Raw genomic sequence first — 57,671 nt, forward strand, 5'->3', positions numbered from 1 at the left:
TATAGTTGTATTCTTCAAAACTCCAAAGATAGTGACCAACTCGTTGTTCAAGCCACTAACTTACCTGCCATGTTCCATGAGACATTTACGCTTGATCAAGGTTTCTCAGGGCTCATTTATTCGTCAAAGGAACCGATTATTATTTCGGACTATTGGAGTAATGATAAGGTAAGCTCAAGCTTGATGCAGCGCACGAATTCGCGCTCACTTATTGGTTCTCCTATCCTTGTAAACGGTAACGTTGAAGGAGTAATCCTTGTTGTGCATCGTTTGCCTAATTTTTTCTCGTACGATAATTATAAGCTTTTGCAGGTGTTATCCAGCCATATTGGGCTAGCGATGACGAACGCCTCCTTACATGCCGAAGTGAAGCGTATGGTGATTACGGATAATTTGACAGGGCTGCATGCTCGACATTATTTGGATGAACAAGCGAATTTGATGCAAAAGAAAGATTTCTGCGGATCACTCATCATCGTTGATGTTGATAACTTCAAGAAGGTAAATGACACATATGGCCATCAAATTGGTGATAAGATCCTCATTCATGTCAGTCAGATCATTAAGTCGAGTATACGAGAGATGGATATCGCGGCGAGATGGGGCGGAGAAGAGCTGGCTGTCTATTTGCCTCAAGTATCTAAAGATCAGGCAATTCGGATTGCTGAGCGTATTCGTAGACGTGTAATGGAAGAGACGCAACCTCAAGTGTCGGTGTCCTGCGGGGTTTCGGATTGGAATTGGGAAGAAGATAAGATCAGTGTAGAATCTCTCTTTTACCGAGCAGATATGGCACTTTATCAGGCTAAGCACAACGGCCGCAATCAAATTCAAATCGGTTGACGCTTACAATGCTTGTCTTCGGACGAGCATTTTTCTTTTTAGCGCAGCTAGGTGAAGGGTAGAATGACGATCATTTGTTTGCTCTTCCTGAACCTGTTGTAACATGTTACAATGATTTGGTCTAAGGGAGGATGGTCGAATTTTGTCGGCATTTAAAAGTAAACGTACAGGACTGATTATTTGTATTTTTATTGTGCTCGTTGGCTTGATTTATTTCTTCTTCTATAATCCTGTAGGCATCAAACTTGCACATAGTAACTTGCGTGAATTGTCTGGACATTTAAGGGACTTTGGCTGGCCTGGCAAAATAATTGGGATGAGCTTAATTTTCTTCCAAACGTTCTTTCCGTTTATTCCGTTCGTTCTTGTAGCGGGTACTAACGTTGCCATATTTGGGATCAAAATGGGGTTTTTAGTGAATTATGTGATGTCGTGCTTAGGTGCGATTGCTTCTTTTTATTTTGCTCGCTATTATGGACATGCTTGGGTAGAAAAGAAATTAGAGCGGTTTCCGTTGGTTACACAATTCAGTAAGCGAATGGAAAGACACGGCTTCTTCTATGTCTTGATTGGGCGTCTGATTCCGATATTGCCTTCTTCTGGTGTTAATTTCTCCGCGGGTTTAACGCGAATGAAATTTCGTGATTTTCTTTGGGGTACTTTATTAGGGAAGTTCCCAATTGTTTTCTTAGAATCGATGATCGCGCACGATTTATTTCATTTTCAGAAGTATAAAGGGAGACTGCTCTTATTGTTGGGCATACTAGTTCTCCTATTAATTCTTGGAAATAGTGTGAAGAAAGCGCTAGCGCCGAAGACGAAATAAAGGGCTTACATGGAGAATGCAGGAAATTTTGTAGTTGCTTTCCCTTCCTATTCCAAGTTATCATAGAGGAAGTAAGACGACCAACTCATATGCGACTATAATGGAGGAATGAAATATGCCAAGCGCTAATAATGCAGCAATTGTTGAGATTTCCCAAACAGCTAATAAATTCAGATCATCCATCGTTCTTCAATACGACAATAAGTATATCGATGTAAAAAGTATTCTTGGCTTGTTTACTACGCTACTTAGCTCCAGCAACTATGATCTTCATGTTCATGGACCAGATGCTGATGAAGCGAAAACAGCTATGGCGGATGTATTTGCTAAGCATAATTTAGGTGTAAACGTCGTTCAAGATTAATTTTCTTCAAAAGAGAAGGTATTCTCAGAATCTCTGAGGGTACCTTCTCTTGTATATTACGGCAATTTCGCTTAATATAGATCATATAAGGACGGATGACTTTGCGTATAGGGGGAAGTTGGGAATGTCTTCATCTGATTTATTGCTGGATATGAATCAAAAGGCGCTTAATCTTCTTCAAGAAGATGCAGATAAAATCGAAAAGCTGATCGAAGTACAGATGGAAAACTTGACGACGCGTCAATGTCCACTTTACGAAGAGGTATTAGATACGCAAATGTACGGACTATCGAGGGAAATTGATTTTGCTATTCGCGCGGGGTTAATCTCCGAGTTGCCAGGCAAACAAATTCTCAATAAGCTTGAACGTAATCTTGCGCAACTGTATGAAGCGTTGAACAATAAAAAGTAACCCCGAGGGGTTACTTTTTTTGTTGTCTGATTACAAATTATACGAGGAAGAATACAACACCAAGGATAATATAGACGAACATGAGGAGAAGTCCTTCATACCAGTTCGTAGATCCATCTTGTGTAATGGATTTCGTGATAAAGACGGCGACGCCGATCGCAGCGATCTCGTAGGTAGTAAAGACAATGTTCATTGGCGTACCACTGATGAAGAAGCTGAGCAGGATTAACACGGGTGCGACGAATAGGGCAATTTGTAACGAGCTCCCAATCGCAATTTCTACAGCTGCACCCATTTTATTTTTCATTGCCATCATCACAGCAGCACTATGCTCAGCGGCGTTCCCGATTATGGCAATTAAGAAGGCACCGACAAACAGGTCGGATAGACCGAATTTATCTTTCACTTCTTCAATGGTTCCAACTAGCCATTCACTTGTAAAGGCTACCATGGCCGTCGCCAAGATGAGGAACACAATCGAAGTACCTTTGGACCATGCGGCTTCACCATGTTCGATAGCTTCATCTGAAAGTACACTTTTGTGAGTGACCATGGAGAAGTACAGCCAGAGCAGATAAGCTACAATTAGGATAATCGCTACAATCATACTCATGGAGGATGTTTCATCCGTAGTCAAGCCTCGGGCAAATAACGCGGGAATGAAGAGTGCGACAACACCGAGAATCATCAGTGAGGAGTTATGTGACGCTAGTTTAACGTTAAAAGATTGCTCTTTGTACTTTAATCCGCCTGCGAATAGGCTGAGTCCAAGTACAAGCAATAAGTTCCCGATGATGGCACCGGTTAAACTGGCTTTCACAACTTCAAATAACCCATCCTTCACTAAGAAGAAGGCGATAATGAGCTCAGCTGCGTTTCCGAAAGTTGCATTAAGGAAGCCGCCCATACGGTCTCCTGCATAGTGAGCTACACTTTCTGTCGCTCTCCCTAAGAATCCAGCCACGAATACGATAGCCACACAAGCAATAACGAATTGCCAGGTTGTATCTAAATGCGCGTAATGCGCTATACCCGCAGCAAGGAATGATACTAACAAACCTATGTAGAACAATTTTCCTTTCAATGGGAACCCTCCGACTCATAGATATTGGAACTTTTTGACTTCTTTTAATATAACTACTTTGGTTAATAAAGTAAATTAAAATGGATACATTCAGGCAGTTCTTGCTTTAAGCTTTTGTTCTTATTACAATAGATTTATACCAAGTTTAGGGAGTGATCCGTATGTCCGAAGACAATCAAACTGGCTTAATTCGAATTTCTGATGACGTAGTATCGACAATCGCAGGGCTAGCAGCCTTGGAAACAGCAGGCATTGCGGGCATGTCAGGTGGTATCTCAGAAGGCCTAGCTAAGCGTCTAAGCGGTAAAAATGTGCAGCGCGGCGTTTCTGTTGAGGTAGGACAAGTAGAAGCAGCGATCGATCTACGAGTGATCGTAAAATATGGTTCTCGGATTCAGGATGTTTGCAGGGACCTTCAAGAAAACGTGCGGGAAGCCGTTGAAAATATGACAGGTCTAAATGTGGTGGAAGTGAATGTGAAGGTGGAAGGCGTTGCCTTTACGGAAGAAGAAATAGAAGATCAGCTTCGAGTTAAATGAGTGCTATGAAACGGTTGTCGCAACCTTATTCTTACGCACGTTGTAAAAAAAGACCCAATCGACGTTATATCATGTCGATAAGGGTCTTTTTTTATGTGTTTTCTGCGTTTTTTGTGCAGATGGTAATTCTTTGAAGGATTGCTCACGCGATATTCCAAGGATTACGCCCATACTGATGAGTGAGACCATCATCGAGGAGCCGCCTGCTGAGATGAAGGGCAGCGTCACACCTGTGAGTGGAATCGTATTCGTCACACCGCCGATATTAATAAAGGCTTGTATGGCGAACATAACCATGATCCCTACACCCGTTAACATCCCAAACATGTCTGGACAACGTACAGCAATTAGAATCCCTCTCCAAATAAAGATTAGATAGACGAGAAGGAAGAGTGAGCTGCCAATGAATCCGAGCTCCTCGCCAATAATAGCAAAGATGAAATCGTTATGTGCTTCCGGTAAATAGTGAAGTTTTTGAATACCTTGTCCGAAACCAGCCCCTGTCAATCCCCCATGTCCGAAAGCATACAAGGATTGCACAACTTGCAGGCCTGAGCCTTGCGGATCAGCGAAAGGATCCAAGAATGATGTGATACGATTGAGCCTGAAGTTAGAGTCCGTGTCACCTAATACTAGGTATAAGAGAACGGCAATCCCAAGAACAATCGACATAAGGATACCTAGATAAAAAACATGCTTGAGGTTCGACCCTCCCACCATAATGACAATGGCTGAACACGTCAAGAGGATCATACAGGAACCGAAATCGGGCTGTAAGAGGATCAAGCCGCACACAAAACCTACGATCACGAGAGCAGGGAGCAACCCTTTGCTAAAACTTCTGAATTTCTCTTCTTTATTACTTATCAGTGAAGCGAGATACATAATGACAATTAATTTGGCAAACTCCGTTGGTTGTATCCCGTATTTGCCGAGCGAGTACCAGCTGCTCGCGCCATTCGCTTTACTTGTAAAGACAACGAAAATTAAGCCGAGTACAATGAAGAAGAAAGCTGGGATGACGAGCTTTTTCAACTTCGAATAATGAATATTCATGCAAAATAACATCCCGATCGTGCCGATCCCAACAGCTACAATTTGCTTGCGCGTAAAGAACCAAGGGTCGTCCCACCGATAGGCACTTGTCATTGAACTTGCGCTGAACACCATGACCAATCCAAAGCAGACCAATACAAAGGTTAATAAAAGCAGCAGAAAATCCGGCGTTCCTCTTCGAGGTGGATTCATGCTGATTCCTCGCCTAGTCTGCTAATAATTGTTGCAGTTGGTCTAATTTTTGTTTGGAGATTTTGAGCACATTCTCCGGGATTGGTGAATCGTAGTCCAAACCATGTGGGAATGTTTCTTTGCCTATGTAAGCTTCTTCTAGATATAATACAGCATAAGGGGATTCTAGCTTGCCAGTTTCAACGCGTGCATTAACACGTAAGAAGTAGACTGCTTTGCTTGCTTTATCTTCCATTTTAAAATCGTAAGTAGCACGAGTGTATTCCCATTGCCAGCGCACGAAACCAAGTTTAGTTGTTACTTCGTCCAAGTGAGCCAAATCGCTTTTTAGGCCTTTTAAGCCAGTTGCTTCAATAATCAATTTTAACGCCTCCATAGTGTACGTATGCATTCTTTTCTCATGATAGTATGTTTCAAAAGGTTGTGCAAGTCGAATGCCATGTCTAAATTCTAATATTTGATGTCACTTTAAAGATGAAACCAGGGTTAATATTTGATAGAATAGGTTCAATAGATCATTTTTTAGCTAATAGTAAGCGATCGAAAACGGGAGGTGGGTGTATCTTATGAATCAATTTCAGGAAGATCTCCAAGCCATATATGAAGAAATGGTGGGCTGGAGGCGTTATTTGCATCGGAATCCTGAGCTTTCCTACCATGAGTACCAGACGGCTGAGTTTGTTACTAAACATTTGCTGAGCTGGGACATTGAAGTCCGTACAGGTGTTGGTGGGAATGGTGTTGTTGGTTTGCTCCGCGGCGGCGGAGAGGGACCGACGGTTGCCCTTCGTGCTGATATGGACGCTCTTCCGATTCAGGATGAGAAAAAATGTGACTATACATCAACTAAGAATGGGATTATGCATGCCTGTGGACATGATGCACACACCTCAACGTTGCTGGGTATAGCCAAAGTAGCTAGTCTGCATCGAGCGGAGCTTAAAGGGAATTTAGTTTTTCTGTTCCAGCATGCTGAAGAAATTTCTCCTGGCGGTGCTGATTCCATGATTAAAGCAGGCGCCTTGGATGGTGTGGATGCCGTGTTCGGCGTCCATCTATGGACGCCATTCCCAGTCGGACATGTCTACACGCGATCAGGGGCTTTTATGGCAGCACCAGACGAATTCACCATCCGAGTACAGGGTAAAGGCGGACACGGTGGATTACCTCATCAAACGATCGATAGTGTGTATGTTGCCTCACAGCTAGTTGTTAACATGCAATCCATTGTAAGTCGGCAAGTAGACCCTGTTGAACCTTGTGTTGTTAGTATTGGCTCGTTCCATGGAGGGACAAGCTTCAATGTTATTGCAGAGACGAGCGTACTCAATGGAACCGTGCGGACTTTCAATCCAGAGTTAAGACAAGATGTGAGAACACGCATTGAGCGAATTGTGAAGTCGACTTGTGAGATGTCTCAAGCGACGTATGAATTGGAATATAAACTCGGCTATCCAACAGTGATCAATGATGCCAATGAAGCAGCACGTTTCTTTCAAGTAGGCACAGCCTTATTTGGTGAAGAGAACGTACATGAGTCTCCACTTATTATGGCCGGAGAAGACTTTTCCTATTATTTGCAAGAGAAGCCAGGATGCTTTATGTTTGTAGGCGCTGGTAATGTGGAGGCGGGAATCGTCTATCCACACCATCATCCTAAGTTCGACATTGATGAAAAATCCATGCTGAACGCGGCGAATTTATTGCTGTCCATGGCCTTGGATTATATGGCATGAATGCCTCCGGAACCTTGGTGAATGCTAATGTAGCAATCATTTGTTGCATGACATGACACCAAGGAGGATGAGGAAATTGCCTAATAAGACCGTAAAGGACATTATGAGTAAGGATTGCGTGACGGTTACCCTGCTGGATAATGTATTCGAGATTGCTTTGAAAATGAAGCAGCATGATATTGGATTTGTTGCGGTTCTCGATGGAAAGCAGTTTATAGGCGGAGTGACGGACCGGGACCTTGTTGTTCGAGGATATGCGGAGAAGCATTCGGGATCGACCGCTGTGGAAACGGTAATGACCAAAAACATGATTACCGTTGACTCTCAAACATCCGTAGATGAAGCTGCGAAAATTATGGCTCAGCATCAAATTAGGCGGTTGCCAGTTGTCGAGCAGGGTGAGCTTATCGGCATCGTGGCCATTGGCGATTTGGCTGTTCGCGGCAGCTTCGAAGACGAAGCTGGGGAAGCGCTAAGCCGAATCTCTCAAGAACGTACACTGGTTGGTAGTCATTAAGAATGACTAGTAATTTCGTAAGCAGTCTCCCTCATTTCTGAGTGAGGCTGCTTTTTTCCTTCTTTACGAGGTGCGTCTGAGTAAGCGATAATAATAGACGTAAAAGGGTGAAGGGGGAACGTATACGAAAGATGAACATGCTCGAAGAAAACGCTTCCATAGGATTTATCATCCTAGATTCAAACTGGCATTATATATACGCAAATCAGTATGGCGCTAGCGTTTTAAATCGATCGCCTGAGGATCTTATAGGTAAAATGGCGTGGACAGAGTTCCCAGCTGTCATTAGGCACGCCACGTATAGCCATTTTCATCAAGCCCGCAGATCAGGAGAGGAAGTCGTCTTTAAGGAATATGTAAAGCTCTCCAATCAATGGATTCATGTAAATGCGTATCCTGTAGGTGACAACTTACATGTTATCATTCGAAAAACTGAAATGCTTGAAAACCATGAAGCGATTGAAAATAATCTGTATCAAAAATATACAGACTATGTGCAAGATCTTATAACGTTGACTGCCACTGACGGCACGCTGCTTTATGTTTCCGTCTCGATAAAAGGTTTGCTAGGTTATGAACTTGAGGATATGTATGGGGCTAATTTGCTGTCCTTCTGCCATCCGGAGGATCTTGATGGGTTGAAGAAGATTTTTATGACAGAAGATAAAGAAATGTCGAGTGATCAGGGAACCATATCCTGTCGATTCCTTCATAAGAAGGGTTGGTACGTGTGGTTTGAGAAAAATTCCAAGTGGTTGCTGGATGAAAAGGGGAAACGCACTCAGAACCTGGGCATTTGGCGCGATATCTCCGAACGAAAGATTGGTGAAGAGCGCTTCTTGCAAGCTCAGCGGTTAGGACAATTCGGCAGCTTCGAACGAGATCTGGAAGAGGATACAATTTTATGGTCGGACGAAATGTTTCGCATCCATGGTCTTCAACCGGCTGTACGGATTGATTTGAGTAAGGCAATTGAGCTTATTCAGCAGGATGACCGTGAGAAGGTATGGCTTGCTACGAAACAAGCTGTCCTAAGTGGTGTGTCAGATACCGAATATAGAATTACACGTCAAAATGGGGAAGTTCGACATCTACGTTCTCAAATCGAGCGGGTCATCTTGGACGGTGGCCGGATAGCAGTTCGTGGACTGATTCATGATATTACAACGCACAAACAAATCGAAAATGAGCTTATCCAAAGTAAAGCGAAATTGGAAATTGCGCAAGAAATTGCAGGCTTAGGGCATTACGAGTGGGACGTCATCCATAATATGGTGTATTTATCAGACGAATTGACGGCGTTATTTGGTTGTCACAATGCGGTTAAACAAATGCCTATGGAAGTTCTCATTGACAGCATACATCCTGATGACCAGTCAAACGCGAAGGCAGCAATTAAAAATGCGTTAGTTAAAGGATCGTTGGATCTCGTTTATCGGGTTGTGGTACGTGAGGAAGAGCGCATTCTACACACGTTAGCAAGAACGACATATGACGAGTGGGGGAGAGCGCTGTGTTTATTCGGAACAGTGCAGGATATTACGGTCCAGAAACAAACCGAGGAGCTGCTCCGTAAAACAGAAAAGCTGCATGTTGCTGGTCAACTGGCGGCTGGCATCGCACATGAGATTCGCAACCCGTTAACAGCGCTTAAAGGCTTTGTGAAACTGATGTGTCACGCGAGCGAAGAGAGCAAGATGCGGTATTATCATATTATGCAAGAAGAGTTTAATCGCATTGAGCTGATACTTGGTGAGCTCTTAATTCTTGCAAAGCCGCAAGCGGTGGCCTATATGCCTCATGATCCATTCCTTATTCTGGAAGAAGTCATTCAATTATTAAATACAGAAGCCATTATGAATAATGTGGAAATTATTTTGAGTGGAGATTCGACGCTTACGACGGTTAACTGTGAGCGGAATCAAATTAAGCAAGTATTTGTGAATGTTATCAAAAATGCAATTGAAGCAATGCCTTTAGGCGGCATTTTGACGATTACCTCCCTAAAGCAAGGAAATGATGTCATATTAACTTTCGTCGATCAAGGCCAAGGTATCTCAGAGGATCGACTGCCACGAATTGGCGAGCCCTTCTACACGACGAAGGAAAAAGGGACAGGACTTGGAATGATGGTGAGTTTTACCATTATTGAGGAGCATCATGGTTGTATCTCGTATCAGAGTAAGCTTGGCGTGGGAACCTCGGTTAACATTCAACTTCCCGCTTCCGAACAGTAAAATTGCGCCTAGTGCATTTAACTGTCAAAGTTCGCAATAAGGTAGTCAATCTGCGACAAGATGCCTCTCGCTAAATATGCTAAAGTGAAAACGTGCTTATTAATTGTGAATCTGACAAGAAAAAGGTGACGTACAGTGGAAAAAGTAAGGATTGGTATCGTTGGTCTGGGGAACATGGGAACTGGACATGCCAAATATTTGGTGAAAAATGAAGTGAAGGGCGGCGTACTTACCGCTATTTGTGAACCACGAGCAGACCGTCTACAGTGGGCGAAGGAAAATCTAGGTGAAGGTGTTCAATTATTTGACAATCTTGACGATTTTCTAGCTTCCGGCTTGATTGATGGTGTTTTGATCGCAACGCCTCACTATGATCACCCTGAAACAGCTGTGCGCGCTTTCCAAGCAGGCTTACACGTTATTTGTGAAAAGCCGGCAGGTGTGTATACGAAACAAGTTCGTCAAATGAACGAAGCTGCTGAAGCTTCAGGTAAAGTTTTCAGTATGATGTATAATCAACGTACAAATCCTCTATATACAAAACTAAAAGATTTGGTTTCTTCTGGCGAGCTAGGTGAAATTCGCAGAACGAACTGGATTATTACCAACTGGTATAGATCACAGAGCTATTACGATTCAGGCGGCTGGCGTGCAACATGGGCTGGTGAAGGCGGCGGCGTTCTCATTAATCAGGATCCGCATCAATTAGATCTTTGGCAGTGGACGATTGACATGATGCCAAAACGCGTTCGCGCTTTCTGTTATTTCGGGAAACACCGCAATATCGAAGTTGAAGATGATGTAACTGCTTTTGTTGAATACGAAAATGGTGCTACTGGACTGTTCGTAACTACGACAGGCGAAGCTCCAGGGACTAACCGTTTCGAATTGTCCGGTGACCGCGGTAAAATCGTCATCGAAGACGGTAAATTGACGTTCTGGCGTTTACGTGTTTCCGAAAGAGAATTTAACGAAACGTACAAAGGTGGATTTGGTTCACCAGAGTGCTGGAAATGTGAAATTCCGGTTGAGGGCAAAGAAACGGGTCACATGGGCATTACACAGAATTTTGTTGATGCGATTCTTCATGGAACACCATTGATTGCTCCAGGGGCAGAAGGCATTAAAGGCCTAATGATTTCCAATGCAATCATGCTATCAACGTTCACAGATAACTGGGTTGATTTGCCGATCGATGAAGATCTTTTTGAACAGCATCTTCAAGATCGAATCAAAAATTCCAAAAACAATAAAGAGTCTGGCTCCTTTAAAACACTTGACGTCTAATCTCATGGGGGAAATTCGAAATGCAAAAGAATGATGGCATGAATTATGCACCAAAAGGGAAGCCGAACCTTGTCGTTCAAAAAGGGGAGTTTACCTTCGCCGCTATCGCATTGGATCATGGCCATATCTATGGCATGACCAATGGACTTCTAGAAGCAGGTGCGGAACTGAAATGGGTATATGATCAAGACCCAGCTAAAGTTGCTGCGTTCATTGAAAAGTTTCCTCAAGCGAAAGCAGCGGCTTCCGAAGAAGAAATCTTTCATGACCCTGAAGTGAAGCTGATCGCTGCGGCAGCAGTTCCTAGTGAGCGTGGTCCGCTAGGCATTCGTGCGATGGAGCATGGCAAAGACTATTTTACAGATAAAACACCATTCACTTCACTTGATCAGCTTGCAGCTGCGAAAGCGGTTGTAGAAGCAACTGGCCGTAAATATGCGGTGTACTACAGCGAGCGACTGCATGTGGAAAGTGCTGTTTTCGCAGGCCAACTGATTGAAGAGGGCGCAATTGGGCGTGTTGTTCAAGTCATCGGTCTTGGACCTCACCGCTTGAATGCACCAAGCCGTCCCGATTGGTTTTTCGAGAAGGACAAATATGGCGGTATTCTAGCTGACATTGGCAGCCATCAGATTGAGCAATTCCTTTACTATTCGGGCTGTAAGGATGCAAAAGTGGTTAGCAGTAAGGTAGCTAATTATCATGCGAAGGATTATCCAGAGCTTGAGGATTTCGGAGATGCAACACTTATTGGAGACAATGGGGCAACGAACTATTTCCGTGTAGACTGGCTGACACCTAATGGCCTAGGGACATGGGGAGATGGTCGTACATTAATCCTGGGTACTGAGGGTTACATCGAAATGCGTAAATATATTGATATTGCTCGTGATCCGCAAGGGGATCAGCTGTATCTGGTCAACCAACAAGGAGAGAAGCACTACAGTCTGCATGGACAAGTAGGGTTTCCATTCTTTGGTCAGTTAATTTTGGACTGCATACATCGTACGGAAAATGCAATGACACAAGCGCATACGTTTAAAGCGGCTGAATTGTGTTTACTTGCCCAAGCGCAAGCGGTTCGTGTGGAGTAGTTTTGCAATCTAACATTCGGGTAGTTAGCGGTAAATTCGCTAGCTGCCCTTTTTGTGTTTCCGTCGTCACGGTAGATCGTGGATAGAACATGGCGATCATGTTTAAATCTAGTGCTTTCCCTTCATACTAAGGAAAAAGGAGGGAATACGCGATGACAATGGATCCATCAAGACCTCTGATCGTTCAGAGTGATTTATCAATCCTCCTGGAAACGAATCATCCTGATTTTGAAAAGCTCCAGAGTAAACTGGCTCGCTTTGCTGATCTCGTGAAAAGCCCTGAGCATCTTCACACTTATCGGGTTACACCGTTATCGTTGTGGAATGCGGCTGCAGCCGGAATGGGGTTGGAAGAGATGACAACCTGCTTGCAGCTCTATGCCAAATTCGGTGTACCCTCATCTGTTCTTAGCACGATTCGAAAATATACAAAACGGTACGGCCTTTTACGCATGTTGCATGTGGGGAAGGAACTTTTCTTAGTCAGCGAGGATACTGTCGTATTTAAAGAAATATGTGCCTATGATTCCTTGCAACAATATCTGCAGGATACCCGAGGTGAACGGGCTATTGCTATTTCACCGAGCTATCGGGGGATTCTGAAGCAAGAACTGATGAAACTCGGCTATCCAGTAGAGGATTTGGCCTCATACCGCAGCGGCGAATTTTTGAAGATTCCTTGGCGAGATGATGATCAGATGGAGGAGCCGTTCCAGCTGCGTGATTATCAAAAGCAAGCTGTAGATGCTTTTCAACAGGTGGGTCACGGTGGGAGTGGTGTTCTAGTGCTTCCTTGCGGAGCGGGAAAAACGGTGGTCGGGATTGCGGCAATGGCGAAAGCAAGCTGTGCTACACTCATCCTTACATCCAATGTGACTTCTGTGAAGCAATGGAAAAGAGAAATTTTAAGTAAAACCGGGCTAACGAGCGATCAAGTCGGTGAGTATAATGGCACGACGAAAGAGATTAGACCAGTCACCATTGCTACCTATCAAATTCTAACGCATCGCGGGAGCAAGGAGGCTGATTTCTCACATTTGCGGCTATTTAGCGAAAGGGAGTGGGGCCTCATTATTTATGATGAGGTTCACCTTCTGCCTGCCCCTGTTTTTCGAGCGACTGCGGAGATACAAGCGACACGTAGGCTCGGCTTAACAGCTACCCTAATCAGAGAAGATGGCTTAGAAGGTGATGTCTTTTCTTTGGTCGGGCCTAAGAAGTATGACATGGCGTGGAAGCAACTTGAAACGATGGGATGGCTTGCGAAGGTTACCTGCCAAGAAGTGCGCGTACCACTTTCTATTCAGGACCGTGATCGTTATTCTGCCTCTGAAGCTAGGCACCAGTTCCGAATTGCTGGGGAGAATACAGCGAAGCTGGATGTTATTGATCATTTGTTGAAGCTTCATCCAGATGAGCCGACGCTAATTATCGGTCAGTATATTGATCAACTCGAACAGATTGCCGTTCATACAGGTGCACCTATGATCTGTGGAAGCATCCCTCACGAACGGCGTGAGGAGCTCTATGAGCGATTCAAAAAGGGGCAGCTTCCGCTGCTCATTGTCTCTAAAGTAGCGAATTTCGCTGTTGATCTCCCCGATGCAGCGATTGCCATTCAAGTTTCAGGAAGTTATGGCTCGAGACAGGAAGAAGCTCAGAGACTCGGTCGTATCCTGCGGCCGAAACGGAATGGAGAAAATACTGCCGTCTTCTATTCACTCGTAAGCACAGACACGAAGGAGCAGGATTTTGCCATGAAGAGACAGTTATTTCTTGTGGAGCAGGGCTATCAATATGAGATCTCAAGCTGGGATCAAGAGCTAAGCGTGGAGGTAGGCATAGAAAATGAAGTATGAGCACGTGGAAAGGAAAATGCCGGGCTCCTTAAGAGAAGTCATCATAAGACAACCGTGGTGCGCGGCATTTTCAACAACGAATTCAACATTAGGTGAGGTATTGACGTCACCTGCTCATTTACGCGAACTTTCTAGTGAGCTTACATGGGATGAGAAGCGCACGCTGCGTCTTGTGTTGTCAACATTTGGCTGTCAGCCTTTTACGAAGGAGCGGTTGGAAAAAGAAGCGGTGCTCCAAATGGCTGGAGCGCAAATAAGCTTAGGTTTGTGGGGGCTCCGTCGATATGGGGTCATTGTTGCTTTTCGTAAGTCATGGGGAGACCAGCTGCTCATGTTACCAGAAGATGCCTTTGCTGTGTGGCAACAGGTTCTATTCCCTATATCAATAAATCCCTTTAAAGGGTCAGAAAGTCAACTTGAACCTCTAAGTTTAGGGGAGATTGGCGAATATGTGGGAGGCATTGAGGAAGAAGAAAGCCGCCAAATAAATCCTAGAGGGTTAGCACAGCAATTGTTTCTTTTCATGGTCAGTTGTACGCGGCAGAATGCACTTCCCCTTACGAATAAAGGAACCTTACATAAGAAGTTAATTCACAAGCTTACTGAACATGTGAGTCTGCCCAAAAGAATAATCACGATGTCTGGACTTACGTATGCCTTTACAGACGTTTATGACGAGCCTGCCGCGTTGATGCTGGAATTGGCGTTACAGATGGGGTTTGTTTACAAAAATGAATGGGGTAACAGTTTCCTGATTCATCAGCGAAACTTTGAGGCGTGGCTGCAAGGCACATATGAACAACAGCAATTGCAGTTGTATCACATTTGGCGGCAGGCCTTAATTCCCGCACCCGTTTGGTTAGAGCATGGAATTGCCTTCATGGAGAGGTGCACTTCTCAGCAGTGGTATAGTATGAATGAACTAACCCAAGCCATTTTGGCTTGTTGTTCAATCTCCCGAAAAACAATGGACGAGACCTCGCTGCAAGAGGATGTACTGACGGTTTGGATGAAGCCATTAGCCTCTTTTCGTTTTATTGAATTGGCGCAGGATCAGGGAGAGGATCTGTGGTTCAAATGGCTCATCAACCCTCAGCGCATTGCCGATGCCAATCAAGGTTTAGACAGAGAGTCGTCACTCAAAAGTAACCCGACCCCAACGCTCTACGTTCAGCCCGATTTTGAAGTACTTCTACCTCCAGACGCGTCCCTTTACCTGGAATGGCGAATTGCGATGTTCAGTGACCTCCTGAACTCCGATGTTGTACGTACCTATCGTTTGACCAAGGAAAGCTTTCGACGGGCGTTAGACCATGGACTGAAGAGCGCTGAAGTGATTCAATTATTGAAAGACAATGCTTACTATGAAATTCCTGAACAAGTGATTATTACTTTAGAACAGTGGGAAGAGCAAAAGGATAAGCTCTATATGCAAGAGGTTACGCTGCTTCGCTGTCAATCTGTGGAAGTGGCGGAAGCACTGATTCGGAATGAAAAGTGCCGTATGTTGCTCGGTGAGCGCATTGGTGACTCTCATTTTATTATTTCACGTGAGCATGTAAAAGATGTGACCAAGTGTTTGGAAGCAATGGGCTTTCATCCTAATCAAATTGCGAATATGTCTGTGGAAAAGGATGACGTGTTTCCCTCCTTGTCGGAGCCTGCCGCAGGCCTTTGCTACTCGCGAGATACGATTCAATTATATGAAATTGATCCTTATTTGCCCCAGCCGGAGGAACATTATCCAGATATACAGCAGATCCCTGTTAGCTGGATCAAGGAGCTTCGCGACTATCATGCTTCTACACGGAAGGATATGATTCGTAAAGCCATCGAATGGAAGAGTGTGCTGCAGTTGAGAAAAGAGGGGCGCGATTGCTTCATTATCCCTCGTATGCTGCGAGAAGATCGGACAGGTTGGATTCTAGAAGGTTGGGAAGAATATCAGGAGATTGCTTGGGCTAGCGAGGATTGGAACGAGATGAAGCTGATATTGCCAGGAATCAACGATGGAGGTGTGAGAGAAAAGGAAGAAACTCTTGGCGAACTGTGATATGATAGAAGTGTTATAGACTTTTTCGCGAGGAAGGATGGGGTTGTCGTAATGTTACAAACAATGGAAACAGAAACACTCGATATGTCGGCTATCCTTATGCAGGCCTACGATATGGGGGATATGATTAATTCTTCTGCGGAAGTTGCAGATTATTTATATTGGAAGACCGCCGTTGAGAACAGCAAGGAAGTTAAAGATTTGCAAGCTGTTTTTGCTAGAAAGAAAGATGCTTTTGAGGAATGCGAGCGTTTTGGTCATTACCACCCAAGTTATCACGAAGCATTAGCTGCTGTGAATGACGTACAGGAGAAGCTGCATGCCGTGGAAGCTGTCCGTAAATATAAAGAAGCTGAAGATCGTTTGGACGACTTGTTGTTTACAGTTTCCACGACGATCGCTCATGCTGTATCGGATTCGATTAAAGTTCCGAGTAACAACCCGCTGCCAACGGGAAAAGGCTGCAGCTCCGGTGGAAGCTGCAGCGGGAATTGCGGTTAACACTCATCTACAGGCGGAAATCAGGTCGGATGCGTCCGACCTCGGTTCCTTGCCAATTGTGGACAGCAGGCGTATGGAATGTCGCGAGCTCGCTGACTTCGGCTTCGGAGAGATAGTGAAGCTGCTTCAGCGCTTCGATGACCGCGGGATACAGAGCACGAATATTTCCGTCTTCCACTTTTAAGACGAAGCCGATTGCCAGCTCAGGTATGGAGAGAGCGAAGATGCCTTCGGCGCCCATTTTACCAATGATTCGTCCTTTGGTTACCTCGATTAATCGCGTATCGAAGCGGTCGCTTCCTGCGAGGAATTGAGGATATTTTCGCACAGCCTCGACAATTCTCTGGCAAGCGTTTGCACGCCCCTCAGATAGCCCTTCAGGGCTGCCCAAACGGGCAAAAGCAAGGGCGAGACGGTTGATCGGCATGCCGAACACGGGGACGCCGCAGCCGTCAATACCTAGTTCGATCTGCTCCTTCGGCACATCTGACATGGCGCTCACAGCATCTAACATGAGGACTTGAACAGGATGCTCTGGACTCATGTACGTATCTGGTGAAGCACCCAGATGGCTGTTAAGGGATAGCATACCCGAATGTTTGCCCGAGCAATTGTTATGCAAGGTTGACGGGGATTCTCCCCGTTCGCGCATCGCCTGTGCAGTTGCTGCGTGGTACGGCTCGTGCGCACCGCATTGCAGGTGCTTAGCGTGATACCCGAGCTTGCCCAGTATGCCTCGGGCCGTGCTCACGTGCTCGGCTTCCCCATTGTGGGAAGCACAGATAAGGGCAATTTCGGCTTCAGTCAGGCCGAAATGATCAGCAGCGCCGGATTCTATGACCGGCAGCGCTTGAATGAGCTTCGCCGTTGAACGGGCGAAGGTGAGTAGCTGTGGATCGCCTGCACCGTGCAGGAGCGTTCCTTGGGTGTCCACGACAGCGAGGTGGATGCGATGTATGCTTTCCGTTATATGTCCGCGAGACACGCGGACAATAGTGTCTGATGGCTTCATGTTGTGAGATCACTCCATACTAGGATTATTGAAAAGAGGTTGCAATCATGATGATTGAGCGAAGCGGATTAATCATTTGGGTGAACGATATTAAAGCCGCCAGAAATTTGGAGCGGTTCGGTTCCCTTCATTACATATCCAAGAAAATGAATTATGCAGTTCTTTATATACATGCGAGCAAATTGGAAGAAACCACACGCAGCCTGCTCAAGCTGCCTTACGTGAAGAAGGTAGAGAAATCATACCGTAATGAAATTAAAACGGAATATAGTAGTGACGTGCCTGACAAAACTAGATTTTACACGCTTTGAGGCTGCAGTGCAAAATGAAAGCTTCGCGAGAAGCTTTTTTCTTTTTTTTTGGTTATTTGAAACCCTTGCCATTCAAGTTGGTGTGTCATCTCAGTAAGTTTTCTCAATTTTCCGAAAATTAGGCATAGTTTGCTGACTTCATAAATACTTATTAATAATTTTATATATTCTTCCATGGGAAAAAAAGTTATAATGTAGTAAAATATAACTTACAAAGCTTCTGGGAGTAGGTATTGGGTCCCATTTGAATTAGGAAAGGGGATGTGATCATGAAAGATAAGGTGATGGGGCGATGGAGTACTTACGAACCATTCTTCGTACAGCTGGGCGATAAGAAAGTAGCGGATATCGTGATCACGAATCATGCTAAGCTAAGATGGAGTGATCGCATTTCAAGCGATAACAATTCACTAGAGGAAATTTGCGCTTTTCTTTGGGAGAAGCTTAAAAATGATAGCATGGTGCCTTATTATCGGAATGAAGAAGACGTATATCTGATTGATGATGATTTAGTAGTTGTGGCCGAATTCTCACATCTGGAGCACGAGACAGATCTTGTTGGCAATCCCTTACACAAAATGATTATCGTTACCTTTCTAGGAAAAATGTCAGAGACCATGGAGCTGCGTGATTTAAAATCATACTATTCCTGGTTGAGGCACTCTCGTCGTATGACATTGATTAAGAATAGCCGCAAACGTCGCTAATCATGGAATTCATCAGAGTATGTCTAGGTGGACATACTCTTTTTTGGCGTTCTTGATGGACTGCACGGGTTCGATTTCATATAATGGAGCTAAGAGAGGCGGTATTCCATGGCACTTAACTTTCATCAATTACATATTTTCTATACCGTAGCGGAAAAAGGCAGTTTCTCACATGCAGCCGGTGCGTTACATATGACCCAGCCTGCAGTAACCATGCAGGTACAATCTCTTGAAGATTACTTCGGCGTAAAGCTCTTTCATCGCAGCACGAAGAAGATTGAATTATCCGAGGCGGGACGAGCACTGCTGCCTTTCGCCAAAAATAGCATTGAGCTGATTCGTGACACGGACGTTGCCATGTCCAAGTTTACAATGATGATTGAAGGACGGCTTCAATTAGGTGCTAGTTTGACGATGGGGGAATATATACTGCCTCGCCTCCTAGGCCCCTTCAGCAAGGACTATCCGAACATTTCCGTCTCGATGAAAGTGATGAACACAGCGCAGATCCTGGATGAGGTGCTTAGTCACCAACTCAATTTCGGTCTTGTTGAGGCACCAATCCATCATCCAGATGTCCATACAGAACCGATTCTAAGCGACGAACTGCGTCTCATCGTTCCTTCGGACCATCCGCTGGCGGATGCCCCGTTGGTTACCCTGGAGGAGTTGTTGAAGTATCCTTTTGTTTTGCGTGAACAAGGCTCTGGTACGAGAAGGGTTATGGAGGAAGAGTTTGCGCGATGCAACATGGATTGTTCCACGATGAAGATTGTCATGGAACTAGGAAGCACGGGAGCAATTAAATCCGCTGTTGAAGCGGGGTTGGGTATATCTATTTTATCGCAATCTTCGGTCAAGCATGAGGTAACGCTAGGACTCTTTAAGGTGAAGAAAATCGAGAATATTACATTTGAGCGCAGCTTTTATGCGATCTATCTAAACTCGACCTTGCTGCCAATTTCAGCAGTAAGCTTCATGACCTTTTTGCGACAAGAAGATTTAAGTCGGTTTCTATAACAGTGGGGGATATCATGGAGAATCGAAGGGAAGCAGACTTACACTCACATACAACGGCTTCAGATGGGACGCAATCGCCAAGAGCGAACGTTCAAATGGCTATAGACGCAGGTCTAAGTGCAATTGCGATTACCGATCATGACACCATTTCGGGGGTTGCGGAAGCGCTAGAGGCAGGTTTAGAACTGGGCATTGTCGTAGTCCCTGGCGTTGAAATCTCAACGGTTGCGAATGGCCAAGATATTCACATTCTCGGTTACTACATGAACATTGAGGATGAACGATTTTTACAGAGATTGTCCTCTCTACGGGATACGAGAGATATTCGTAACGAGATGATTATTGCGCGGTTACAGGAATTGGGCATTGAAATTACGATGGATGAAGTCCTGAAAGAAGTAGCAAATGTAAAACGCAAAGGGGACACGGTAGGGCGGCCACATATTGCTGCTGTCCTTTTGAATAAAGGCTATGTAAGTACGATTACGGAAGCTTTCGATCGCTATTTGGCTACAGGGGCTGCTGCGTACGCTAATCCACCTCGAATAGAACCTGCAACGGCGATTACTTGGATTCACGAGGCTGGCGGCTCTGCGGTGCTTGCACACCCAGGTCTCTATCAGGATGATGCTCTGGTTGAGGCCATTACTACGCAAGGTATAGACGGCATTGAAGTGTATCATGCTGATCATTCACCTGTAGATGAGGAAAGATATAAGATCCTTGCTGAGCGTAAGGGGCTGTTGATGACCGCGGGATCTGATTTTCATGGTGTACGCGGCGGTGTTGCGTTCCATGCAGCAATCGGTTCTAAACGCATTGGCATGGATGTCGTGGAGCGTTTACAATCTTTGAAGGGGGAACGTGCATGAAGAAAATTCGCAAAGCTATTATACCGGCGGCAGGATTAGGGACTCGCTTCTTGCCTGCAACCAAAGCGCAGCCCAAGGAAATGCTGCCTATTGTGGATAAACCAGCGATTCAATATATTGTCGAAGAAGCGATTGATTCCGGTATTGAGGATATTATCATTGTCACCGGGCGTAACAAGCGTGCAATTGAAGATCATTTTGACAAGTCGGTCGAGTTAGAGATGATGCTTGAAGAAAAGGGAAGCACCCAACTGCTGGAGATTGTGAAGTCGGTATCCAATCTTGCGGATGTACACTATATCCGTCAGAAACAGCCGCTTGGCTTAGGCCATGCTATTCTTTGTGCGCGCAAATTTATCGGAGATGAGCCGTTCGCTGTTCTGCTGGGGGATGATATTCTTCAATCTTCTCCGCCAGGTCTTAAACAGATGATGGATATTTATGAGCAAACAGAAACCTCCGTCATTGCGGTTCAAGAAGTACCTTGGGCGGATGTTAGCAAGTACGGCATTATTTCTCCCGCGTCGAGCCGTGCACATTATCGCTTGATTGAGGATCTGGTAGAGAAACCTGATCGTGATCAAGCACCATCGAATTTAGCGGTAATCGGTCGTTATATCATTATGCCTGAAATTTTCGGCATACTGGAGAAGCAAGAGCCAGGCCGCGGCGGTGAAATTCAATTAACAGACGCTTTGCGCGTATTGAATAAAGAGCAGCAGATGGCTGCATATCTCATGCAAGCGAAGCGGTATGATGTGGGGGACAAGCTGGGGTATATTGAAGCGACGATTGAGCTCGCCTTACAGCGTCCCGATCTGCAAGAGCAAGTTAGGGCCTATCTACTTGCATTAGTTAAGCAATGGGAGTAGTTTCAGCCTCTACATGACATGAAAACCTATCGAGATGTAGAATCCCGATAGGTTTTTTGGCATGTCTATTTAATTGTCACTTTCAATTGCTTGATCTCTTCTTCTTCCGGTGTTACATACAGCGTTTTTTGATTCACATAAATGACAAAGCCGGGCTTCGAGCCGTTTGGTTTATGAACATGCTTAATCGTTGTGTAATCCACAGGAACTTGACTGGAATTTTTGGCTTGACTGAAGTAGGCAGCTAGCTGCGCTGCTTCAAGCAAGGTGGTGTCGCTGAATTCGCCGCGTATGACGACGTGGGAGCCAGGTATATCCTTTGTGTGCAGCCAGGTATCCATGGATGATGCCAGGCGGTTCGTCAGATATTCGTTCTGCGTATTGTTTTTCCCCACATAGATAGGCACGCCCTCGCTCGATTCGTAGCAGGCTAAAGCGGGTTTATCTTTTTTCTTTTTCTTACGCTGCTTCTTATTGCGGTCACGCACATAGCCTTGCTCCATAAGTTCATCGCGAATTTCTTCTATATCCGGCAATGAGGCGACACCCAATTGTTGGAGCAGCGTGGTGAGGTAAGTAATTTCTTGATGCGTTTGAGTGATTTGTTCCTCTACGATAGCCGTGCTGTTTTTCAATTTCGTATATTTTTTAAAATAGCGCTGTGCGTTCTCCGCAGGTCCAAGGAGGGGGTCTAGGGTGATGGTGATCATCGCCTGATCTTCCTCATAGTAATTGATGGCTTGGACGGACTTGTCACCCTTCTTAATCGTATGAAGCGAAGCGGTTAATAGCTCGCCTAGGATTCGGAATTTATCCGCATCTTTGGAGTCTTCAATCGTATCTTGGAGCTTTTCCAGTTTTTTTACATTTTTATTGACTTCATTCTGTAAAAACTTCAATAGGTCGGATACACGCTGTTTAACTGTATCTCGTTCGGCCTTGTCGCCATAAAATTGTTCCAAACACGCACTTGGCGTTGGATAGGATTTCGTGGTACCTACGATATGCGTGAGCGGCGTCATCGCAAAGCTCAGCTTGCCGTTCGATGCTTGTTCCACAATAACCGGTTCGTAACGATTCTCGCGTGTGGCCGTCATGATTTCGCTGAATGATTGCCATAGTGCGGATGTTTCAGCTGTCACGTTTCGTTGCTTGCTGCGGTACACAATTTCTTTGGCAATCAAGGGGCTAAGCCCGCTGAATGCAGCAACCAATTGCTGCTCGGGTTGGATTGGCGCTGCATCTTCCTCGTGCGATTGCGTGTTTGCTAGCGATTGTTCAAAAGCTTCAGCATCCACTTCTAGTGGATTGTGCTTGTCCTGCTCCGGCGGTGCCACATACTTGCTGCCTGGCATGACAACACGATAAGAGCTAATAGCTGGTGTAACATGATGAATACCATCGAGTATCGTGTCTGTTTCAGGGTCGAGGAGGATAATATTGCTATGGCGCCCCATGATTTCCACAATAATATGCTTGAGGGAGACATCACCTAGTTCGTCACGATGACGAATTTGGAAACGAATGACCCGTTCCATGCCAATCTGCTCTACGGCTTCAATGACCCCGCTCTCGCAATATTTGCGAAGAAGCATGCAGAACATGGGGGCATCCATTGGATTTATAGATATTTGCTCTGTTGTTTGAACGCGTGGATAGGTAGGGTTAGCAGAAAGCAGCAGTTTCACGTTCTGCCGTTGGGTGCGAATTTGCAGGACAATATCATTTTCGCTCGGTTGATGAATTTTATTAATTCGGCCTCCTACATACATTTGAAGCTCGTGAACAATTGCATGAAGGACGAGTCCGTCTAAAGCCATGATGCATACAACTCCATTCTTTGGGGCTAGTTGTCTTTCGCGACTGTATTTCGCAACCAGTTCGTTGGCTGACAACGTTGCTAATCTCTATGATGCCATACTTTTCACAAAAACTTAAGGGGCTCTGGGAAGGAAAGATGATTTCAGGGATATTTTCCTGCTTGTCTGAATACAAATACGTATAAGCGTGAGACAAGATCAAGTGGATGTGGGAGGGAGAAGGGCGGATGAGTCAGAATAAGTGGTACCAGTTGAACTCGGAGGATGTCTTGCAATTGCAGCAGGTGGATATACAGCAAGGATTGCCCTGGGAAGAAGCTTGGAAGCGTCAGGCTGAGGTAGGGCGAAACGAGCTCTCAGAGGGGCAGCGTGTATCACCAATTACACTGCTCTTAAATCAATTTAAAGATTTCATGGTGCTGGTCCTATTGGGGGCGACTCTAATATCCGGCTTGCTAGGTGAATATTTAGATGCGATTACGATTGTCGTCATTATTGTGATGAATGGGATTCTGGGTTTTACCCAAGAATTTCGAGCGGAACGCTCACTTCGTGCACTGAAAGAGCTGTCTGCACCTAATGCGAATGTTTGGAGAGAAGGGGCTGTACATCAAATTCCTGCTCGTGATCTGGTTCCTGGTGATATTGTATTCCTTGAGAGCGGAGACAGAGTCCCGGCGGATGTGCGTTTTCTAGAGACCAATGGTGTCTATATCGAGGAGTCGGCCTTAACCGGGGAGTCCATTGCTGTTAGTAAAACGATTGCTTCTATTCCTCATGATGAAGTACCGCTGGGGGATCAGCGTAATCTGGGCTTCATGGGGACGATGGTTTCTCGTGGCACAGCGAAAGCAGTTGTTGTTCGAATCGGGATGGGCACGGAAATGGGGAAAATTGCTGACCTGATTCAAAATACCGAATCCATGGAAACGCCTCTGCAGCACCGTTTAGAACAGCTGGGTAAAATTTTAATTATCGTCGCTATTGCGTTGACTATTCTTGTTGTAGTAGCAGGTATTATGCATGGACAACCACCATATGCCATGTTCTTGGCTGGCGTCAGCTTAGCCGTTGCGGCTATCCCTGAGGGGCTCCCTGCGATTGTAACGATTGCATTGGCTCTAGGTGTACAACGAATGATTAAGCGCAAAGCTATCGTTAGAAAGCTCCCTTCCGTTGAAACATTAGGTTGTGCTTCCGTCATATGCTCAGATAAAACAGGAACGCTAACGCAGAACAAAATGACAGTCACTCATTTGTGGGTCGGCGGTGATGTGCTAGAGGTAACGGGAGACGGTTATGCGCCGGTTGGCAACATTCTGTTAAGTGGCCAGCATACCGATGTGCATAAGCATCCTTCCCTCTCGAAGCTACTTCATGTGTCAGCTCTTTGTAATAACGCAACCTTAATTGAAGAGAAGCAGGAAACGAAGCGAAAAAAAGGGAAAGAGGGCGCAGAGGGTTCTACTTCCATTTGGAATATCAAAGGGGATCCAACCGAAGGAGCATTAGTCGTTCTGAGTGCCAAGAGCGGAATTACCCAAGGTTCGCTCCGTGAAAAATATAAAAGAATTGCTGAATTCCCTTTCGACTCGGAGCGTAAACGGATGTCCGTTCTCGTGTCCTCTGAAAATGGCCGTATGGCTTGTACGAAAGGGGCACCGGATGTATTGCTGCAGCATTGCAGCTACATTCTGTGGGAGGGCAAAGTCATACCATTCACCTCTACCTTGAAGCAAAAGGTCATCTCAGCGAACGAAGGCATGGCCAAATCAGCACTGCGTGTGTTGGGTATTGCTTATAAAGAACTTAAAGCGAGTGATCGGTTTGAGGATCATGAGGATGTCGAAAATGGCTTAGTCTTCGTAGGTTTAACCGGTATGATTGATCCTCCGCGTAAGGAAGTGCGTGATGCGATCTCCAAATGCCGTAAAGCTGGCATTAAGACGGTTATGATTACAGGTGATCATCAAACAACAGCTGAAGCTATTGCGAAGCAGTTGGGTATGATTCCAAGCAACGGTGTAAGCATGAGCGGTCAGCAGATCGGCCAGCTTTCGGATGATGAACTCGATGCCAAAGTCAACGATACTTACGTCTATGCGAGGGTATCCCCAGAGCATAAGCTTAGAATCGTTAAATCGTTGCAACGTAATGGGCACGTTGTTGCTATGACAGGTGATGGGGTCAACGATGCACCAGCGATTAAAGCAGCGGATATCGGGATTGCAATGGGGATTACGGGCACGGATGTATCGAAAGAGGCCTCATCTTTAATTCTTAGCGATGATAATTTCTCAACCATCGTTGCAGCGATTGAAGAGGGACGCAGTATTTATGAAAATATCCGTAAATTCATTCGTTATTTGCTGGCATCCAACGTAGGGGAGATTATGACGATGTTTATCGCCATGATGGCGGGACTTCCGCTCCCGCTCGTGCCCATTCAGATTTTGTGGGTAAACTTGGTCACCGATGGTCTGCCTGCCATGGCGCTTGGTGTAGATCAGGCAGAGAAAGACTTAATGCAGCATAAGCCGCGTTCAGCGAAGGAAAGTATTTTTGCAAGACGCTTAGGCTGGAAAATTATTTCCCGAGGTATACTCATTGGGGTTTGTACACTAGGTGCCTTCTGGCTCATCTTACGTGTGAATCCATCCGATGCAGATACGTTATTGAAAGCGCAAAGCGTCGCGTTTGCTACCCTAGTTATGGCGCAGCTCATCCATGTGTTTGATTGTCGCAGCTCACGTTCCATTTTCCACCGCAATCCGCTGCAAAATAAGTACTTAGTGCTTGCTGTATTATCATCGCTCATTCTTATGCTCGGCGTTATGTATGTGGATGCGTTGCAACCGATCTTCAAAACCGTTCCACTGGGCTGGAAGGACTGGATTCTCGTTCTTATCGCAGCGGGTATACCGACGTTCTTTATGGGCTTGGGCAGTGTATTGTCGCCAAAACGCAACAAAGGCTCCAGAGGATCGAGAGGTTCAAGCGCTTCTGTGTACAGTAAATCTTCGAAGCCGAGTTTTAGATAAGGAAAGTGAAAGAAGCTGCCGTGAGGCGGCTTTTTTCTTGTAATGCAAGATGTGGCGATTTCGCGACTATGACCGTGCTTTGAGGGGGTAGGGCTATGCATACCAGCGATTTTACGCTATGATAATGGCTAAACCGCACATAGGGGTGCTTGACATGAATTTTACGAAAATGCATGGACTTGGCAATGACTTTATCGTCGTAGCCGGAGAGAAAGAGCTGCCTGCCGGGGCTGACCAGCTGGCTATTCAGCTGTGTAATCGATTTTTTAGCATCGGTGCTGACGGCGTCGTCTTTATTCTTCCTTCCGAAAAAGCAGATTTTCAAATGCGCATTATTAACTCAGATGGGTCAGAAGCCGAACAATGTGGCAACGCGATCCGCTGTGTTTCCAAATATGTGTACGACCATAAGTTGATTGATGCAACAGAAATTACGATTGAAACCATTGGTGCTGGTGTACAGAAAGTTCAAGTGCACGTGCAAGATGGTAAAGTTGTGACCGCTCGTGTGGACATGGGAGAGCCCATTCTTCAAGGACTTCAAGTGCCAACGACGGTAGATGCCAACGCGGTGATCGATTACCCGATTGAAGTAGATGGCAGATCGTTTCGTTTCACGGCAGTGTCCATGGGGAACCCGCATTGCGTCATTTATGTTGAGGATGCAGTGAATTTTGACCTCGCTACATGGGGGCCGAAGCTTGAAGCACATCCGATGTTTCCGCGTAAAATAAATGTCGAATTCGCGACCGTTCGTGACCGTGCTTATACGGATATGCGGGTTTGGGAGCGAGGCGCTGGGCCAACGCTAGCTTGCGGAACGGGCGCGTGTGCTACGCTAGTTTCCTCAGTGCTGAATGGTTTGTCGGATCGTGAGGCGACGGTTTCACTTAAAGGTGGAGACTTGTTCATCGAGTGGCTGGAAGCGGATAATCACGTCTATATGACGGGACCTGCAGAAGAAGTATTTGCAGGCAAACTATAAGAATATAGGCTTTTACATGTCGGATAGATAGGGGAAATGACGCATGAAATTGGATCTTCGTACCGCGCTGCAACGGGAGATTTTGACCGGTGACGGCGCAATGGGGACATACTTATATCAGATGGGATTTCCCGTCGGCATTTCATATGAAGAATTGAATTTGCTTAGACCTGAAACGGTCGCTGACGTGCACCGCCGTTATTTCGAGGCAGGTGCTCGTCTTATTGAAACGAATACGTTTTCGGCGAATCGGGAGAAATTGTCGAAATATGGGTTGGAAGGCGACGTTGAAGCCATCAACCGTGCTGGTGTTGAATTGGCTCGGAATGCGGTAGGTGACGACGCTTATGTCGTGGGGGCTATCGGCTCTATTCGTGCTGGCAAGCGCAAAAACGTACGGACTTCCGACGTGGAGGAGTCGCTTCGAGAGCAAATCAGCATTTTGTTAGACTCACCCGTGGATGGGTTATTGCTGGAGACCTTTTATGATTTAGAAGAGTTGCAGCTAGCCTTGCGGATTATCCGCAGTATGAGCGGACTTCCTGTGATCTGCCAGTTTGCGAATGAAGGTACAGGCAGTACGCAAGACGGCGTACCGTTGCAAGAAGCTTTCCTGCGGCTGCGTGATGAAGGGGCTGACGTGATTGGCTTTAACTGCCGCGTCGGTCCGAACGGAATTCTCCGCTCGATGGAGAAAATCGCGCCGATTCCTGGCATTCCATTCTCGGCGTTTCCAAACGCAGGTTTGCCCGACTATGTAGACGGGCATTATACGTATGCAGCGACGCCGAAGTACTTCGCCGAAAGCGCGTTGCGCTTCGCTGATCTAGGCGCGCGCATCATTGGCGGCTGCTGCGGCACAACGCCGGAGCACATCGCTGCTGTGGCGAAGGCGCTGCAGGGCTACGTGCCGGCTGCGCCTGGCACAATCCCTTCGGGAGCTGCGGCGATTGTGCTCGAGCCGGCACCGGCGAAGCCTGCGCCGCCGGCAGGCATCCCTTCGCTGCTGGACATCGTGAAGCAGCGCAAAACCGTCATTGTCGAGCTCGATCCTCCGAAGGATCTCGACATTGAGAAGTTCATGCAGGGGTCGAAAGCCCTGCAAGATGCGCATGTCGACGCCATTACGATGGCCGACAATTCCCTTGCCGTGACGCGCATGAGCAACCTGGCCCTCGGCTACCTCGTGCAGGAGCGTTTGGGCGCGCGTCCGCTCATTCACATCGCGTGTCGGGATCGCAACATGATTGGGACACAGTCCCATCTCATGGGCTTGCACGCGCTGGGCATAGACCACGTGCTGGCCGTGACCGGCGATCCCGCCAAGTTTGGCGATCTCCCGGGGTCCAGCTCTGTGTACGATCTGACTTCATTCGAAATTATTCGAATGATCAAACAGCTCAACGAAGGCATAGCCTTCTCCGGTAAACCGTTGAAGCAGAAGGCTAACTTCGTCGTTGGTGCGGCATTCAACCCGAATGTGAAGCATTTGGATAAAGCCGTTCAGCGCTTGGAGCGCAAGATTGAGGCAGGCGCAGATTATATCATGACGCAGCCCGTGTACGATGCGAAGCTCATTGCAGATATTTATGAAGCGACCAAGCATTTGCAGATTCCTATTTTCATCGGTATCGCCCCGCTTGCTAGTGGTGGCAATGCCGAGTATCTGCACAATGAGGTTCCAGGTATTCGGTTATCGGACGAGGTTAGAGCACGGATGGATGGCTTGAAAGGTCCAGAAGGTCGTGCCATGGGTGTTGAAATTGCTAAAGAATTGCTGGATACGGCGATGCAATACTTTAATGGTATTTATCTGATGACTCCTTTTCTGGCCTATGAAATGTGCGTAGATCTGACGAACTACGTGTGGGAAAAGTCGAAAAGGCATGATTTCCACTTGTACCCACTTTCAAAATGAATTAAAATAGGGTAATGGATGTGATTAGAATGATTTGCAGTATGACCGGGTTCGGACAAGCGAATCGTTCTTTTGCGGGATACAACGTGTTTATCGATGTGAAATCGGTCAATCATAGGTATAGTGAAGTGTCTATTCGTTTGCCTAAGGAATGGGCAGCTTTTGAGGACGCTTTGAAGAAAACGGTATTGCATGCTGTGAAGCGAGGACGTGTAGACGTTTTTATCACAGCAGAACGTGAAGCGGCTTCCCCGAAGAACGTAACGGTTAATTATGCTTTGGCAGATGCTTATCTGGAAGCGGCCGAGCAGTTGAAGCAGCGGTATGGGATTACGGGTCAGGTAGAACTCATTGATTTATTGAGACTTCCTGAGCTGATTCAAATGAAAGATGTACGTCAAGAGCTTGATGACGAGATCGAACAGGAGCTATGCGCCTGTTTGCAGGAGGCTGTCACGCAGTTATCTGTGATGAGACACCGCGAAGGTGAAAACTTAGAGCAGGATATTCGTGAACGGCTAGCCGAGATGAAGCGAATTCATCTGGAATTAGAAACGTTAGCTCCTCAAGTGGTTCAGGAGTATGCGACGAAGATGACCATTCGTATTCAAACCCTCGTTCTCGATGGAATACCTGTGGATGAGCAGCGCTTAGCGACTGAGATTGCGCTCTTCGCAGATCGTTCTAACGTGGATGAGGAATTAACTCGTCTGAAGAGTCATTTCGGGCAATGTGAATCATTGCTGGTAGACAAAGAGCCTGTGGGCCGAAAGCTGGACTTCTTGATTCAAGAAATGAATCGAGAAGTGAACACGATTGGATCCAAGTCCAATCATTCCGAGCCTACGGCGAGAGTGATTGCGATGAAAGCAGAGCTTGAGAAAATGCGGGAACAAATACAGAATATCGAGTGAAGCTTGCATGCGCTTCGCGAGGAGGAAGTCCTAGATGGCTATCAAATTAATCAATATTGGGTTCGGCAACATCGTATCGGCGAACCGCATTATCTCGATCGTGAGTCCAGAATCAGCTCCGATCAAGAGAATCATTCAAGAAGCGCGTGATCGTCACATGCTGATTGACGCTACATATGGTAGAAGAACCCGTGCCGTTATTATCACGGACAGCGATCATGTGATTTTGTCGGCAGTACAACCAGAGACGGTAGCGCATAGACTTTCGAATAAGGACGATGATCATGACGAGTAATACGAACACTCTTGAGCGTGAGAGAGGTATTCTGATTGTTTTATCCGGCCCTTCTGGTGTCGGCAAGGGCACCGTTTGTGCGGCGCTGCGTAAAGTTGCTCCGGATATTGTCTATTCGGTATCAGCTACGACACGTTCTCCTAGACAAGGTGAAGTAGATGGCGTTAACTATTTTTTCAAAACGCGTGAGCAGTTTCAGCAGTTGATTGAAACCGATGAAGTGCTGGAATGGGCTGAATATGTAGGGAACTTCTACGGAACGCCAAGACGTTTTGTTGAAGAAACACTGCGTTCAGGTCACGATGTTATTTTGGAGATTGAGGTGCAGGGTGCACTTCAGGTCAAACAGAAGTTTGACGAAGGTGTTTTTATTTTCTTGCTGCCGCCTTCTCTGGATGAGCTAGAGAATCGTATCGTTACACGAGGCACGGAAACGGACGAAGTCATTCGCAGCCGGATGTCAGTGGCCATCGATGAGATTCGTTTAATGGAACACTATGATTATGCCATTGTGAATGATCATGTGGATACCGCGTGTGCTAAGATTCAAGCCATTTTATCGGCTGAACATTGCAAAAAAGATCGTATGTTTCCCAAAATCGTACAATGGATGGATGAGGTGAATTGAATGTTATACCCTTCAATTGATAAACTGCTTGATATCGTGGACAGCAAGTACTCCCTGGTTGTAGCTGCTTCCAAAAGAGCTAGATCCCTGCGTGATGGTGCAAAATCCGATTTAAAAGGTCAGAAGGCTCACAAACATGTTGGTCTAGCGTTAGAAGAGCTTTACGGTAATTACATCGGTTATGAGAAAATCAACACAAACGAGAACGAGAAATACGCGAAGAAATAAACCGCCTTACCCAACAACCCTTGTGGTTGTTATTTTTTTCTCATTTGGTATTTCGAAAGGGGATTCCCATGGGTGTTTTGCAGGGTAAAACGATTGTACTCGGTGTCTGTGGAGGCATTGCGGCGTATAAGGCCGCGGCATTAACGAGTAAATTAACACAAGCTGGGGCTGTTGTGAGGGTTATTATGACACGCTCCGCGGTGCAATTCGTTGCGCCGTTAACGTTTCAAACCCTGTCGCGGCATCATGTGTTTGTCGATACCTTCGATGAGAAGGATCCTTCAGTTGTGTCTCATATTAATTTGGCGGACAGCGCAGATCTCGTGCTGATCGCGCCAGCTACGGCCAATACGATCGGCAAGCTCGCCTTAGGGCTGGGTGATGACATGCTAAGCACGACATTGCTTGCGACTATGGCACCGATCTGGGTGGCGCCGGCGATGAATGTGCATATGTACGCGAATCCAGCTGTACAGACGAACATGGAGACGTTGCGTCGCCGCGGTGTTCGTTTTATCGAGCCTGGCGAGGGGCAGCTTGCCTGTGGGTATGTGGGCAAAGGGCGTCTTGCTGAGCCGGAAGAGATTTTTGCAGCGGTTGAGCGTCATTTTCAAGGGGAGGCGGGGCTCTTAACGGGCAAACGCGTCCTAGTGACGGCCGGAGGCACGGTCGAACGTCTGGATCCGGTTCGTTATTTGACTAATGATTCTTCAGGCAAAATGGGCTATGCCATTGCGGAAGAAGCGGTACGCATGGGGGCAAAAGTAACCCTAGTGTCAGGGCCGTCGGCCCTAGCCGTACCTGAAGGTGTTCAGCTTGTTCCTGTGCAGTCTGCGCTGGATATGCGCGAAGCAGTGTTAAGCAGGCTGGGGGAAAGCCAGCTCATTATTAAAGCAGCGGCTGTAGCCGATTATCGTCCGGCAGTGGTTGCCGAGCAGAAAATCAAAAAGAAGGCAGATTCTTTCACGCTGGAGCTGGTGAAGAATCCGGATATTTTGCAGGAAATTGGTACACTGAAAACAGCGAAACAGTTCGTCATTGGGTTTGCTGCGGAAACAGAACGCTTGGATGAGCATGCGATGGACAAGCTGAAGCGCAAAAATTGTGACCTTATCGTAGGTAACGATGTGTCTCAAGAAGGCGCAGGCTTTGGCGGGGATACGAATGTCGTTCGCTTCTACGATCAGAATGGGCTGGTACAAGCGCTTCCGATTCAAAGCAAATGGGATGTTGCACGTAAACTGCTTGAGCTTGCTGCAGAACGAATGGCTGCGACTGCGGGGGAATCCTGATGTACGCCAAAGTCATTGTCGATGTCCCAGCTAAGCAAACGAATCGGGCGTTCGACTATGAAGTGCCGCCAACTCTGCGTAAGTGGGTCGAAGTCGGCAGCCGAGTAGGTGTACCTTTTGGACCACGCGTTCTGCAAGGGTTTGTGGTCGAACTGCAAGAGGAAACGGAAGTAGACGCAAAGCGCATCAAGCCGATTCAAAATGTATTGGATCTGGTTCCACCTCTGACAAGTGAACTTGTCAGTCTTGGACGTTGGATCAGTCGCATGTATATGTGTCATGAAGTAACGGCTCTGCAGGCTATGCTTCCTGCGGCACTTAAAGCGAAATATGAACGTGTCATTATCGTAGGGGATGAATCTGAGGATCAATCTCTTCTCGATATGCCGGATATTGAAGCTATTATTAGCTTTGTGAAGAGTAAGGAATCGGTTTCCATGGACGTGTTGTTGGAGCGGTTTTCAAAGGAAGGCGCTCTGATCAAAGAACTGTTGTCATCGGGCAGGCTTACGGAAGTTCAGCTAGTGAAGGACAGGATGAATGCCAAAAAGGCGCTAACCGTATTTCCACCTGCAGGTGGTCGTGGCTTGGAAGAGGCGCTTGCCGAACTTCCGGCCAGAGCGAACAAGCAGAAGGATGTACTGCGATATTTGATCGAACACCCGCACGCTATTCGCTTGACGGAGCTGATGGAAACGATTGAGGTCGGAGCGAGCACGGTCAAAAGTTTGGCGGATCGCGGCTGGATCGAGCTGCGCGAAGTGGAAGTGATGCGCGACCCGTACAGCGGGCGCGCTTTCACAAGGACGAAGCCGCTCACCCTGACAGAGGAGCAGAGCGGCGTGTTTGCGCCTATCCGCGATGCGGTGGCAGAAGATCGCCATGAAGTGTTTCTGCTCCACGGGGTGACGGGAAGCGGCAAGACAGAGGTATACTTACAATCCATCCAGCAATGCTTGGATATGGATAAGGAAGCGATTGTTCTTGTGCCGGAAATTTCATTGACGCCACAGATGGTCGAGCGTTTTAAAGGGAGATTCGGCGACCTTGTTGCTGTTCTGCATAGCCGCTTATCGAACGGCGAGCGATATGATGAGTGGCGTAAAATTACCCGCAAGCAGGTGAAAGTCGTCATCGGCGCACGCTCGGCGATTTTTGCTCCTTTTACGAATATTGGCTTAATTATTATAGATGAAGAGCATGAATCCTCGTATAAACAAGAAGAGAGTCCCAAATATCATACCCGTGATGTGGCTGTTCAAAGGGCGAAGCAGCAAGATGCGGTTGTGGTACTTGGCTCCGCTACACCATCTCTGGAGAGTATAGAGAAAACGAGACGCCGGAGAGATCGCCCTAAACCTCCTTTTACATTGCTGACCATGAAAGAGCGTGTTGCGAGCAGACCTATGCCGCCTGTGACGATTGTGGATATGCGGGAGGAGCTGAAAACCGGCAATCGGTCAATGTTTAGCAGATCTTTGTATAAAGCGATCGAAGAACGGTTACACAAGAAAGAACAGACGGTATTGCTGCTGAATCGACGCGGGTATGCGACATTTGTGATGTGCCGAACGTGCGGTTTCGTTTCGCAGTGTCCGCATTGCGACATTTCATTAACGTATCACCAAAGCTCACATGCGCTGCGTTGTCATTATTGCGGTTATGCAGAGCGTGAAGTGAAGGAGTGTCCGAGTTGTCAGTCCGAGCATATTCGCCATTTTGGGACCGGGACGCAGCGTGTCGAGGAAGAACTGAGCAAGATATTTCCTGGTATTAGGGTCATTCGCATGGATGTGGATACGACGACTGAAAAGGGCTCGCATGAGAAATTATTGACGATGTTTCGTGAGAAACAGGCGGATGTTCTTTTGGGGACGCAGATGGTGGCAAAAGGGTTGGATTTCCCCGATGTTACCTTAGTTGGGGTTATCGCGGCGGATACCGTGCTGAATATACCTGATTTTCGCTCCGCTGAGAGGACGTTCCAGCTGTTAACACAAGTTGCAGGTCGAGCGGGACGGCATGAGAAGCAAGGGGAAGTGTTTGTGCAAACGTACACTCCTGACCATTACAGTGTGCAATATGCAAGTCATCATGACTATATCGCTTTTGCCAATCATGAAATGGATATTCGGGCAAATTTGGGGTATCCGCCTTATCAAAGACTGATTTTAATTACGTTCTCACACGAACAAGTCCCCCTCTTGGTGCGCATGGCGGAAGCCTTTGTTACACGGTTGAAAGAGATCGCTCTTCCGTATACGAGGCAGCAGGTAGACTTGTTTGCGGATGCGGTAACGATGGATTCATCTTTTCATTTTGACGTGTTAGGACCTGTGGCCTCGCCTATTTCCCGAATCAAAGATAGATATCGATTCCAATGCGTGGTAAAATATCGTGGGGAAGATAGAGCTGCAGAAATCGTTGGGAAGACAGTAGCTTGGTTTGAGGAGCGCTCAGCCAAAGAAAAGCTGCTAATAAGCGTGGATGTTGACCCGCAATATTTGATGTAAGAACCCCCTAATCGAGACGACTTAAAGGTAGGTGCACATTCATGGCTATTCGTATTATTGTTAAAGATCCAGATCCTGTGCTGCGCGAGAAAGCGATCACAGTTACGAAATTTAATTCCAATCTGCATAAATTGCTTGATGATATGGCAGATACGATGTATGAAGCGGAAGGCGTTGGTCTTGCTGCTCCACAGATCGGTATTCTGAAGCGTGTAATCGTCATGGATTGCGGCGAAGAGCATGGCGGTTTGATCGAAATGGTGAACCCAGAGATCGTCGTATCCAGCGGTGAGCAAATGGGGCCAGAAGGCTGTTTGAGTATTCCTGGTCTTCGTGGCGATGTGCTTCGTGCGTTGAACGTAACGGCGAAAGGGCAAGATCGTCATGGCAATCCGATTGAAGTTACGGGCACAGAGCTGCTAGCTCGTTGTATTTTCCATGAGATTGATCACTTAAATGGCGTATTGTTTACGGATCTTGCGGTCAAAACGTATACAGCTGATGAAGAAGAGGAAGAAGAAGCGTGAATATTATTTTCATGGGTACGCCGGATTTCGCAGTTCCCTCCTTGCGTGTACTCTTGGAGGAAGGCTATAACGTGACAACTGTTGTCACGCAGCCGGATCGGCCGAAAGGACGCAAACGCGTCCTTACGCCTACACCAGTGAAGGTAGAGGCCGAGAAGCATGGCATCCCGGTTCTTCAACCCGTGAAGCTGCGTGAGGCGGATTCCGTAGAGCAGCTTCGCCAGCTTGCGCCAGATTTAATCGTAACAGCGGCTTATGGTCAAATTTTACCGAAATCGGTATTAGATTTGCCTAAGTATGGCTGCATTAATATTCATGCATCGCTGCTTCCGAAATATCGGGGAGGAGCGCCGATTCATCATGCTGTGATGCGAGGTGAGGCCGAAACAGGCGTTACCATCATGTATATGGCGGTTGGATTGGATACGGGAGATATGATCTCTCGTGTTGAACTTCCGATTGAGGATACGGATACGACAGGGATGTTGTTTGACAAACTGAGTATAGCTGGGGCTGATTTGCTAAAGCGGACGCTGCCAGATTTACTGGCCGGTCGGATCGAAGCTGTTCCTCAGAATGAGGCTGATGCGATCTATTCCCCTAATATTCGCAGGGAAGATGAACTTCTGGACTGGTCACGTTCAGCAACGGAGCTGTGGAATCATATTAGAGGTTTAAACCCTTTTCCTGGTGCGTATACCTATTGGAATGGGGAAGTGTTGAAGGTATGGGCGAGCTTGAAGCCGACGCAAACAGGCAAGGAGCAGTCTGGCGCAGCGCCAGGAACCGTGCTTAGCTGCAGCGAGCAAGGGATTGAGGTCATGACGGGAGCAGGCACATTGTGGCTAACGGAGATTCAACCTGCTGGCAAAAAGGCGATGCCTGTATCGGAATTCATTCGCGGAGCGCAAATTCCTGTGGGTACCGTACTGGGGAACGCGTAAAGTAGTGTTCGGTCACATTTGATTTCAAATAAGGGGCTGCGATAACGCTATTAGCTCTATATGCATGTTCTAAGTAAATATAGCGTTATGAAATAACGTTATTTCGGTCAAAATGAGCGGAATCGGGCTGATTAAGTTGAAATTACGCTATGCGATCACGTTATTCTTACGCATTCTCTACCAAACGAGTAAATAAGGTGTTTTCATCACGTTATTTTGTGAACTGATTATAGATGCCATACAAGTTGTAAAGTCACGAAAAAAATGAGGTATTTGATTTTGTCTACAAACAAACCAAGTCGTCCACAAAACGCAACGAATTCGCAGGGCGCGCGCAAGCCCTCTGCGCCAAAATCATCCTCGGGCGCTGCGAAGAGCAGCGCTGTTAAGCGTTCTGCCCGTGATGCGGCACTGGACGTACTTATTCGAGTTGAAGAGAATCAGTCTTATAGTAATCTGCTGCTTAATCAAGTTCTGCAAAAGCATGCGCTGGAGCGGGCTGATGCGGGTCTTGCTACCGAGCTCGTGTATGGCACGATCGGGCGTCAGAATACGATCGACTTCTTCTTAGAGCGATTCGTCAGCAAAGGGCTCGCGAAGCTGGAGCCCTGGGTAAGGTGCTTGCTGCGGCTGAGCTTCTATCAGCTGCAGTACTTGGACCGCATCCCTGACCATGCGGTCGTGAGCGAAGCGGTCAATATCGCGAAGCGCCGAGGCCACCAGGGCATCTCGGGCATGGTCAACGGCGTGCTGCGGGCGATCATCCGCAGCAAGGACGAGCTCACGCTGCCGGCTGCGCTCGGCGACGTGAAGCGCATCGCACTGAGCCATTCCCATCCGGAATGGCTCGTGCGCCGGTGGATTCGTCAGCTCGGCCCGGAGCTGACGGAACAGATCTGTGCGGCGAACAACGAGCCGCCGCACGTGAGCATTCGCGCGAACGCGAGGCGGCGCAGCCGCTTGGAGCTGCTGGAGCAGCTCCAAGCTAGCGGCCTCAGCGCGGAAGCGTCAGAGCTGGCCCCGGCCGGCATTCTTGTGCAGGGGGCCGGGAACATGGCGTTAGTCCCCGGCTTCCAGCAAGGGGACTTCTCGATTCAAGACGAGAGCTCGATGCTCGTCGCCGAGGCTCTTGACCCGCGTCCAGGCATGAAGGTGCTGGACTGCTGCGCCGCCCCTGGCGGCAAGACCGCCCACATCGCCGAGAAGATGGACGATGTGGGTCAGATTTGGGCTTGTGATCTGCATGAGCACAAGCAAAAATTAATCGCAGATCAAGCGGAGCGTCTGGGACTATCGTCGATTCAGACGCTCGTGATGGATGCTGCGAAGCTGGACGAGCATTTTGCGGCGGAGTCCTTCGACCGCATACTCCTGGATGCACCTTGCTCTGGCCTTGGGGTTATACGCCGCAAGCCAGACCTCAAGTGGGCAAAGCAGGAGACGGAGATCGAGGCGATCTGTGAAACGCAATATGCGATTCTAAGTCGTGTACATCGCTTGCTTAAACCAGGCGGCGTGCTTGTGTATAGCACGTGCACGATTGAACAGGCTGAGAATGAAGGCATGGTCGAGCGCTTTCTTGCCGAGCATAGCGAGTTCGAGTTAGCTCCGCTGCCAGCGGAAGTTTTCACGGAGATTGACCCGAAGATGGCTGCGTCTGGCATGGTGCAAATTTTGCCGCAGCAGTTCCATTCGGACGGTTTTTTTATCGCTCGACTGCGTAAACGTGACGTGTAACGGACAGGGACGTGTGTTCGTTTCTGCTTTGTGTTAAAATACTTTAAATAGACGAAATAACAACAGGTTGTGATAAATGTGAATTTGAAGCCGTACGTGAAAGAGAAACCATTTGTATATGATTTGAATTGGGATGAATGGCAAAGCTGGGTAAAAGAAAACGGCGAGTCCTCGTTCCGTGCCGGTCAAATTTTTGACTGGTTATATATTAAACGCGTGTTCAGCTTCGATGAGATGTCGAATCTGCCGAAGACGCTTCGCGACAAGTTGAAGGCAAATTTTGACTTCGTGACCCTATCGGAGATTACGAAATATCAATCTCAAGACGGCACGGTCAAGTTTTTGTTCGAGCTTGAAGATAAGAACGCCATTGAAACGGTTGTCATGAAGCATAACTATGGCAACAGCATCTGCGTGACGACACAAGTCGGTTGTCGCGTTGGTTGTACGTTTTGCGCCTCTACTTTAGGCGGTTTGAAACGTGATTTGCGACCAGGTGAGATCGTCGCTCAGGTCGTCAAAGCTCAGAAATTGCTCGATGAAACAGGGGAACGGATTTCTTCCATTGTCATCATGGGCATCGGCGAGCCGTTTGAGAACTATGAAGCCACGATGAACTTCCTGCGTGTCATGATACATCCGAAGGGACTTAACATCGGCCAGCGTCATATCACGGTTTCCACAAGCGGAATCGTGCCGAATATTTACAGGTTCGCTGACGAGAATTTGCAGGTGAATTTGGCCATTTCGATCCATGCACCGAATGATGAACTAAGATCGAAGCTGATGCCGGTTAACCGCAGATTTCCTTTTGTGGATCTCGTTGAAGCTTGCAAGTATTACATTGCCAAAACAGGCAGACGGATTACGTTTGAATATGCCCTTATGGGGGAAGTGAATGACCAGCCTGAGCATGCGGAAGAGCTGGCGCTTATTCTCAAAGATATGCCGCTTAGCCACGTGAATCTGATTCCTGTCAACTTTGTGGCTGAACGTGATTTCAAGCGTACACCGAGAGATGATATTTTTACCTTCCAACGTATTCTCGAGAAGGGCAAAATTAATGCCACCATACGCCGTGAACAAGGTAGTGATATTGCGGCTGCCTGCGGACAATTGCGAGCTAAGCATATGGAGAGCACTAAATGAGGTGAGAGCCGGATGAAGATGGTAAGTCGTACCGATATAGGGAAAGTCCGTCAAGTCAATGAGGACCGTGCTGCCATCCACCATCAACTCAATGGTCTATCTTTGGCTATTGTTGCGGATGGGATGGGGGGGCATCAAGCTGGTGATATTGCCAGTCAAATGGCCATTGACACGATTGGAGCGCAATTGCAATCCATCCATTGGGGAATGTCGGTGGAGTCCTGTAAGCAAATATTGAGGGAAGCGATTGAGAAGGCGAACGAGGAGATTTATGCTTTTGCGTCGGATCAAGAAAAGTACCATGGCATGGGAACGACGGTCGTTGCCATTATTGCTTCACAGGAGCTTCTTATTATCGGACATATCGGGGATAGTCGTGCGTATAAGTTGACTGGGGAATCGATCACACAATTGACGGAAGATCATTCCTTGGTTTACGAGCTTGTTAAGAATGGGCAGCTGACGATGGAAGAAGCGGATCATCATCCAAGACGCAATTGGATTACACGCGCATTGGGCACGGAGCCTAGTGTGGAAGTGGACCTGTACGAGTACACGTGGCGTCCAGACGACGTTATTCTCATTTGTTCGGATGGGTTGAGCGGGTTGGTCGATGATGCGGATATCTTGCGGATTGTTCGGGAAAATGAGCAATTGGAAGATGCGGCAGAGGCGCTGATCCAGCGCGCACTTCGCGAAGGCGGAGATGATAATGTAACGGTCCTTTTAATTGCACATGATCAGGATTCGGACGGAAAAAGGGGTGATGGGAATTGATCGGTAGAAAGCTTGGAGGCCGCTATGAGATCTTAGAGCGTATTGGCGGAGGCGGCATGGCTTTGGTCTACAAAGGGCATGATTTGCTTTTGAATCGCAAAGTAGCTGTCAAAGTACTGCGTTCGCAATATGTACACGATGAAGAATTCATTCGTCGCTTCCGCAGAGAAGCTCAAGCAGCCGCTTCCCTCTCTCATCCTAATGTTGTCAGTATTTATGACGTTGGGCAAGAAGAAGATGTCCATTACATCGTGATGGAATACATCGAAGGCAAGACGCTGAATGATTTGATTAAGGAAAAGGCGCCATTACAGGTGGAAGATGCTGTTCATTACGCAAGTCAAATTGCGGATGCCCTTGATCATGCCCACCATAACGAAATTATTCACCGTGATATCAAGCCGCACAATATTCTAATTGGCAAAAACGGCCGAGTGAAGGTGACGGATTTCGGTATCGCTAGAGCCGCTACTTCCTCTACCATTACACAAACCGGATCTGTTGTCGGTTCTGTTCACTATTTCTCGCCTGAGCATGCGAAAGGCACGAATACGGGGGAGAAGTCCGATCTGTATTCGCTTGGCATTGTGATGTATCAAATGCTGACCGGTCGACTTCCTTTTCTTGGGGAAAGTCCGATTTCCGTTGCCTTGAAACATTTGCAGGAAGATGTGGAAGAGCCGCGTAAGGTGAATCCGTTGATTCCGCAAAGTGTAGAGAATATTATACTCAAGGCTATGCGCAAAAAGCCGGAAGAACGGTACCAATCTGCGAAGCTGATGATGGCGGATCTCGATACGTGCTTGGCTCCAGATCGTCGGAATGAAGCGAAGGTTGCTTTCTGGGATGCTTATGGCATGGATGAAGAGCGTACGCTGGTTATGCCAGCCATTCGCGCTGATCAGCTAGCTCAATTCGATGATGACGACGATGATGAACCAGATAAGCCAGCTTGGCGAGAAGAGCCAGCCCCTTCAAAGGGGAAAGGCTGGATTAAGCCGCTCATCTGGATTGCTGTTTTACTAATTGTGTTAGGCGCCATGTGGTATATGGTTGGTTATGTGAAAGGAATGTTCGCCATTGAGACTGTTGATGTGCCGAATGTCGAGAACAAGTTACTGACACAAGCGCAAGCTGAACTAACGGTTGCCAAATTAGGCTGGACGGTCGAATATGACGAGGATAGCAAACTGCCCAAGGATACGGTCATTCGTCAAGATCCAAGCGGGTTAAGACTGAATGTCGGTACGAAGGTCATACTTTACGTAAGTAAAGGCATACCGAAATTCAAAATGGACAATTATGCGGGGCAAACCCTAGGCGATGTTAAGTTAAAGCTGCAGGGACTGGGTATTAAGGATGAGCAAATTACGATCAAACCGGAAACATCCGACAATGCGCCGGATCTGATTCTTAAGCAGTCACCAGCTCCTGGTGAGGAGTTTGAACTGGAAAAAGCCGCGATTATCCTTACGGTGAGCAAAGCGAAGGAAACGGTTAAAATGCCTGACTTAGTTGGCATGGCGGAAGCAGAAGCGAAGGCACAGATTACGAAGCTGGGTCTGAAGCTCCCGGTCAATGGGATTACTCGTGAAAAGAGCTACAAAGTAGCTAAAGGAAAAGTAATCGCTCAGTTTCCTTATAAAAAAGATGAGGAAGCCTCCATCGGCGGGGATGTTTCACTCGTCATTAGTGATGGTTTGCCAGAGGAAGCTGGTCAACTCACGGTTAGCGTACCTGTGAAGCCGACAACAGAAGGCAAGGATTCCGTGTTCAAAATTATTGTGAGCGATGCCCAGTATGAGAATTTCGAATACTTGACTGAAAAAGTCTCAAAGCCGCAAAATTTGGATGTCAAAGTTATTGTTTCTCCCGACAAAAAGGCCGTAATCTTGATCAAAGAAGGAGACAGCTTGGTTAACTCAATCACACGCACCTATCAAGATTATTTGGATCAAAAAAATGGGAAACCGGTATCGCCTAGTCCATCCCCGACTCCGAAGACACAAAATACCGGACCTGCTATACCCGTTGGTGGGAATGGTCAAGGTCAAACTGGTGGAACAGCTTCGAAACCACCTGCTGGAGGGGCCAATTAATGCCGCAAGGACTTATTGTCAAAGCGCTTAGCGGTTACTATTATGTATTGCCTGAAGGGGTTCCATTACTGGAGGGCAATACGGTAACCTGTCGTGGAAGAGGCGTGTTCAAGAATAGAAATATAACGCCGCTTGTTGGAGATCGTGTCGTGTATGAGGCTACAGAGAATGGGGAGGGGACAGTTACAGAAATCCTTCCTCGCTCTTCAGAGCTCATTCGACCGCCGATAGCGAATGTGAATGTGGTTGTGCTCGTTTTTTCGGTGACAGAGCCCATTCTAAATACACAACTGCTGGATAAGTTTCTGGTGCATATCGAGAATACGGGGATTGATGTGCTTCTATGCTTTACCAAAAGCGATTTGCTGACGGTGTCGGATAACGATCCCACGCATGCCAAAGAGATGACATCGGCGGAATTTGAGCGGATAACGAAGCTCTATGAGGGCATCGGGTATCCTTTCGTTACGACGAGCTCCCGACTAGAAGAGGGTGTGGAAGCGATTCTGCAGCATCTAGATGGCAAAGTTAGTGTATTCGCGGGGCAATCCGGCGTAGGTAAATCTTCTTTGTTGAATAAAATGATTAGTGGTCTTGATCTGGAAACGAATGCCATTTCGCAGCGATTAGGAAGAGGAAAGCATACCACACGTCATGTGGAGCTGCTACCGCTCGCTAATGGCGGTCTTGTTGCCGATACGCCAGGATTCAGCCAGCTTGACTTCATGGAAGTCGAAGCTGAGGGCCTATCTAGCTGTTTTAGGGAGTTCGCCGCTGTGGCAGAAGGCTGCCGCTTTAGAGGCTGCTTGCACTTGCATGAACCGGACTGTAAAGTACGGGACGGCGTCGCGGAAGGTACGATTGCGGCTTCTCGTTATGATCACTACTTGCTATTTTTAACTGAAATCAAGGAACGGAAGAGGAGGTATTAGACGTAATGGTATATGTAGCACCTTCTATTTTGTCTGCTGATTTTGCCAAGCTTGGCGACGAGATTAAAGCTGTTGAGCAGGGCGGAGCGGATTGGATTCATGTCGATGTCATGGATGGCCATTTCGTGCCCAATATTACGATTGGTCCATTGGTTGTTGACGCGATTCGTCCAGTTACGAAGCTGCCGCTTGATGTTCATCTGATGATTGAAAATCCGGATCGTTACATTCCTGATTTTGTGAAAGCAGGCGCGGATCTGATTTCCGTGCATGTAGAAGCGTGTACACATCTTCATCGGACACTTGACTTGATTAAGCAAAGCGGTATTCAAGCAGGTGTTGTCCTGAATCCTGCTACACCCATCTCGCTCATTGAGCATGTACTTGATGAGCAGTTGGATCTTGTACTTATTATGACAGTGAACCCAGGCTTTGGCGGACAAGCATTCATCCCAGGGATGTTGACCAAAATTCGCGCGCTGCGTGAGCAGGCGAATGCGAAGGGTCTCACAGGGCTTCATATTGAAGTAGACGGCGGTATCAATGAGTTAACGGCACGACAGGTCATAGAGGCGGGGGCTGACGTCTTAGTAGCCGGCAATGCCGTATTCGGGCAGCAGGACCGCACTGAGGCCATTAGACGAATACGGGGCTAAGGGGACGAAGGACAATGCGATTTCTCTGGTTAATGATGTACAGTGTGCTTTGTGCGGTATTACTGACGTGCTTTTCACATATTGACGATTTTGTGAAGTACATTTTCTCGCTTGGCGCGCTCTACGTAGGGATGCGGTTCTTCCGTCGATTTGATCAAATTAGCTTCCGTGTATGGTTTATCGTCGTCTCGGTATTCTTCTATTTCCTTTTCAGTTTAATTGTTGCACTGTATACCCAGGTGGGCATAACTGCTCCATAGCCCGCATACATATAGTTACAAGAGCGAAGTGCTCTTGTAGCTTTTTTTGCTTTCTGGAAGCAACTGAATTGTGGGAGGAAGTAAAAATAGATGTCACGTTTTCTCCGCTCTGGGCATACACTGTTGTAATGATGTTAAGGAGCAGTCATGCACGCCCGCGAAGCGTTTGCTCAAGAAGCTAGAGAGCTGGCGAAGCCAGTTGTCTGGCGAAAACTCTAAGGAGGGGTAGAGAATGAAATTCTACACAATCAAACTGCCGAGATTTTTGGGAGGATTTGTGAAAGCCGTACTTAATACGTTTAGCAAAAACTAAGCTGTGCCTATACTTACATCATTCTCCCCAGAATGCAAAAAAAGCACCGATTAAGGTGCTTTTTGTCATTCACATAAGTAAGTTAAGTATCCGCGGCTACGAATTAAACGCGAGCCACTTTTCCGGATTTCAACGCACGAGTACTTACGTAAACCCGTTTCGGTTTACCATCAACGAGGATGCGAACCTTTTGAACGTTAACTCCCCAAGTACGCTTGTTTTTATTGTTAGCGTGGGACACGTGATTTCCTGAACTAGGACTTTTACCTGTAATGAAACATTTGCGGGACATGTTTGACACCTCCTTCGGCAGTATACAAAGAAGCCTGGGTGGCAAGCCTAAGCTTGACATGACAGTATTCCTCAAATTAAATCTTGTGATACGTAATGCTTCCAGCAAAAACACACTTAAACATAATAGCATAGCAAAAGGAGCCGAGTCAACGAATTAACCGCATTTTTGCCGTTTATTTATGAAGTATGTTATAGTACAATGAAGATTAGTCTTGCTAAAGTGAAACTTGAAGGAGTTGTTACATAATGCCGATTGAACTCACAACCGAGTATGGAAAAGTGTATATTACCAATGAAGTGATTTCAACTCTGGCCGGATCTGCTGCATTAGATTGCTATGGGCTTGTAGGCATGGCAACAAGAAAGCAATTGAAGGATGGCATAGCTGAACTATTAGGTCGAGATAACTTGAGCCGCGGTGTAGAAGTTCGTAGAGAGAACGGGCGACTAGAAATTGATCTTTATATTATTGTCAGCTATGGAACCAAAATATCCGTAGTGGCAGGGAATGTCCAAACGAAAGTCAAATATATTTTGAATGACGTTGTAGGGTTGCAAGTGGACGATGTGAACATCTTTGTTCAAGGCGTTCGAGTAGCCAAATAATAGCCCGAAAATCAGGAAGGGGAATCACTTTGAGTAAGCGCTTTATTTCAATAAATGGAAATGACTTCACTGCCATGGTCTTGGCGGGTGCGGATAACCTTCGCAGGAATGTAGATAAGGTTAATGGATTGAACGTTTTCCCTGTACCCGATGGAGATACTGGCACCAACATGAATTTAACACTCACAGCAGGTTGTGAGGAACTGAAGAAGAAGCCATCTTCTCATATTGGGAAAGCAGCTGATGCATTGTCCAAAGGGTTACTGATGGGCGCAAGAGGCAATTCTGGTGTGATTTTGTCGCAGTTGTTCCGCGGTTTCGCGAAGCATGTGCATGATTTCGAACATGTGAATGGTCAGCAATTCGCGGCTGCCTTACAACAAGGTGTAGAAACAGCTTATAAGGCTGTTGTAAAGCCGGTTGAAGGTACGATTTTAACGGTATCGAAGGAAGCAGCAAAGTTCGCTGTTCAATACCGTCGCAGCAGCGACTTATTGGATCTGATGAACGAGGTGTTGGGCAGGGCGAAGGAAGCACTGGCTAAAACACCGGATCAGCTGGCGATTCTGAAGCAAGTCGGCGTTGTGGATGCAGGGGGCCAAGGGCTTGTGTGCGTCTACGAAGGATTTGTTACAGCGCTAAACGGTGGTTTGGTACAAGTAGATGAAGATTTTGCTACAATGGATACCAACTTAAGTGAAGTGTCTCTTCTTCCTGGCATGAACTTAGCCAAAGAAGTACATGCTCATTTGCCAGCGCAGGCTCATATGGCCACTGAAGACATCGAATTCGGCTATTGTACGGAATTTATGCTGACGATTGCTCCTGGCAAGGTCAAGGGTTTTACGTTTGATGAAGGTACGTTTCGTGAGCAGCTTAGCAAGCTGGGAGATTCGCTCCTTGTCGTTGCTGATGAAGAGCTTGTGAAGGTGCATATTCACGCGGAATATCCAGGCGAAGTTATGAATCAAGCGATGAATTACGGTGCTTTAAGCCGTATCAAAATCGAAAATATGCGTGATCAGCATTCACATATATTAGAAGATGTGACGCATGGGTATGATGCTCCGGCAGCTATTTCTTCCACGACGGCTGTTGCCGCGCCTGCTCCTAAGAAGCCTTATGGCTTTGTTGCTGTCGCACTCGGCGATGGGATTACCGATATTTTATCCAGTGTTGGCGTTGATGTCGTGCTTTCAGGCGGACAAACGATGAATCCGAGTACAGAAGATATCGTGAACGCTGTGAACAGCATTGAGGCGGACACCATTTATGTGCTTCCGAATAACTCGAACATTATTTTGGCCGCGCAGCAAGCGGTGGAGCTGGTCGATAATAAAACCCTTATTGTTATCCCATCCAAATCCATTCCGCAAGGGCTTGCAGCTATTTTGGCTTTCCAAGAGAAGGCAGATGCCAAGACGAATACGGATGCAATGAGTGAATCACTGCGACGTGTGAAATCGGGTCAGGTCACCTATGCCGTGCGTGATACGAACATGGATGGTATGGATATTAAGCAAGGTCATTTCATCGGTATCCAAGATGGACGTATTGTCTCTTCACAGCCAAGCTTGATGGACGCGTGCAAGAAGCTGCTTGAGGCCATGATTGATGAAGGCAGTGAAATTGTGACGATTCTGACGGGCGAAGATGCTACGGAAGAAGGCACGGAAGAGCTGGAAGCTTTTATTCAGGCGATGTATCCGGATATGGAAATTGAGCTTCATCCTGGTGGACAACCCTTGTATGCCTACCTATTTTCGGTTGAGTAAGAGCATACAAGCTGGTAGTTTAAATTCGTGATTGGAGTGAGCCCTGTGACAAACATTCGCATTGTAACGGATAGCACGGCCGATATTCCATTGGCTGTCAGAGAAGCGTTGAATATTGAGATGGTGCCGCTCAAAATTAATTTTGGCGAGGAACAGTATCTGGATACAGTGACGCTGCAGTCCGAGGATTTTTATCGGAAGCTGACGTCGTCCTCTCACTTTCCAACAACGTCAACGCCGTCACCTGGTGAGTTTCTGGCTGTCTATCAAGGCTTGCTGGAAGAGCCCAATACCGAGGTGATTTCTATTCACTTGTCTTCTGTGTTGAGTGGAACGTACAGGACGGCGGAACTGGCTTCTACGCTATTAGAGGGAGATCAGGTCGGTAAGGTTCACCTTGTTGATTCCTGCTCTGCTTCCTATGGGATAGGGGCACTCGTGGTGGCTGCAGCGGAAGCTGCGCAAGCTGGGAAGAGCGTCGCTGAAATTACAGCGCTTGTGCAAGAGATGAGAGCGAACTTTTACATTTATTTTCTTGTTGATACGTTGGAGTTCCTTCAAAAGGGCGGACGGATTGGGAAAGCGTCGGCGCTGCTGGGTTCCTTATTAAACATTAAGCCGATTTTGACTTTGGACAGTGCGGGTGAAGTGACCGTTGTTGATAAAGTACGTGGTAACAAGAAAGCGATAGCGCGCATACTTGATCTGTTAGCCGCAGATGTGTCGGATAAGACGATTCATACATTGCATATCGCTCATGCTAATAATTTGGAAGGTGCGGAGGGGCTGCGGGAGGCCATTATGCAACGGTTTGCTGTGGAGCACGCGGATTATATTACCCTAGGTCCTGTTATTGGTGCACATGCTGGGCCAGGTACGATTGCAGCCTTCGTGAGTACGGTGTAAGAGATGGATTTAAATCAATGTCAAGTACGTGAAGTCCATGGAGTTGGCGCTCAAAAAGCACTTGAGCTAAACGCCATGGGCGTTTTTACGGTTATGGATTTGCTGGAGTATGTTCCGTTTCGGTATGAGGATTACACCGTTCGTGACCTAGCCAGTGTGAAGGATGGTGATCGTGTCACCGTCAAGGGCTATATTATCGGGGAGCCGGTGCTGCAGCGCTACAGTGGTAAATCTCGTCTATCGTGCAAGGTGATGGTCGATGACTTCTTGCTGACGGCGGTGTGGTTCAACCGCCATTTTTTGAAAGATCGCTTGCGACCGCAGCAGGAGATTACCCTGACTGGTAAATGGGATGCCAAGCGGCGGCAAATGAGTGTGTCCGATTCGGAGTTCCCCGGACAAGGGGATTCGAATACCGGTACCATTCAGCCGGTATACTCGGTTGTTGCAGGCACGATTACGCAGAAGTGGATGCGTAAGATTATCGGGCAGGCGCTGACGCAGTACAGCGCGATGATCCGTGAAGTGCTGCCGGCGAGCATCACCGACAGGTACGGGTTTATGTCGCGCAGCAAGGCGCTGGCCATTATCCACACCCCGAGTGGTGTGGAAGAGGGCAAGCAGGCGCGCAGGCGCATGGTGTATGAGGAGCTGTTCCTGTTCCAGCTCAAGCTCCAGGCTTATCGGGCTGTGACGCGCAGCCGCACAGATGGGTTGAAGCAGGGGGTCGATCTGCCTGCTGTCCGCGCCTTCGTGCGCGCGCTCCCCTTCCAGCTGACGGAGTCGCAGAAGAAGGTCGTCGGTGAGCTCCTGCACGACATGCAGGAGCCTTACGCGATGAACCGACTGCTGCAGGGCGATGTCGGTGCGGGGAAAACGATCGTCGCGGCTATCGGGTTATACGCGACGGTGACGGCCGGCTACCAAGGCGCGCTGATGGTGCCGACGGAGATTCTCGCTGAGCAGCATAATCGCTCGCTCAGCACGTTGTTCGAGCCTTATGGGCTGCAGGTCGCTTTGCTGACCGGAAGCTCCACAGACCGCCAGCGGCGCGATCTGCTGGCCTCTTTGCAGATGGGGTTAATCCACGTGCTGGTCGGGACGCATGCGCTGATTCAAGAGGATGTCTATTTCCGCCAGCTGGGGCTGGTTGTGACGGACGAGCAGCATCGCTTCGGGGTGAACCAACGCAGCATCCTGCGGCGCAAAGGGATGAATCCGGACGTACTGACGATGACGGCGACGCCGATTCCGCGCACGCTGGCGATTACGGCGTTCGGCGACATGGACGTGTCGACGCTGCGTGAGCTGCCGAAGGGGCGGAAGCCGATCAAGACCTATGCGGTTCAGCATGCGATGCTGGAGCGTGTGCTCGGTTTTATTCAGCGCGAGGTGGCCGCAGGCCGGCAGGCGTATATCATTTGTCCGCTCATCGAGGAGTCGGACAAGCTGGACATCCAGAATGCGGTCGACGTCCACATTCAGCTGCAGCAGCATTTTCCGCAGATGCGGATCGGTCTGCTGCACGGGCGCATGAGCGCGCAGGAGAAGGAAGCGATTATGCGCGCGTTTAAGGAAGGCACCGTGGAGGCGCTCGTGTCGACTACGGTGATCGAGGTTGGCGTGGACGTGCCGAACGCCACGCTGATGGTGATCTACGACGCCGACCGTTTCGGCCTGTCGCAGCTGCACCAGCTGCGCGGCCGGGTCGGGCGGGGCGAGCACCAGTCCTTCTGTGTGCTCATCGCCGACCCGAAGACGGAGGTCGGCAAGGAGCGCATGAAGGCGATGACGGAGACGACTGACGGCTTCGAGATTGCGCGGCGCGACCTCGAGCTGCGCGGGCCGGGGGATTTCTTCGGCACGAAGCAGAGCGGGCTGCCGGAGTTCCGAATCGCCGATATGATGGCGGATTTCGAAATCATGGAGCAGGCGCGAGATGATGCGGCCGAGCTGGTCGGCGACTCGACCTTCTGGACGGGAGCTTCGTTCATGCCGCTCAGGGCGTATTTGGAGCGGGCTCATATTTTTGACAGTGAAGTGCTAGATTAGTAGGCAGGTGCCTAAGAGAGCTAAAGAGACAAAGACTCCCAAAGGTTGACCCGTGGCGTGTTCCCTTTTAAGATAGGAGTAGCAGCGCTATTTTATGGAAACGAAGGTGTGCCGCCAGTGACTTATTTCCTCGTTTATTTATTAGTTATGAATATCATTACGTTTATTGAGATGGGTCATGATAAAGGACAAGCCAAAAAGGGCGGGCGCCGTGTGCCGGAGAAACGACTTTTTTTACTCGCTGCGTTTGGTGGCGCGATTGGTGGTTGGCTGGGCATGCGAATGTGGCGGCATAAGACGAAGCACACTTCGTTTGTCGTTGGTTTTCCGCTCCTAATTGCTTTGAATTGTATCTGTGTCATCCTCATAGCCGTGTATATGTAAAATGAAATGAAGGAACAGCTGCCGGGAACGGTGGCTGTTTTTTCGTCTTTTTCTGCTGCTTGTCGATAGAAGTTTGCTCCTAGACAGATTACGCAGTCAAGTTTACCTGTATTCACTCATATAGATAGGAGCATGTCGGGTATCGGAGGTGCGGGGATGAGTTATCAGCAATATGGCATCGATCCTGCGCTCGTGGAGCGTGTAAAGTTCAAAATGAAAAATCCTGAGGTCAAAGAACGCATCAAAATGCTGCTCCAAGGCGTGACAAAGGCAGATTTGCAAAATGCAGCGAAGGTTACACGATTAATCGGTCTTGCCGCGGGCATTTTTGGCGAGAAGCTGAGCGGAAGCCAGACAAATCAGATTTTAACGTTTATCCTGGCGCAAAAGATTGATCCGAATAACACGTTTCATTTAATTAAATTATGGTCTATATTTCGATAGGTATATGATGAAAACGCCACATGTAGAGTGTGAGATGCTCTATTGTGGCGTTTTTGCGAGTAAGCTGCGTGTAAATTAAATAGATGCGAAAGGCCTCTGGGTAAACTCAACTCAGAAGGCCTTTTTTCGTGAGGATACATTTTATCCGAGGGGTGACATGAGTACAAGCATATTAAGCAGAATTTCATTTATTAGTAATAAGTTGTTTGAAGCAAGAAAGGTTCTTGTCTTAGGGAGGGTATGATTTGTGAATTATTGCGGTCCTGCAGGTGAGGATGAATTTCAAAAAAAATGTTCATGTTCAGTTCCTTTAAGCTGCGGCGGCATTCCGTGTGTATGTCCAACTGGCCCAACTGGCCCAACCGGAGCGACTGGGGCAACCGGCCCAACGGGTGAAACTGGAGCGACAGGTCCAACTGGCCCAACTGGGGCAACCGGAGCAACAGGAGTAACTGGCCCAACCGGGCCAACCGGAGCGACTGGAGCAACCGGAGCGACTGGGACAACCGGGGCAACCGGAGCAACTGGCCCAACCGGAGCAACAGGAGCAACAGGAGCAACCGGAGCAACAGGAGCAACAGGAGCAACAGGAGCAACAGGAGCAACAGGAGCAACAGGAGCAACCGGAGCAACAGGTCCAACTGGGGCAACCGGAGCGACTGGAGCAACTGGTCCAACTGGAGCAACCGGAGCAACAGGTCCAACTGGGGCAACCGGGCCAACAGGGCCAACTGGAGCAACCGGCCCAACTGGCCCAACCGGTGCGACTGGACCGAATTTTGCGACGAATGGATTTTCGGCATTCCTGTCTACGTTATCCATTGCAACAAGTACACAGCTTACGAATTGGTCAACGACTAGTCCGTATTATGGAAGTGCGAATTTTAACGCTGTGACAGGCAACTTCACGGCGCCGACAACAGGAAGATACACGATTCTAGCAACGATTAACTACGCTACAACTGCAGCTGTCAGCGTGAGTATAGGTGCTGGGGTCAATCCTTTTTTTGCCGTGCAGCGAACATCTCCTTCTGCCTTCAATTTGGTGAGCGGTTATCTACCTATTTTAAATGTTAACGTAGTATTAGTCTTAACTTTGCGCGCGGTATTGGGAACCGGTGAAATTACGTTGGCTGGGGATGTTATATTGACGGCAGGTGATGTTGTTGGTTTATTCTATAATGCTGCGGGATTAGCAATTACGATTAATATAGGCAATGCTGCGGCTGGCGTAGTCTGGTCGATACACCAGATTGCCTAGTCTCACATATTGAAATAAATCGAAAACATGTATAACCATTAAGGGGGAACATTCATCTAATATAAGTATGCACTAGGAATTGGCATTTTGAGGGAGGAGGAGGCGATGATCAAGAAGAAGCGCAGCGCGAGGAAAAAGGTTGTAGAGCTGACTATCGTTCACAAGACATCGTCTTCTTGCTTATCCTTAAACAAAGGGAGAGTTAGCAGGCCAAAGCAGAAAAAGCGGTCTTATCGTCAATCGATGACGAGTATCACACATCCCGTTCTACCTTCTTCTCGCAGCCGCTTTCCAACCAATAAGTCAAAGCCTGAGTGGAGCTCAAATCCAAAACTATATAAGTCAATGGTGAGACCTTGTCCACCGCCCAAGCACCACCATTGCCATCCTCCACCTCCACCAGCCTCGGTGACAACGATCAATAAAGAATGCTGCGGAAATATACTTCTTCAAGGCAATCAGCCCGGATTTCGGATATGGGAGATGGATGTGGATTCTAAGATTGAAGTGGCTCAGATCAGCATATATTCGAGCTCGAGCAGCACCCAGGCACTAGAGGTTGACATTGAAACCGATGACGTCGATAACAAAAGGCTGAGTATTCCTCCGGGTAGTACCATTAATTTTATAGGCCAAAGTGTCAAAGCAATTAGCATTTCTTCGCTGGGGGATGAAATGGGGTATGTAGAAGGCAAGTACGTCATCTCCACGACTATCCAAATCCAATCTGATCATTCCTGCTGCGATCATGAATAAGGTGGTATCTCACGGTTAAGTGAAAAACCACCTTACATGTTGCGGTATATTTTACATACTGTATCGTACGGTTATACAAAATTCTCCACTTGCCGCTGCTGTTGTTGTAATCGTAATCGTATCGAACCGCCCAACTGTAAATGAGGAGCTGCCTCCTGCTGGTACCGTGATAGCGGTCATGACGGGAGCAGCTGAACGGAGAAAGGCAACCGTAATGGCAGCGGTCCCCGTTTCATTTTTGATATATCCAGTACCGCTAATCAGAGTTGCCATATTATCCGTATAAACAATGGTTGTACCTGCTGCGGTCATCAACCAATTCGTACATACTTTATCCTGCACGTAGGTTTTGTCTGAACAACAACTAAGAGCTGTGTTACTACAAGAGCACATAATGAGTACCTCCTTTAGGTGTCAAATGGCATTATTGAATCGAATAACGAGTTGTGATACAAAATTCGCCCTGATATAAACCCGCGTCTGTGCCATCCAGTGTTATCTGTATAGTGGCGAAGCGTTGGTAAGTAAAAGCCAGACTTGTTCCAGGTGCAATGGAAACGGGAGCCGTTAAGATGGAAGCCCCAGCGCTGTTCAATACATCTAACGTTATAGCGGCAGGTCCGGTGTCAAATTTCACATATCCTGTGCCAATGAGGTTGGGATTAATATTATTCGTGTAAACGACAATGTCTACATCCGTGGCAACTACTGTGCCCGTCCATGGTGCACATACTTTATCCTGAACGAAATTTTTCTCTGAACAGCAAGTTAGCGCAGCTGCGGAATTATCACATGCCATAGTTAAGAAAACCTCCTCCGTTTCTTTGTTTCTAAACTATTTAATGCAGGCAATTACCCTGACGCTTGGACATCTGCCTGATTGCCGAATATTTAATATGACGCACATGTCCGTAGTGATTCGCACATTTTTTAAAAACCACTTGCATAACGAATACGTGTTCGGTATATAATATGAAAAAACGAATATATGTTCGCATATGGTGGTGAGGACATGAGTAGTACATCAAGAGTAGAGACAGAAGAGGATGTTCAAATGATTAAGGAATACACACTGTTACCGATTTTGCTTGATATGCTCGCAAGAGATATGGAGGAGCTTAAGGTTTATAAAGATAAAATCGTTTATAATCACATTCTTTTCTATCTCAGAGAGGTTGAGATGGGGATTTATCCAGAATTACAACAGTTGAAGAGCAAGATGAAGCAGCGTGAGATTAAGGTAATCCACACGGAAATGAATGCTTTAGGGATCCAAGTTGAATACAAAGTTCGAGGTTACATTCATCATTTCACGATGCTTCGTAGTTTGGTCAAGGCTGAGCTTATGACTATGCTGATGAATATGCGGGGGGAATTGCGATGAGCAAGGGGAACAAGGGTGGGGAACGAACGATCTTCCTGGCCGATTGTCAGAGCTTCTACGCAAGTGTAGAGAAGGCCGATCATCCAGGTCTAGAGAATAAGCCGGTTGCTGTTGCAGGAGACCCTGCGTTAAGATCAGGTATTATATTAGCCGCCTGCCCTGTTGCCAAAGAATATGGTGTAACGACAGCCGAACGGTTGGGCGAAGCGCTGAAGAAGTGCCCTGAGCTGATTGTCATGCGGCCACGGATGCAGCATTATATTAATATTTCGTTGCAAATAACCGAAATTTATCAGGAATTTACGGACCTTGTTGAAATTTTCAGTATCGACGAGCAGTTCCTTGATGTTACAGGGAGCCTGCCACTCTTTGGAGATGCAGAGCAGATAGCGAGAAATTTGCAGTATAAGGTGTTCGAACAAACTGGGGTTAAAGTTCGCGTAGGCATCAGCTCTAATAAAATTTTAGCGAAAATAGCGACGGATATTTGGGCTAAAAAGAATAAGAACGGCATCTTCACGCTGCTTCCGTCTGCTATCGAGGAGCACCTGTGGGAGCAACCTGTCAGCAAAATGTTTGGTGTTGGCTCGCGGATGACGGCGCATTTTGCCAAGTTAGGTATGTACACGATTGGTGAGGTGGCACGAACACCACTGCCGCAGCTGAAGCAGAAATTTCGCGCGCGCTTCGGCAAGCAGTCGGATATTCATGCGGAGGTCATGTGGCGGACGGCAAATGGTTTGGATGACAGTCCGGTTACGCCAGGGACGTTCGATACGCCACCCAAGTCGATCGGCCATATGATGACGTTGCCGAGGGACTATGCGGAATCGTCAGAGGTGAATACGATACTGATGGAATTGACGGAGGAGGTCTGCCGTGACTGTCGACGTAAAGGGTATATGGCCTCTATTGTGACTGTCAGCTGTATGTGTAGCCCCTTTGATGCGCCGACAGGCTTCTCACGCCAGATGAAGATGCCGGACCCAACGAATCATACGGGTACCGTTTTTCAAGCTGTGAAGCAGCTTTTCTATAAATTTTGGGACACGATGCCTGTTCGTCGTGCTGGCGTGATGCTGAGCCAGTTCGTGGATGATGAGACGTATCAGCTCACTCTTTTTGAAGATCAAGTCAAGGCGCGTGAACTGGAGAAAGTGACGGATAGTATTAAAGATCGGTTCGGTAATGCGGCGATTGTTCGTGCGTCTTCTCTGACGGCAGCGGGTCAAGCAAAGACGCGTTCGCTCAAAATTGGAGGCCACTATAAATGAGCAAAAAACTGCAGAATAACGGGTTGTGGGAATCCAGTCGCATGATGCTTCCTCAGCATCGAGAAGCTTTTCAAAACCAACGTCATGACAAACCGCTACCCACAAAACGCCCGACAGCAGATGACATTGGTATTATGAAAGAATCGGTTCTGCTGCCGCATATGCATACGATTGTTTTGCGAAGGGCGCGTGAAGTAGAGCGTTCCTCGGAGATGCTAAGAGCACTCTATTCAAAGGTAGCTCAGGTGCTGGCCAAAAACATGCACGCCGACTTAGCCAAAGTAAAGCGCCATATGCTGGAGAATGACATGCACGTTGCTGAAGAGGAGAAAGACGATCAGATGATCCGTTACCGGTATCGGTGCCGTGAGCATGAGGATCGATTTACGATGACGAGAGACTACATGCGTGCTGAAATTGGTGCGAGAATCGGCCGATATGCCGACAGTTTAGTTACAACGATTTATGGCACGGATCCGCGTGTGAGTGTGTTGGAGATCGAAAAGAACAAAAAATCATGAAGCTGCCTAGCTATCGCTAAGCCTCATGCGGTACAGCCTGAAGAAGAATGGTTCTTCGGGCTGTACGAATTGACGTAAGCCTATCTTTTTTCCATAATGGAGAGAGGAGAATTGGATAACCGTGTGAAGGAGAAGGATGTACACCTATGTGCGGACGCTACACGATTACTGTAACGTTAGAGGAATTGATGCTGCGTTACGATATGTACGATACTTTTATGCCAAGATATAGCCCCAAGTATAATGTTGCGCCCGGACAACAGGTCATGGCTATTATCCATGATGGGCAGCGAAATAAGTTAGGTGAGCTGCGCTGGGGACTCATTCCTGAATGGGCTAAAGAAGAGAAGATCGGCTATCAAATGCTCAATGCGCGCTCAGAAACCTTGGCGGACAAGCCTGCCTTCCGCAAGCCATTTGAGCGTAAACGCTGTCTCATCCCAGCAGATTCTTTCTATGACTGGAAAGGAACCGGCAAGCATAAGCAGCCGATGCGTATTATGCTGCGCAGCAGAGAGCTTTTCAGCATGGCGGGGCTGTACGACACATGGACGTCGCCGGACGGCAACCGCATCTCGACGTGTACGGTCATCACGACCGAGTCCAACGAGATGATGAAGGATATTCATGACCGGATGCCGGTCATTTTGCCACGGGAGAAGGAAGCTGTGTGGTTAGATCGGGGTGTGAAGAATGTGGAGCAGCTGCGTCCCTTGTTGCAACCCTATCCTTCAGAGTTAATGATGGCGTACCCGGTATCTAATCGCGTGGGGAATGTGCGCAATGATGATGAGCTATGCATAGAGCCGATAAGTCTTTTGATTTAAAAGGTAGGGGTAGTAGAAAAGAGGAGCGTCAAGAAACATGAGAAATGGTATGGTACTAAGAGTTATACTTATACTCGCGATTGTAGTGGGGATTAACGGCTATATTGGCTGGCACCTGAAGGTTTTTCTATCGCATGTAGGGGGTACTTCGTTTCACCCTGGGTTGTATTGGATTGTGTTTTGGCTAGTCGCTTTATCTTATTTAATAGCGTGGTTTGGATCGCGAGTACTGCCTTCAAGTGTATCTAGGCTATTTAAAATCATCGGTTCCTACTGGTTTGCTCTCATCCAATTCGGTGTGCTCCTTCTACCGTTGACTGACTTGGTGATTGCTGTGCTTCATTTCGCTTCTGTTTCGTCAGCGACCTATGTGCCGATTTTGGGATGGATTGACGTTGTTGTTGTGCTGGCACTTCTGCTGTGGGGCTCCTATAATGCACGCACGCCGGTTGTACGCAAGCATGAGATTACGATTTCGAAGCAAGCGGGAGATTGGAAAGAACTTCGGGTTGCAGTGGCCTCGGACATTCATTTGGGCGCCATCGTCGGCAATCGTCATTTACGCAAGCTGGTTAAGCAGGTGAAAGCGATGAAGCCTGATTTAATTTTGCTGCCTGGCGACGTCATAGATGATGATATTAAACCTTTTATTCGGTATCAAATGGGACAAACCATGCAAGAGCTGCAGGCGCCGTTAGGCGTGTATGCCGTGCTTGGCAACCATGAATACCATGGCGGGCATATTCCAGCTTTTGTGGAACAAAT

At 47.4% G+C, this 57,671-nt stretch carries 58 protein-coding genes (2 of these 58 only partly in view); 50 read left to right on the forward strand and 8 right to left on the reverse strand.

Going from position 1 to position 57,671, the window contains the following annotated elements; all coding sequences use genetic code 11:
• The 4 genes from AC58QT_RS02275 to AC58QT_RS02290 all read left to right on the forward strand — a co-directional run.
• Positions 1–843, forward strand: partial view of a diguanylate cyclase gene (locus tag AC58QT_RS02275; RefSeq protein WP_497407523.1) — the final stretch only. It extends 1,143 nt beyond the left edge of the window; the window shows 843 of its 1,986 coding nt (coding positions 1,144–1,986); its start codon lies off the left edge, out of view; its stop codon occupies positions 841–843.
• A 142-nt stretch (positions 844–985) separates the two neighbouring features.
• Complete coding sequence (locus AC58QT_RS02280) at positions 986–1,669, forward strand: TVP38/TMEM64 family protein (protein WP_497407524.1); 684 nt, start codon at positions 986–988, stop codon at positions 1,667–1,669.
• 115 nt (positions 1,670–1,784) lie between these two features.
• Complete coding sequence (locus AC58QT_RS02285; protein WP_310227224.1) at positions 1,785–2,033, forward strand: HPr family phosphocarrier protein; 249 nt, start codon at positions 1,785–1,787, stop codon at positions 2,031–2,033.
• A 124-nt stretch (positions 2,034–2,157) separates the two neighbouring features.
• A complete protein-coding gene (locus AC58QT_RS02290) occupies positions 2,158–2,445 on the forward strand; it encodes an Fpa/YlaN family protein (RefSeq protein WP_056612445.1) in 288 nt (95 codons plus the stop codon).
• A 37-nt stretch (positions 2,446–2,482) separates the two neighbouring features.
• Here the strand turns inward: AC58QT_RS02290 and cax are convergent, their stop codons facing one another.
• Positions 2,483–3,529 carry a calcium/proton exchanger gene (gene cax / locus AC58QT_RS02295; protein ID WP_497407525.1) on the reverse strand — a complete coding sequence of 349 codons (1,047 nt, stop codon included), beginning with the start codon at positions 3,527–3,529 and terminating at the stop codon, positions 2,483–2,485.
• 161 nt (positions 3,530–3,690) lie between these two features.
• On the opposite strand from cax, the gene AC58QT_RS02300 reads away from it, so the two are divergent.
• Positions 3,691–4,068, forward strand: coding sequence for an Asp23/Gls24 family envelope stress response protein (locus tag AC58QT_RS02300; RefSeq protein WP_056612440.1), 378 nt, complete (start codon positions 3,691–3,693; stop codon positions 4,066–4,068).
• A 69-nt stretch (positions 4,069–4,137) separates the two neighbouring features.
• Here the strand turns inward: AC58QT_RS02300 and ftsW are convergent, their stop codons facing one another.
• Positions 4,138–5,316, reverse strand: coding sequence for a putative lipid II flippase FtsW (gene ftsW, locus AC58QT_RS02305; RefSeq protein ID WP_497407526.1), 1,179 nt, complete (start codon positions 5,314–5,316; stop codon positions 4,138–4,140).
• Between the two features lie 13 nt (positions 5,317–5,329).
• Positions 5,330–5,677, reverse strand: a complete 348-nt coding sequence (locus AC58QT_RS02310) for a YugN family protein (RefSeq protein WP_310227233.1) — start codon at positions 5,675–5,677, stop codon at positions 5,330–5,332.
• 205 nt (positions 5,678–5,882) lie between these two features.
• Here AC58QT_RS02310 and AC58QT_RS02315 point away from each other — a divergent pair, with 205 nt between their 5' ends.
• The 8 genes from AC58QT_RS02315 (at position 5,883) to AC58QT_RS02350 (ending at position 16,600) form a co-directional block, all read left to right on the forward strand.
• On the forward strand, positions 5,883–7,052 hold the full coding sequence (locus tag AC58QT_RS02315) for an amidohydrolase (RefSeq protein ID WP_497407527.1): 1,170 nt from the start codon (positions 5,883–5,885) through the stop codon (positions 7,050–7,052).
• 67 nt (positions 7,053–7,119) lie between these two features.
• Entirely contained in the window at positions 7,120–7,569 is a 450-nt protein-coding gene (locus AC58QT_RS02320) for a CBS domain-containing protein (RefSeq protein ID WP_497407528.1), read from the forward strand.
• 131 nt (positions 7,570–7,700) lie between these two features.
• Positions 7,701–9,806, forward strand: coding sequence for a PAS domain S-box protein (locus AC58QT_RS02325; RefSeq protein ID WP_497407529.1), 2,106 nt, complete (start codon positions 7,701–7,703; stop codon positions 9,804–9,806).
• 135 nt (positions 9,807–9,941) lie between these two features.
• A complete protein-coding gene (locus AC58QT_RS02330) occupies positions 9,942–11,093 on the forward strand; it encodes a Gfo/Idh/MocA family protein (protein ID WP_497286509.1) in 1,152 nt (383 codons plus the stop codon).
• A 20-nt stretch (positions 11,094–11,113) separates the two neighbouring features.
• The gene (locus AC58QT_RS02335) at positions 11,114–12,187 is read left to right on the forward strand and encodes a Gfo/Idh/MocA family protein (protein WP_497407530.1); all 1,074 of its coding nucleotides are present in this window, start codon (positions 11,114–11,116) and stop codon (positions 12,185–12,187) included.
• A 152-nt stretch (positions 12,188–12,339) separates the two neighbouring features.
• Entirely contained in the window at positions 12,340–14,046 is a 1,707-nt protein-coding gene (locus AC58QT_RS02340) for a DNA repair helicase XPB (protein WP_497407531.1), read from the forward strand.
• Complete coding sequence (locus tag AC58QT_RS02345) at positions 14,036–16,099, forward strand: helicase-associated domain-containing protein (RefSeq protein WP_497407532.1); 2,064 nt, start codon at positions 14,036–14,038, stop codon at positions 16,097–16,099. Before AC58QT_RS02340 ends, AC58QT_RS02345 begins: the two co-directional genes overlap by 11 nt.
• 51 nt (positions 16,100–16,150) lie before the next feature.
• The gene (locus AC58QT_RS02350; protein ID WP_497407533.1) at positions 16,151–16,600 is read left to right on the forward strand and encodes a YlbF/YmcA family competence regulator; all 450 of its coding nucleotides are present in this window, start codon (positions 16,151–16,153) and stop codon (positions 16,598–16,600) included.
• A 7-nt stretch (positions 16,601–16,607) separates the two neighbouring features.
• Here the strand turns inward: AC58QT_RS02350 and AC58QT_RS02355 are convergent, their stop codons facing one another.
• Positions 16,608–17,612: an asparaginase gene (locus tag AC58QT_RS02355; protein WP_497407534.1), complete on the reverse strand. Its 1,005-nt coding sequence runs from the start codon at positions 17,610–17,612 to the stop codon at positions 16,608–16,610.
• Positions 17,613–17,659: 47 nt separating this feature from the next.
• On the opposite strand from AC58QT_RS02355, the gene AC58QT_RS02360 reads away from it, so the two are divergent.
• From AC58QT_RS02360 to galU, 5 genes are all read left to right on the forward strand, one after another.
• Complete coding sequence (locus AC58QT_RS02360) at positions 17,660–17,923, forward strand: YlbG family protein (RefSeq protein ID WP_056612401.1); 264 nt, start codon at positions 17,660–17,662, stop codon at positions 17,921–17,923.
• Between the two features lie 269 nt (positions 17,924–18,192).
• The gene (locus AC58QT_RS02365) at positions 18,193–18,630 is read left to right on the forward strand and encodes a hypothetical protein (RefSeq protein WP_056612399.1); all 438 of its coding nucleotides are present in this window, start codon (positions 18,193–18,195) and stop codon (positions 18,628–18,630) included.
• Between the two features lie 108 nt (positions 18,631–18,738).
• Positions 18,739–19,650 (forward strand): selenium metabolism-associated LysR family transcriptional regulator, encoded by a 912-nt coding sequence (locus AC58QT_RS02370; RefSeq protein ID WP_497407535.1) that lies wholly within the window; start codon positions 18,739–18,741, stop codon positions 19,648–19,650.
• 14 nt (positions 19,651–19,664) lie between these two features.
• Entirely contained in the window at positions 19,665–20,522 is an 858-nt protein-coding gene (locus tag AC58QT_RS02375) for a PHP domain-containing protein (RefSeq protein ID WP_497407536.1), read from the forward strand.
• Positions 20,519–21,394, forward strand: coding sequence for a UTP--glucose-1-phosphate uridylyltransferase GalU (gene galU, locus AC58QT_RS02380; RefSeq protein WP_497407537.1), 876 nt, complete (start codon positions 20,519–20,521; stop codon positions 21,392–21,394). The genes AC58QT_RS02375 and galU overlap by 4 nt, the downstream gene beginning before the upstream one ends.
• A gap of 65 nt (positions 21,395–21,459) precedes the next feature.
• Here the strand turns inward: galU and AC58QT_RS02385 are convergent, their stop codons facing one another.
• Positions 21,460–23,214 (reverse strand): Rqc2 family fibronectin-binding protein, encoded by a 1,755-nt coding sequence (locus AC58QT_RS02385; RefSeq protein ID WP_497407538.1) that lies wholly within the window; start codon positions 23,212–23,214, stop codon positions 21,460–21,462.
• Between the two features lie 227 nt (positions 23,215–23,441).
• Between AC58QT_RS02385 and AC58QT_RS02390 the strand changes: the two genes are divergently transcribed.
• The 19 genes from AC58QT_RS02390 (at position 23,442) to spoVM (ending at position 44,422) form a co-directional block, all read left to right on the forward strand.
• On the forward strand, positions 23,442–26,255 hold the full coding sequence (locus tag AC58QT_RS02390; RefSeq protein WP_497407539.1) for a calcium-translocating P-type ATPase, SERCA-type: 2,814 nt from the start codon (positions 23,442–23,444) through the stop codon (positions 26,253–26,255).
• A 154-nt stretch (positions 26,256–26,409) separates the two neighbouring features.
• Complete coding sequence (gene dapF / locus AC58QT_RS02395) at positions 26,410–27,240, forward strand: diaminopimelate epimerase (RefSeq protein WP_497286499.1); 831 nt, start codon at positions 26,410–26,412, stop codon at positions 27,238–27,240.
• Between the two features lie 43 nt (positions 27,241–27,283).
• Complete coding sequence (locus AC58QT_RS02400; RefSeq protein ID WP_497407540.1) at positions 27,284–29,158, forward strand: bifunctional homocysteine S-methyltransferase/methylenetetrahydrofolate reductase; 1,875 nt, start codon at positions 27,284–27,286, stop codon at positions 29,156–29,158.
• A gap of 29 nt (positions 29,159–29,187) precedes the next feature.
• On the forward strand, positions 29,188–30,072 hold the full coding sequence (locus tag AC58QT_RS02405) for a YicC/YloC family endoribonuclease (RefSeq protein ID WP_497407541.1): 885 nt from the start codon (positions 29,188–29,190) through the stop codon (positions 30,070–30,072).
• Between the two features lie 34 nt (positions 30,073–30,106).
• Positions 30,107–30,367, forward strand: a complete 261-nt coding sequence (gene remA, locus AC58QT_RS02410) for an extracellular matrix/biofilm regulator RemA (protein WP_009672664.1) — start codon at positions 30,107–30,109, stop codon at positions 30,365–30,367.
• A complete protein-coding gene (gmk, locus tag AC58QT_RS02415; protein ID WP_310227269.1) occupies positions 30,357–30,995 on the forward strand; it encodes a guanylate kinase in 639 nt (212 codons plus the stop codon). The genes remA and gmk overlap by 11 nt, the downstream gene beginning before the upstream one ends.
• Positions 30,996–31,223, forward strand: coding sequence for a DNA-directed RNA polymerase subunit omega (gene rpoZ, locus AC58QT_RS02420; RefSeq protein ID WP_497407542.1), 228 nt, complete (start codon positions 30,996–30,998; stop codon positions 31,221–31,223).
• A 68-nt stretch (positions 31,224–31,291) separates the two neighbouring features.
• The gene (gene coaBC / locus AC58QT_RS02425; RefSeq protein ID WP_497407543.1) at positions 31,292–32,515 is read left to right on the forward strand and encodes a bifunctional phosphopantothenoylcysteine decarboxylase/phosphopantothenate--cysteine ligase CoaBC; all 1,224 of its coding nucleotides are present in this window, start codon (positions 31,292–31,294) and stop codon (positions 32,513–32,515) included.
• Complete coding sequence (gene priA / locus AC58QT_RS02430; protein ID WP_497407544.1) at positions 32,515–35,028, forward strand: primosomal protein N'; 2,514 nt, start codon at positions 32,515–32,517, stop codon at positions 35,026–35,028. Before coaBC ends, priA begins: the two co-directional genes overlap by 1 nt.
• Before the next feature lie 41 nt (positions 35,029–35,069).
• Positions 35,070–35,555, forward strand: coding sequence for a peptide deformylase (gene def, locus AC58QT_RS02435; RefSeq protein WP_310227275.1), 486 nt, complete (start codon positions 35,070–35,072; stop codon positions 35,553–35,555).
• Positions 35,552–36,499: a methionyl-tRNA formyltransferase gene (gene fmt / locus AC58QT_RS02440; protein ID WP_497407545.1), complete on the forward strand. Its 948-nt coding sequence runs from the start codon at positions 35,552–35,554 to the stop codon at positions 36,497–36,499. The genes def and fmt overlap by 4 nt, the downstream gene beginning before the upstream one ends.
• Positions 36,500–36,763: 264 nt before the next feature.
• Positions 36,764–38,236, forward strand: coding sequence for a 16S rRNA (cytosine(967)-C(5))-methyltransferase RsmB (gene rsmB / locus AC58QT_RS02445; RefSeq protein ID WP_497407546.1), 1,473 nt, complete (start codon positions 36,764–36,766; stop codon positions 38,234–38,236).
• Positions 38,237–38,314: 78 nt separating this feature from the next.
• Complete coding sequence (gene rlmN / locus AC58QT_RS02450; protein WP_497407547.1) at positions 38,315–39,385, forward strand: dual-specificity RNA methyltransferase RlmN; 1,071 nt, start codon at positions 38,315–38,317, stop codon at positions 39,383–39,385.
• A gap of 12 nt (positions 39,386–39,397) precedes the next feature.
• Positions 39,398–40,162, forward strand: a complete 765-nt coding sequence (locus AC58QT_RS02455) for a Stp1/IreP family PP2C-type Ser/Thr phosphatase (protein ID WP_310499083.1) — start codon at positions 39,398–39,400, stop codon at positions 40,160–40,162.
• A complete protein-coding gene (gene pknB / locus AC58QT_RS02460) occupies positions 40,159–42,261 on the forward strand; it encodes a Stk1 family PASTA domain-containing Ser/Thr kinase (protein ID WP_497407548.1) in 2,103 nt (700 codons plus the stop codon). Before AC58QT_RS02455 ends, pknB begins: the two co-directional genes overlap by 4 nt.
• A complete protein-coding gene (gene rsgA, locus AC58QT_RS02465) occupies positions 42,261–43,193 on the forward strand; it encodes a ribosome small subunit-dependent GTPase A (RefSeq protein WP_497407549.1) in 933 nt (310 codons plus the stop codon). Before pknB ends, rsgA begins: the two co-directional genes overlap by 1 nt.
• Before the next feature lie 5 nt (positions 43,194–43,198).
• On the forward strand, positions 43,199–43,849 hold the full coding sequence (gene rpe, locus AC58QT_RS02470) for a ribulose-phosphate 3-epimerase (protein ID WP_310499086.1): 651 nt from the start codon (positions 43,199–43,201) through the stop codon (positions 43,847–43,849).
• A gap of 14 nt (positions 43,850–43,863) precedes the next feature.
• Complete coding sequence (locus AC58QT_RS02475) at positions 43,864–44,109, forward strand: hypothetical protein (RefSeq protein ID WP_497407550.1); 246 nt, start codon at positions 43,864–43,866, stop codon at positions 44,107–44,109.
• A 232-nt stretch (positions 44,110–44,341) separates the two neighbouring features.
• Positions 44,342–44,422 (forward strand): stage V sporulation protein SpoVM, encoded by an 81-nt coding sequence (spoVM, locus tag AC58QT_RS02480; protein ID WP_036634233.1) that lies wholly within the window; start codon positions 44,342–44,344, stop codon positions 44,420–44,422.
• A gap of 103 nt (positions 44,423–44,525) precedes the next feature.
• Here the strand turns inward: spoVM and rpmB are convergent, their stop codons facing one another.
• Complete coding sequence (gene rpmB, locus AC58QT_RS02485) at positions 44,526–44,714, reverse strand: 50S ribosomal protein L28 (protein WP_029197753.1); 189 nt, start codon at positions 44,712–44,714, stop codon at positions 44,526–44,528.
• A 248-nt stretch (positions 44,715–44,962) separates the two neighbouring features.
• Here rpmB and AC58QT_RS02490 point away from each other — a divergent pair, with 248 nt between their 5' ends.
• From AC58QT_RS02490 to AC58QT_RS02525, 8 genes are all read left to right on the forward strand, one after another.
• Positions 44,963–45,322 (forward strand): Asp23/Gls24 family envelope stress response protein, encoded by a 360-nt coding sequence (locus tag AC58QT_RS02490; RefSeq protein WP_310499088.1) that lies wholly within the window; start codon positions 44,963–44,965, stop codon positions 45,320–45,322.
• Between the two features lie 29 nt (positions 45,323–45,351).
• Entirely contained in the window at positions 45,352–47,097 is a 1,746-nt protein-coding gene (locus tag AC58QT_RS02495; RefSeq protein ID WP_497407551.1) for a DAK2 domain-containing protein, read from the forward strand.
• A 45-nt stretch (positions 47,098–47,142) separates the two neighbouring features.
• On the forward strand, positions 47,143–48,003 hold the full coding sequence (locus AC58QT_RS02500; protein WP_497407552.1) for a DegV family protein: 861 nt from the start codon (positions 47,143–47,145) through the stop codon (positions 48,001–48,003).
• A gap of 3 nt (positions 48,004–48,006) precedes the next feature.
• Positions 48,007–50,055, forward strand: coding sequence for an ATP-dependent DNA helicase RecG (gene recG / locus AC58QT_RS02505; RefSeq protein ID WP_497407553.1), 2,049 nt, complete (start codon positions 48,007–48,009; stop codon positions 50,053–50,055).
• Positions 50,056–50,112: 57 nt separating this feature from the next.
• Complete coding sequence (locus AC58QT_RS02510; protein ID WP_497407554.1) at positions 50,113–50,439, forward strand: DUF1294 domain-containing protein; 327 nt, start codon at positions 50,113–50,115, stop codon at positions 50,437–50,439.
• 156 nt (positions 50,440–50,595) lie between these two features.
• Positions 50,596–50,883 carry a stage VI sporulation protein F gene (locus tag AC58QT_RS02515; RefSeq protein WP_310499093.1) on the forward strand — a complete coding sequence of 96 codons (288 nt, stop codon included), beginning with the start codon at positions 50,596–50,598 and terminating at the stop codon, positions 50,881–50,883.
• A gap of 247 nt (positions 50,884–51,130) precedes the next feature.
• Positions 51,131–52,144, forward strand: coding sequence for a collagen-like triple helix repeat-containing protein (locus tag AC58QT_RS02520; protein ID WP_497407555.1), 1,014 nt, complete (start codon positions 51,131–51,133; stop codon positions 52,142–52,144).
• 105 nt (positions 52,145–52,249) lie between these two features.
• Positions 52,250–52,900, forward strand: a complete 651-nt coding sequence (locus AC58QT_RS02525; protein ID WP_497407556.1) for an S-Ena type endospore appendage — start codon at positions 52,250–52,252, stop codon at positions 52,898–52,900.
• 51 nt (positions 52,901–52,951) lie between these two features.
• Here the strand turns inward: AC58QT_RS02525 and AC58QT_RS02530 are convergent, their stop codons facing one another.
• On the reverse strand, positions 52,952–53,293 hold the full coding sequence (locus tag AC58QT_RS02530) for a DUF3992 domain-containing protein (RefSeq protein ID WP_497407557.1): 342 nt from the start codon (positions 53,291–53,293) through the stop codon (positions 52,952–52,954).
• 31 nt (positions 53,294–53,324) lie between these two features.
• Entirely contained in the window at positions 53,325–53,699 is a 375-nt protein-coding gene (locus tag AC58QT_RS02535) for a DUF3992 domain-containing protein (RefSeq protein ID WP_310500366.1), read from the reverse strand.
• A 213-nt stretch (positions 53,700–53,912) separates the two neighbouring features.
• Here AC58QT_RS02535 and AC58QT_RS02540 point away from each other — a divergent pair, with 213 nt between their 5' ends.
• From AC58QT_RS02540 to AC58QT_RS02560, 5 genes are all read left to right on the forward strand, one after another.
• The gene (locus AC58QT_RS02540) at positions 53,913–54,284 is read left to right on the forward strand and encodes a YhjD family protein (RefSeq protein WP_310500365.1); all 372 of its coding nucleotides are present in this window, start codon (positions 53,913–53,915) and stop codon (positions 54,282–54,284) included.
• Positions 54,281–55,558 (forward strand): DNA polymerase IV, encoded by a 1,278-nt coding sequence (locus tag AC58QT_RS02545; RefSeq protein WP_497407558.1) that lies wholly within the window; start codon positions 54,281–54,283, stop codon positions 55,556–55,558. Before AC58QT_RS02540 ends, AC58QT_RS02545 begins: the two co-directional genes overlap by 4 nt.
• Entirely contained in the window at positions 55,555–56,079 is a 525-nt protein-coding gene (locus AC58QT_RS02550) for a YhjD family protein (RefSeq protein ID WP_497407559.1), read from the forward strand. Before AC58QT_RS02545 ends, AC58QT_RS02550 begins: the two co-directional genes overlap by 4 nt.
• 146 nt (positions 56,080–56,225) lie before the next feature.
• Positions 56,226–56,906, forward strand: coding sequence for an SOS response-associated peptidase (locus tag AC58QT_RS02555; RefSeq protein WP_497407560.1), 681 nt, complete (start codon positions 56,226–56,228; stop codon positions 56,904–56,906).
• A gap of 37 nt (positions 56,907–56,943) precedes the next feature.
• Positions 56,944–57,671: the 5' portion of a metallophosphoesterase gene (locus tag AC58QT_RS02560; protein ID WP_497407561.1), read on the forward strand. 436 nt of this gene lie beyond the right edge of the window; the window shows 728 of its 1,164 coding nt (coding positions 1–728); the start codon lies at positions 56,944–56,946; its stop codon lies beyond the right edge, outside the window.

This window comes from Paenibacillus sp. J31R109, assembly GCF_059692055.1.

Excerpts from the sequence above, each read along its gene's own strand:
- rpe (WP_310499086.1), top strand. The coding sequence starts at position 43,199 with ATGGTATATGTAGCACCTTCTATTTTGTCTGCTGATTTTGCCAAGCTT.
- coaBC (WP_497407543.1), top strand. The coding sequence starts at position 31,292 with ATGGGTGTTTTGCAGGGTAAAACGATTGTACTCGGTGTCTGTGGAGGC.
- AC58QT_RS02525 (WP_497407556.1), top strand. The coding sequence starts at position 52,250 with ATGATCAAGAAGAAGCGCAGCGCGAGGAAAAAGGTTGTAGAGCTGACT.
- AC58QT_RS02455 (WP_310499083.1), top strand. The coding sequence starts at position 39,398 with ATGAAGATGGTAAGTCGTACCGATATAGGGAAAGTCCGTCAAGTCAAT.
- dapF (WP_497286499.1), top strand. The coding sequence starts at position 26,410 with ATGAATTTTACGAAAATGCATGGACTTGGCAATGACTTTATCGTCGTA.
- AC58QT_RS02540 (WP_310500365.1), top strand. The coding sequence starts at position 53,913 with ATGAGTAGTACATCAAGAGTAGAGACAGAAGAGGATGTTCAAATGATT.
- AC58QT_RS02315 (WP_497407527.1), top strand. The coding sequence starts at position 5,883 with ATGAATCAATTTCAGGAAGATCTCCAAGCCATATATGAAGAAATGGTG.
- AC58QT_RS02400 (WP_497407540.1), top strand. The coding sequence starts at position 27,284 with ATGAAATTGGATCTTCGTACCGCGCTGCAACGGGAGATTTTGACCGGT.
- AC58QT_RS02515 (WP_310499093.1), top strand. The coding sequence starts at position 50,596 with ATGAGTTATCAGCAATATGGCATCGATCCTGCGCTCGTGGAGCGTGTA.
- AC58QT_RS02340 (WP_497407531.1), top strand. The coding sequence starts at position 12,340 with ATGACAATGGATCCATCAAGACCTCTGATCGTTCAGAGTGATTTATCA.
- AC58QT_RS02490 (WP_310499088.1), top strand. The coding sequence starts at position 44,963 with ATGCCGATTGAACTCACAACCGAGTATGGAAAAGTGTATATTACCAAT.
- gmk (WP_310227269.1), top strand. The coding sequence starts at position 30,357 with ATGACGAGTAATACGAACACTCTTGAGCGTGAGAGAGGTATTCTGATT.
- AC58QT_RS02325 (WP_497407529.1), top strand. The coding sequence starts at position 7,701 with ATGAACATGCTCGAAGAAAACGCTTCCATAGGATTTATCATCCTAGAT.
- AC58QT_RS02475 (WP_497407550.1), top strand. The coding sequence starts at position 43,864 with ATGCGATTTCTCTGGTTAATGATGTACAGTGTGCTTTGTGCGGTATTA.
- rpmB (WP_029197753.1), bottom strand. The coding sequence starts at position 44,714 with ATGTCCCGCAAATGTTTCATTACAGGTAAAAGTCCTAGTTCAGGAAAT.
- AC58QT_RS02320 (WP_497407528.1), top strand. The coding sequence starts at position 7,120 with ATGAGGAAATTGCCTAATAAGACCGTAAAGGACATTATGAGTAAGGAT.
- galU (WP_497407537.1), top strand. The coding sequence starts at position 20,519 with ATGAAGAAAATTCGCAAAGCTATTATACCGGCGGCAGGATTAGGGACT.
- AC58QT_RS02545 (WP_497407558.1), top strand. The coding sequence starts at position 54,281 with ATGAGCAAGGGGAACAAGGGTGGGGAACGAACGATCTTCCTGGCCGAT.
- AC58QT_RS02405 (WP_497407541.1), top strand. The coding sequence starts at position 29,188 with ATGATTTGCAGTATGACCGGGTTCGGACAAGCGAATCGTTCTTTTGCG.
- ftsW (WP_497407526.1), bottom strand. The coding sequence starts at position 5,316 with ATGAATCCACCTCGAAGAGGAACGCCGGATTTTCTGCTGCTTTTATTA.
- AC58QT_RS02345 (WP_497407532.1), top strand. The coding sequence starts at position 14,036 with ATGAAGTATGAGCACGTGGAAAGGAAAATGCCGGGCTCCTTAAGAGAA.
- recG (WP_497407553.1), top strand. The coding sequence starts at position 48,007 with ATGGATTTAAATCAATGTCAAGTACGTGAAGTCCATGGAGTTGGCGCT.
- AC58QT_RS02350 (WP_497407533.1), top strand. The coding sequence starts at position 16,151 with ATGTTACAAACAATGGAAACAGAAACACTCGATATGTCGGCTATCCTT.
- AC58QT_RS02370 (WP_497407535.1), top strand. The coding sequence starts at position 18,739 with ATGGCACTTAACTTTCATCAATTACATATTTTCTATACCGTAGCGGAA.
- AC58QT_RS02290 (WP_056612445.1), top strand. The coding sequence starts at position 2,158 with ATGTCTTCATCTGATTTATTGCTGGATATGAATCAAAAGGCGCTTAAT.
- def (WP_310227275.1), top strand. The coding sequence starts at position 35,070 with ATGGCTATTCGTATTATTGTTAAAGATCCAGATCCTGTGCTGCGCGAG.
- AC58QT_RS02365 (WP_056612399.1), top strand. The coding sequence starts at position 18,193 with ATGAAAGATAAGGTGATGGGGCGATGGAGTACTTACGAACCATTCTTC.
- rsmB (WP_497407546.1), top strand. The coding sequence starts at position 36,764 with ATGAGGTATTTGATTTTGTCTACAAACAAACCAAGTCGTCCACAAAAC.
- AC58QT_RS02355 (WP_497407534.1), bottom strand. The coding sequence starts at position 17,612 with ATGAAGCCATCAGACACTATTGTCCGCGTGTCTCGCGGACATATAACG.
- spoVM (WP_036634233.1), top strand. The coding sequence starts at position 44,342 with ATGAAATTCTACACAATCAAACTGCCGAGATTTTTGGGAGGATTTGTG.
- AC58QT_RS02390 (WP_497407539.1), top strand. The coding sequence starts at position 23,442 with ATGAGTCAGAATAAGTGGTACCAGTTGAACTCGGAGGATGTCTTGCAA.
- AC58QT_RS02300 (WP_056612440.1), top strand. The coding sequence starts at position 3,691 with ATGTCCGAAGACAATCAAACTGGCTTAATTCGAATTTCTGATGACGTA.
- remA (WP_009672664.1), top strand. The coding sequence starts at position 30,107 with ATGGCTATCAAATTAATCAATATTGGGTTCGGCAACATCGTATCGGCG.
- rpoZ (WP_497407542.1), top strand. The coding sequence starts at position 30,996 with ATGTTATACCCTTCAATTGATAAACTGCTTGATATCGTGGACAGCAAG.
- AC58QT_RS02360 (WP_056612401.1), top strand. The coding sequence starts at position 17,660 with ATGATGATTGAGCGAAGCGGATTAATCATTTGGGTGAACGATATTAAA.
- AC58QT_RS02285 (WP_310227224.1), top strand. The coding sequence starts at position 1,785 with ATGCCAAGCGCTAATAATGCAGCAATTGTTGAGATTTCCCAAACAGCT.
- priA (WP_497407544.1), top strand. The coding sequence starts at position 32,515 with ATGTACGCCAAAGTCATTGTCGATGTCCCAGCTAAGCAAACGAATCGG.
- AC58QT_RS02335 (WP_497407530.1), top strand. The coding sequence starts at position 11,114 with ATGCAAAAGAATGATGGCATGAATTATGCACCAAAAGGGAAGCCGAAC.
- AC58QT_RS02530 (WP_497407557.1), bottom strand. The coding sequence starts at position 53,293 with ATGTGCTCTTGTAGTAACACAGCTCTTAGTTGTTGTTCAGACAAAACC.
- AC58QT_RS02375 (WP_497407536.1), top strand. The coding sequence starts at position 19,665 with ATGGAGAATCGAAGGGAAGCAGACTTACACTCACATACAACGGCTTCA.
- AC58QT_RS02535 (WP_310500366.1), bottom strand. The coding sequence starts at position 53,699 with ATGGCATGTGATAATTCCGCAGCTGCGCTAACTTGCTGTTCAGAGAAA.
- AC58QT_RS02385 (WP_497407538.1), bottom strand. The coding sequence starts at position 23,214 with ATGGCTTTAGACGGACTCGTCCTTCATGCAATTGTTCACGAGCTTCAA.
- AC58QT_RS02555 (WP_497407560.1), top strand. The coding sequence starts at position 56,226 with ATGTGCGGACGCTACACGATTACTGTAACGTTAGAGGAATTGATGCTG.
- rsgA (WP_497407549.1), top strand. The coding sequence starts at position 42,261 with ATGCCGCAAGGACTTATTGTCAAAGCGCTTAGCGGTTACTATTATGTA.
- AC58QT_RS02550 (WP_497407559.1), top strand. The coding sequence starts at position 55,555 with ATGAGCAAAAAACTGCAGAATAACGGGTTGTGGGAATCCAGTCGCATG.